The 41,560-nt window shown below is 64.5% G+C and carries 24 protein-coding genes and 1 pseudogene; 19 read left to right on the forward strand and 6 right to left on the reverse strand.

Annotation, left to right across the window (positions count from 1 at the left end; all coding sequences use genetic code 11):
* The 3 genes and pseudogenes from B551_RS26465 to B551_RS06290 all read left to right on the forward strand — a co-directional run.
* Positions 1 to 681 (forward strand): annotated as a pseudogene (locus tag B551_RS26465) (helix-turn-helix domain-containing protein); the annotation flags it as partial.
* A 90-nt stretch (positions 682 to 771) separates the two neighbouring features.
* Entirely contained in the window at positions 772 to 1,440 is a 669-nt protein-coding gene (locus B551_RS06285) for a hypothetical protein (RefSeq protein WP_006577261.1), read from the forward strand.
* A gap of 492 nt (positions 1,441 to 1,932) precedes the next feature.
* The gene (locus tag B551_RS06290) at positions 1,933 to 2,721 is read left to right on the forward strand and encodes an aldolase (RefSeq protein WP_023263694.1); all 789 of its coding nucleotides are present in this window, start codon (positions 1,933 to 1,935) and stop codon (positions 2,719 to 2,721) included.
* Positions 2,722 to 2,741: 20 nt separating this feature from the next.
* On the opposite strand, the gene B551_RS06295 is transcribed toward B551_RS06290, so the two are convergent.
* The gene (locus tag B551_RS06295; protein ID WP_006577264.1) at positions 2,742 to 3,638 is read right to left on the reverse strand and encodes a LysR family transcriptional regulator; all 897 of its coding nucleotides are present in this window, start codon (positions 3,636 to 3,638) and stop codon (positions 2,742 to 2,744) included.
* Between the two features lie 99 nt (positions 3,639 to 3,737).
* On the opposite strand from B551_RS06295, the gene B551_RS06300 reads away from it, so the two are divergent.
* From B551_RS06300 to B551_RS06310, 3 genes are all read left to right on the forward strand, one after another.
* Entirely contained in the window at positions 3,738 to 4,532 is a 795-nt protein-coding gene (locus tag B551_RS06300; protein ID WP_006577265.1) for an SDR family NAD(P)-dependent oxidoreductase, read from the forward strand.
* 150 nt (positions 4,533 to 4,682) lie between these two features.
* Positions 4,683 to 5,915: an L-dopachrome tautomerase-related protein gene (locus B551_RS06305; protein WP_006577266.1), complete on the forward strand. Its 1,233-nt coding sequence runs from the start codon at positions 4,683 to 4,685 to the stop codon at positions 5,913 to 5,915.
* Positions 5,916 to 6,021: 106 nt separating this feature from the next.
* A complete protein-coding gene (locus B551_RS06310; protein WP_006577267.1) occupies positions 6,022 to 6,630 on the forward strand; it encodes a glutathione S-transferase in 609 nt (202 codons plus the stop codon).
* A 141-nt stretch (positions 6,631 to 6,771) separates the two neighbouring features.
* Here the strand turns inward: B551_RS06310 and B551_RS06315 are convergent, their stop codons facing one another.
* From B551_RS06315 to B551_RS06325, 3 genes are all read right to left on the reverse strand, one after another.
* Positions 6,772 to 7,266, reverse strand: coding sequence for a Rid family hydrolase (locus B551_RS06315; RefSeq protein ID WP_006577268.1), 495 nt, complete (start codon positions 7,264 to 7,266; stop codon positions 6,772 to 6,774).
* A 220-nt stretch (positions 7,267 to 7,486) separates the two neighbouring features.
* The gene (locus tag B551_RS06320; RefSeq protein ID WP_006577269.1) at positions 7,487 to 8,494 is read right to left on the reverse strand and encodes a tripartite tricarboxylate transporter substrate binding protein; all 1,008 of its coding nucleotides are present in this window, start codon (positions 8,492 to 8,494) and stop codon (positions 7,487 to 7,489) included.
* A 75-nt stretch (positions 8,495 to 8,569) separates the two neighbouring features.
* Positions 8,570 to 10,039 (reverse strand): amidase, encoded by a 1,470-nt coding sequence (locus B551_RS06325; protein ID WP_023263696.1) that lies wholly within the window; start codon positions 10,037 to 10,039, stop codon positions 8,570 to 8,572.
* A 137-nt stretch (positions 10,040 to 10,176) separates the two neighbouring features.
* Between B551_RS06325 and B551_RS06330 the strand changes: the two genes are divergently transcribed.
* From B551_RS06330 to B551_RS06350, 5 genes are all read left to right on the forward strand, one after another.
* Positions 10,177 to 11,097 carry a LysR substrate-binding domain-containing protein gene (locus B551_RS06330; protein WP_006575495.1) on the forward strand — a complete coding sequence of 307 codons (921 nt, stop codon included), beginning with the start codon at positions 10,177 to 10,179 and terminating at the stop codon, positions 11,095 to 11,097.
* Positions 11,098 to 12,181: 1,084 nt separating this feature from the next.
* Complete coding sequence (locus B551_RS06335) at positions 12,182 to 14,329, forward strand: filamentous hemagglutinin N-terminal domain-containing protein (RefSeq protein WP_023263697.1); 2,148 nt, start codon at positions 12,182 to 12,184, stop codon at positions 14,327 to 14,329.
* A gap of 1 nt (position 14,330) precedes the next feature.
* Positions 14,331 to 16,118, forward strand: a complete 1,788-nt coding sequence (locus B551_RS06340) for a ShlB/FhaC/HecB family hemolysin secretion/activation protein (protein ID WP_043437736.1) — start codon at positions 14,331 to 14,333, stop codon at positions 16,116 to 16,118.
* Between the two features lie 34 nt (positions 16,119 to 16,152).
* Positions 16,153 to 17,049, forward strand: a complete 897-nt coding sequence (locus B551_RS06345) for a peptidyl-prolyl cis-trans isomerase (RefSeq protein WP_006575492.1) — start codon at positions 16,153 to 16,155, stop codon at positions 17,047 to 17,049.
* Positions 17,050 to 17,155: 106 nt separating this feature from the next.
* On the forward strand, positions 17,156 to 29,038 hold the full coding sequence (locus tag B551_RS06350) for a filamentous hemagglutinin N-terminal domain-containing protein (protein WP_023263699.1): 11,883 nt from the start codon (positions 17,156 to 17,158) through the stop codon (positions 29,036 to 29,038).
* A 399-nt stretch (positions 29,039 to 29,437) separates the two neighbouring features.
* Here the strand turns inward: B551_RS06350 and B551_RS25500 are convergent, their stop codons facing one another.
* Positions 29,438 to 29,986: an RNA 2'-phosphotransferase gene (locus tag B551_RS25500; RefSeq protein ID WP_006575491.1), complete on the reverse strand. Its 549-nt coding sequence runs from the start codon at positions 29,984 to 29,986 to the stop codon at positions 29,438 to 29,440.
* A 561-nt stretch (positions 29,987 to 30,547) separates the two neighbouring features.
* Between B551_RS25500 and B551_RS25505 the strand changes: the two genes are divergently transcribed.
* From B551_RS25505 to B551_RS06380, 7 genes are all read left to right on the forward strand, one after another.
* Positions 30,548 to 31,003: a hypothetical protein gene (locus B551_RS25505; RefSeq protein WP_006575490.1), complete on the forward strand. Its 456-nt coding sequence runs from the start codon at positions 30,548 to 30,550 to the stop codon at positions 31,001 to 31,003.
* Between the two features lie 328 nt (positions 31,004 to 31,331).
* Positions 31,332 to 31,874: a DUF4142 domain-containing protein gene (locus B551_RS06355; protein ID WP_023263700.1), complete on the forward strand. Its 543-nt coding sequence runs from the start codon at positions 31,332 to 31,334 to the stop codon at positions 31,872 to 31,874.
* A complete protein-coding gene (locus B551_RS06360) occupies positions 31,871 to 32,203 on the forward strand; it encodes a cupredoxin family copper-binding protein (protein WP_006575487.1) in 333 nt (110 codons plus the stop codon). The genes B551_RS06355 and B551_RS06360 overlap by 4 nt, the downstream gene beginning before the upstream one ends.
* The gene (locus B551_RS06365) at positions 32,200 to 32,910 is read left to right on the forward strand and encodes an RNA polymerase sigma factor (protein ID WP_006575486.1); all 711 of its coding nucleotides are present in this window, start codon (positions 32,200 to 32,202) and stop codon (positions 32,908 to 32,910) included. Before B551_RS06360 ends, B551_RS06365 begins: the two co-directional genes overlap by 4 nt.
* Before the next feature lie 49 nt (positions 32,911 to 32,959).
* A complete protein-coding gene (locus B551_RS06370) occupies positions 32,960 to 34,468 on the forward strand; it encodes an FAD-dependent oxidoreductase (protein WP_023263701.1) in 1,509 nt (502 codons plus the stop codon).
* 139 nt (positions 34,469 to 34,607) lie between these two features.
* Positions 34,608 to 35,606 carry a tripartite tricarboxylate transporter substrate binding protein gene (locus tag B551_RS06375; protein WP_006575484.1) on the forward strand — a complete coding sequence of 333 codons (999 nt, stop codon included), beginning with the start codon at positions 34,608 to 34,610 and terminating at the stop codon, positions 35,604 to 35,606.
* Positions 35,607 to 35,756: 150 nt separating this feature from the next.
* Positions 35,757 to 37,232, forward strand: a complete 1,476-nt coding sequence (locus B551_RS06380) for a GGDEF domain-containing protein (RefSeq protein WP_006575483.1) — start codon at positions 35,757 to 35,759, stop codon at positions 37,230 to 37,232.
* A 19-nt stretch (positions 37,233 to 37,251) separates the two neighbouring features.
* Here the strand turns inward: B551_RS06380 and B551_RS06385 are convergent, their stop codons facing one another.
* A complete protein-coding gene (locus B551_RS06385; protein WP_006575482.1) occupies positions 37,252 to 39,396 on the reverse strand; it encodes a phosphocholine-specific phospholipase C in 2,145 nt (714 codons plus the stop codon).
* Positions 39,397 to 39,946: 550 nt separating this feature from the next.
* On the opposite strand from B551_RS06385, the gene B551_RS06390 reads away from it, so the two are divergent.
* The coding region (locus B551_RS06390) for a phosphocholine-specific phospholipase C (RefSeq protein WP_023263703.1) at positions 39,947 to 41,560 on the forward strand (1,614 nt) is incomplete at its 3' end.

Below are 41,560 nucleotides of genomic sequence, written 5' to 3' on the forward strand. Positions count from 1 at the left end.
ATTCCGGCCCTGGCCGCGGAGGTCGACCGGACCGCCGCGATGCTCGCCGGTCCCGCGGCCCGCCTGATCGATCGCGGCGAAACGCGACAACTACGGCTGGACGAAGTCGAGGCACTGCTTGCATCGAACACGCTGGTGGTCGACGGGTGCCGCCACGCCGTGCGCCACGCCGGCACGGTGGTCCCGCTGGCCACGCGGCCGGTACTGTTCGCGCTCGCGCACGCCTTGGGCGAGGCCTGGCCGGACGATGTACCGCGCGACAGCCTGATCGCGCATGCCTTTCGCATCAAGCATGCCGATGATTCGCATCGGTCCCGTCTGCGTGTCGAAATGGGCCGGCTGCGTGCCGCCATTCGGTCATTGGCCGACATCCGCGCGACGGCGCGCGGCTATGCGCTGGTGCCGCACGGCACACGGCCGGTCGTGGTGCTGGCACGGCCGGTCGACGAGCGGCATGCCGCGGTGCTGGCCTTGCTGGCCGATGGTGAATCGTGGTCGAGCTCCGGATTGGCATTGGCGCTCGGCGCCAGTCAACGCACCGTGCAACGCGCGCTCGACGCGCTGGCAGAGGCAGGCAAGGTGCAGGCCATTGGCCATGGACGGGCGCGCCGGTGGATGACGGCGCCGGTGCCGGAAATCACGACGACCTTGTTACTCCCGGCGATCCCGAGCCTGGACTAGGATGCCGGCATGAACGCATCATCGCGCCGCCTGCTCGGCCCTCGATGACGCGCCATGTCCTTCAGGCCCTCATCCACCCAGGAAACCAGCATGAAAACCATTCCCGCAGAAGTCCTCCAGGAGTACGGTCCGTTCCCCGGCATCGAGGCGGTCCACGGCGTGTCGTATGACGGCAAGCATGTCTGGGTCGCGTCCGGAGACGGGCTCCACGCGATGGATCCGAACAGCGGCCGGATGCTTCGATCGATCGATGTCACCGCCAATGCCGGCACCGCCTTCGACGGGCGCTACCTGTACCAGATCGCCGGCGACCGTATCCAGAAGATCGACCCGCAGACCGGCCAGGTTGTCTCGACCATCCCTGCACCCACCGACGGCGGCAACTCCGGACTGGCCTGGGCTGAAGGCACGCTATGGGTCGGCGTATGGCGCGATCGCAAGATCCATCAGGTCGATCCGCAAACCGGCGCGGTGCTGCGCACGCTGACGTCCGACCGCTTCGTCACCGGTGTCACGTGGGTCGACGGCGAACTGTGGCACGGCACCTGGGAGGGCGAGGCCAGCGACCTGCGCCATGTCGATCCCGCAACCGGCGAAGTGATCGAGCGCATCGAGATGCCGGCAGGCATGGGCGTGTCTGGGCTCGAATCCGATGGTGGCGATCGCTTCTTCTGCGGCGGGGGCGAGAGCGGCAAGGTGAGGGCAGTGCGGCGCAAGCGGGCTGGCGCGGAAGCGAAAGGTGCCAACGCGGGTGCATAACGGGTAGGATGACGGCGGCCTCGCCGCGTCCATATCGGCGCCGCCCTCCATTCTCACACCGTTGCCCGAATGTCCTCTGTCTCCGGCCCTCAGTCACCGCCCGGTACATCGTCCCATTCCATCGCACGTCATCGCTCGGCACGCCGCTGGGCGCTGGCCGGTTTTGCGCTTGGCGCTGCATGGATTGCCATTTCTTTCGACGCGCTCGAATTCGGCGGCTGTTGGGGCGGCGGCTTCCTGTTCTTGGGCGCGTCGGCGCTCTTCGTTCCCTCGGGGTTGATCTGCCTTGCCATCGCGGCGTGGCGCCGCCCCTCGAGCCTGCTATGGCCTATCCTTTGGCTGGTCCTGCTCGCGTGTGTCGCGGTGCTGGTCGGGGCTGCCATACCAGATTCCCCTTGCGGGACTGCATGAGGGCTGCGCCCCGCTCGCGTGCCCGCCGTTCTGCCAGTTATTTGCTAGGCTCCGATGGGTGCAACCCTGAAGGAGCGATCCATGGCGCATCAACTTTCGAGCCGGGCTGCGGGCGACGCCGAGATGGCGGCGGTGTTGCGGAACGATCCTGCTGTCCGGCAGGCCCGTATCGATCTGGCGGCCTGCCTGCGCATGGCGGCGCGGCTCGGGATGGCGGAGGGCATCTGCAACCATTTCTCGGCGACGTTGCCGGGGCACCCCGGGCTGTTCCTGGTCAATCCGCTGGGGCTGGCGTTCTGCGAAGTCGCGGCTTCGCGTCTGCTGGTCTGCCATGTCGACGGCCGCGTGCTCGATGGCGATGGCGAGCCCGAGGCCACGGCCTTCTTCATCCATGCCCGCCTGCACATGCGCAAACCCTCGGCGGTCGCGGCCTTTCATACGCACATGCCGAACGCGACCGCGCTGGCGATGGTCGATGGCGAACCGCTGGTATGGGCTGGGCAGACCGCGCTGAAGTTCTACGGCCGCGTGGCCACGGTGCCGTTCAACGGGCTGGCGCTGGATGAACTGGAGGGCGATCGCATCGCGGACGCGATGGGCAATGCGGACATCGCCTTCCTGCGCAACCACGGCGTGATGGTGACCGCGCCGAACATCGCGCAGGCGTGGGACGATCTTTATTACCTGGAGCGTGCGGCCGAGGTCCAGGTGCGCGCGCACGGCACCGGTCGCAAGTTGATACCCGTGCAGCCCGACGTCGCGGCCCTGTGCGCGCGGCAGATGCGCGAGGGCGATCCCGACAGCGCGCGCCTGCATCTGGCGAGCATCCACCGTCAGTTGGCACGGCTCGAGCCCGATTATCTCGACTGAGGCCGCGTGCGTGCTGCCGCTCAACCGGCGGTCAGTAGATCGATCATCGCCCGTGCCGCCGCCGACTGGCGGCGGTGCGGCGCGTAGATCAGCGAGAACGGCCGCGAGCGCCCCCGCAGAAGCGGCAGCACTTCGACCAGCCGCCCGCGCTCGATCCGGTCGCGCACGATGAAGTCATAGCTCTGGCAGATGCCGGCGCCGTGCTCGGCGAGCGAGACCACGCCCAGCACATCGTCGGAGATCGCGATCGGGGAGCTGGTGGCCCAATCGATATCCCGGTCGCCGTCGCGAAATACCCAGGGTGCAATGCGGCCAGTGCTGGGCAGCACGAAGGGCAGGCAGACGTGGCGATGCAGATCGTCCAGCGTCCGCGGCGTGCCCGCGCGCCACAGATAGTCCGGGGCCGCGACCAGACATAGCGCCGCATCTTCGAGCTTGCGCGCAACCAGCCCGCTGTCGGGCAGCTCGCCGAGACGGATGGCGAGGTCGAAGCCCTCCGCCACCAGGTCGACATTGCGGTTCGTGATGTTCAGTTCCACCTGCACGCGCGGGTACTGCCGCGTGAAGCGCGCCAGCAACGGCGGCAGCCGGTAGTGTCCATAGGTGGTCGGCACGCTGAGCCGCACCCTTCCCGACAGTTCGCCTTCCTGGCCCTGTATCTCACGCTCGGCGTCGTCGAGCAGCGTGAAAGCAGCGCGTGCCTGTTCGACATACTGCCGTCCCGCGTCGGTCAATCCGATGCGGCGCGTGGTCCGGCGCAGCAACTGGCTGCCCAGCCGAGCCTCCAGCCGGGCGATGGCGCGGCTCAGCACCGAAGCGGTGGTCGATAACGCCACGGCCCCGGCCGTGAACGACCCATGCTCTACCACCGCCAGGAAGGCTTCCACGTCCCCAAGATGGTCGAAGCGGCGCGCCATTATGTCCTCCGGGGAACAGATGAATTCGATGGTGGCCAGTTTATCTCCGTCGGTGCGGGTAATAAAGTCCGGTATCCCCATCCGATCACGAGGAATCCCATGGATCTTCAGTTGCAAGGCAAGACTGCCATCGTTACCGGCGCCACGGCCGGCATTGGTCTGGCCGTCGCCCGGACCCTGGCGCGCGAGGGCGTTGCGGTGACGATCACCGGGCGGCATCGCGACAAGCTCGATGCCGCCGTCGCGCAGATCGCCGCGGCCGCGCCCTCCGCCAAGGTGTCGGGCTTCGTCGCCAACCTGGGTAGTGCCAGCGGCGCTGCCGCGCTCGCCGAGGCCGTGCCGGACACCGACATCCTGATCAACAACCTGGGCTACTACGAAGCCCGGCCCTTCGCGGAAATCACCGACGAAGACTGGCTGCGCATGCTGGACATCAACGTGATGTCCGGCGTGCGGCTGTCGCGCCATTACTTCCCGCGCATGCTGCAAAGGAACTGGGGCCGAGTGATCTTTATCTCCAGCGAGGTCGGCGCTTTCACGCCGCCGGACATGGTGCACTACGGCGTCAGCAAGTCGGCGCAGTTGGCGGTGTCACGCGGCATGGCGGAATTGACCAAGGGGACCGGCGTCACGGTCAACAGCGTGCTGCCGGCCGCAACTCGTTCGGACGGCATTGTCGAATACCTGCGCCAGACCGCGCCGCGTCCGGGCATGAGCGATGCCGAGATCGAAGCGCATTTCTTCGAGACGTACCGGCCCAGTTCGCTGATCGCTCGCATGATCGAGGCGGACGAGATCGCCGCGATGGTGGCGCTGCTCGCCAGTCCGCTCGGCGCTGCGTCCAATGGGGCTGCCGTCCGTGTCGAGGGCGGGTCGTTCCGCTCGATCCTTTGATGAGCGGCGCCAATCAAATTGGCAACCGCTGACCGCTAGCCATTGGCTTTGGCCACTGACCGCAATTGCCAACCACGATCGCCGGGAGGAACGAGTTCGAGTCCGCACCGCTCGCTCGTTGACTGTCGGCCCAACGTTCCGGACATCATCATGCTGCTTTCCTCAACTCGTCTTACCGCGCTGGCGTTCACCGCGCTGACCGCGCTCACCGCCGTGCCCGCGTTTGCCGGTGCCGGCGATTCCACGGCCCAGGTTCCTCTCGAACGCTGGCGCACCTATGCAGGCGTCAGCTGGGAGCCGTCCCGGCAGGGCGCGGACCCGGCGCCATTTGCCGGTTCGGTCAACGCGCCGATCGCCGGCATTCATTTCGATGCCGAGGGCCGCGCCTTCGTCAGTACGCCGCGGCTGGTATCCGCCGAGGCGCCCGCAACGCTGAGCGTTCTCGATACCGCGGCGCAGAGCGGCCCCGCTCGCCTGTCGGCCTTTCCGTCGGTGGACGGCAATGCGGTCGATGCCGCCCCGGACACGCATCTGCGCAATGTGCTGGGCTTTCATGTCGACCGCCGCAACGGCTGGCTATGGGCGCTCGACATGGGCTTCGTCGCGGGACAGGCGGAGGCACCCGCCGGCGCACAGAAGGTGATGGTCTACGATTTGCGTACCGGTCGCACGGTGCGCCGTATCGCGCTGGACGGCGTGGCCGACCGCAAGGGCAGCTTCCTGAACGATATCGTCGTCGACGAGCGGCGCCGGATCGCCTACGTCTCCGACAGCGGCCTGCGCAGCGCCCCGGACAATCAGGCGGGCCTGATCGTGGTGGACTTTGCCGCCGGCAAGGCGCGGCGCGTGCTGGACCGGCACGCGAGCCTGCTGCCGGAGCCCGGCGCGAAGGTGGTCTCGCATGGCGCCGAGGTGTGGCCGGGCAACCCGTTGAAGCTCGGCATCAACGGCATCGCACTGTCGCCCGATGGCAGCACGCTGTACTGGGCCGTCACCACGGGCACCCACATCCATGCCGTGCCGACGCGGCTGCTGCGCGACCCGGGCGCCAGCCCGGAGAGCCTGGCCGCGGCGGTGCGCGATCTGGGCGACGTCGGCGGCAATACCGATGGCATCGTCACCGACGCGAAGGGCAACCTGTACATCACCGACGTCACGCGCAACGGGATCGTCAAGTACGACCCGGCCTCCGGTGCGATGTCGCTGTTAGCCGCCGACGAGGGCGTGCACTGGCCCGACACCCCGGCGCTGCTGCCCAACGGCGATCTGGTGTTTACCGCCAGCCATCTGAACGGGCATTTCGCAGGGGCGGTCAAGGCCGGCGAGGAGCGCTACGAGTTGTGGCGCCTGCCGCTGCATCGGACCCCAGGCAAGCGCGACTGAGCCGGGCGGGGCGGGTTCGAAGCGATGGGGGTTGGCAAGGAGGCTACGGACAACGGATGATATGGCGATTTCCCGCGCACCCATATCGACCCCAGGAGCCAAAACGATGAGACTGATCGGCATGCTCGATTCCCCCTATGTCCGCCGCGCCGCGATCACGATGCGCCTGCTGGGGCTGTCCTTCCAACATGAACCGGTCTCGGTATTCCGCACCTTCGAGCAGTTCCGCGCCATCAACCCGGTCGTCAAGGCGCCATCGCTCGTCTGCGACAACGGCGTGGTGCTGATGGACTCGACGCTGATCATCGACTACGTCGAAGCGCTGGCCGGACGCAGCCTGATGCCGGCGGAGCTGGCGGCGCGCCAGCGCGAGCTGCGCGTGATCGGCCTGGCGCTGGCCGCTTGCGAGAAGGCGGTGCAGAACGTCTACGAGCACATGCTGCGGCCGGCGGAGAAGCAGCACCAGCCGTGGGTCGAGCGCGTCGACGGCCAGCGCACCAGCGCCTTTGCCTTGCTCGAGGAAGAGGTCGCGCGCCTGCCCGTGCCGGTGCAGGAGACCGCGCTGACGCAGGCGCAGCTGACGACCGCGGTGGTTTGGACGTTCACGCAGGCCATGCTGCCGGGGGCGGTCGATGCTGACAAGCATCCGGCCATCGCGTCGCTGACGGCGGCCGCCGAGCGCTTTCCGGTATTCGAGGCGTTGCCGCACGCCTGATGCGGCAGAGTACTGGTCCACGGCAGCCGCTGTTGCGAACCCGTTGTGCCCCCCTCTCCCGCTCGCGGGAGAGGGGGAGGGGAGAGGGAGCAAATAGCGATAGTCCTTTGCAGACTGAGGCGGTCCGTCTGCCGGCGTTCATTACGCCGGGGACGCCGCGTCCATGACACGCGCCAGCGGGGCAAATGCAATTGCCTTGATTTCCACGATTCCGCCTTCCGGGTTCAGATCAGCAACCCCGAGCTCTACGGCCGCCGGATACGGCGCGGCAAAGAACTCGTCCCGAACGCGGCCGATCGCGGCCAGCTGTCCGGCTTTATCCAGCGCCAGGCGTTCGCTGCCGAAGACATGGAACATCTGCAGCTCGACGACATCGTCCAGTTGCGCGCCGCAGGCCAGCAGCAAGCGCTCGATCTGCCGGAAGACCACACGCAATTCGTCGCAGAACGCGGCCTCGTCCATCGGCCCGGCGTGCCGGTTGCAGGCGACGACGCCGGAGAGATAAACGAAGTCGCCGACGCGCCGGGCAGGGGCATAGTGGAACTGCGCGACATCGGCCTCGAGCTCGGCCGGGATGACAGCCATGCCGTTGCGGGTCGGAATCTGTCGAACTTGGGTGGGGATGGACTGGGTCATGTAGCTGGCTTCTTGATTTTGACTTTATCGATCGGTACAAAAATCAGTAAAAAACAACGGGCGAGTGGGCCCGTTACTGTTGCTTCAAGGGAACGGCGCTCGGATGGGCAAGCGCGTTCCGGCGAGGATAATTTGTTTTGTACCGATCAGTCAATAATGCGGGCGCGTCGTGGTGCAGTTGCTCCGCGCGTTGGCCCGCACGGCCAGCCACGGCGATTCCTCACTCCGCGCGGATATTCGCCCGCGCCGCGACGGCACGCATTTCCGGCAGCTCCTTCTCGACCCGCGCCTTGACCGCGGCGGCATTGCCATAGGCCGGCGTCAGCGCCAGTTCGACGAGACGAGCGCGCGTGGCCGGCGCATTGACGACTTCGGCCAGCGCCTTCTCCAGCTTCTGCTGGACCGGCGCGGGCAGCCCCGCCGGTGCGATCAGCGCGAACCACGTGCCCATCTGGAAGCCCGGATAGCCGCTCTCGGCGACCGTCGGCACCTGCGGCAATGCCGGCAGGCGCTGCGGCGACAGCACCGCCAGCGGACGGATCCGGCCGGCCTTGATCAGCGGCAGGCCAGCCACGACGGTGTCGACCGCGACCTGGACCTGGCCGCCGGCCAGCGCCGTCAGATTGGGCGCACTGCCGTTGAAGGGCACGTGCACCATGCGGATGCCGGCGGCCGCCTTCAGCATCTCGCCGCCGAAATGCACCGACGAACCGGTGCCGAACGAGCCGTAGGAGAACTTGTCCGGGTCGGTCTTTGCCTGCGTCACCAGATCCTTCAGCGAATGCAGCGACGTGTCGGGGTTGGCGACCAGCACCAGGCTCATATCGGCGACCAGGCCCAGCGGCGTGAAGCTCTTGACCGGGTCATAGGCGAGGTTGGGTCGGATCGCCGGGTTCAGCGTCAGCGTGGTGCTGGCCGCGAGCAGCAGGGTGTAGCCATCGGGCGCGGCCTTGGCGACCTGCGTGGCGCCGATCACGGTGCTGGCGCCCGGCTTGTTTTCGACCACCACGGTTTGGCCGAGCTTCTCGCCGAGGCCCACCGCCAGCAGTCGCCCGAGCACGTCGGTCGCGCCGCCGGCGGCAAACGGCACCACCAGACGGATCGGACGGTCCGGATACGTCTGAGCGGCGGCCGGGGCCGTCGCCAGGACGGCGATCAGGCCGGTGCATGCGAGAAAGAATCGCTTCGGGGGCAGCTTCGGGGGCAGCTTCGGGGGCATTGCGGTCATCAAGGGCACTCCTGCCAGCAGTGGTGAACTTCGAATTCGATCGAGAGGCTGTGTGATCGCCGGATGTGGCGGCGCTCAATCCAGCCAGGGACTGCGCACCCGCGAGAAACCGCCCGCAAGGTCGTAAGCATGGCCGAGCTGCAGCACGGCGGCATCGGTCTGCGCGGGGCCGATGATCTGGATGCCGGCGGGCAGGCCGTTCGATCCGAAGCCGGCCGGTGCGGCCAGCGCCGGCAGACCGGCCATCGTCGCCGGCACCACGGTCTGCATCCAGCGGTGATAGGTATCCATGTCGCGGCCGTCGATCGCGTGCGGCCAGTCCCATTCGGCGTCGAACGGAAATACCTGCGCGGCGGGCAGCACCAGATAGTCGTAACGCTCGAACAGCTGGACCAACGCCTGATACCAGGCGCTGCGCACGCACATCGCTTCGTAGACGCGCGGGCTCGGCAGCGCCATGCCCCGTTCGATTTCCCACGCGGCCTCGGGCTTGAGCATCGCGCGCTTGGCAGGGTCGTGCCACAGCGCGGCATTGGCGCCGGCCACCGAGAAGCTGCGCAGATCGATCCAGGCTTGCCACAGCGTTTCCAGATCGAATGCCAGCATGGCAGGCTCCACCGTGCAGCCGAGCGCGCGGAAATGTTCCAGTGCGCGGGCGCAGGTATCGAGCAACCCCGGATCGGTCGGTAGTTGGCCGTTCATATTGCCCAGCCAGCCGATGCGCACGCCGCTCCAGTCGCGCTCCGGCGGCAACACAAAACTGGCCGGCGGCTCGCAGCGGCGCGTCAGCGGCAGGCGCGCATCGAAGCCCGCCTGCACCGACAGCAGCAGGGCCAGGTCCGGCACGTTGCGCGCCATCGGACCGGCCACGCTGAATTGCTGGAAGAAGACTTCATCGGTCGGACCGTGTGGCACCAGGCCGAACGACGTGCGCAACCCATAGACATGATTGAACGCTGCTGGCGTGCGCAGCGACCCCATCATGTCCGAGCCGTCTGCCACCGGCAGCATGCGCAGCGCAACGGCGACCGCCGCGCCGCCGCTGCTGCCGCCTGCGGAGCGCGACGGATCGAAGGCATTGCGCGTGGTGCCATAGACCGGGTTGTAGGTGTGACCGCCCAGGCCAAACTCGGGCGAATTGGTGCGGCCGACGAACAGTGCGCCGGCCGCGCGCATGCGCGCGAAGATCGCGGCATCGGTCTGAGTGACCTGGCCAGCGAAGATCGGCGAGCCTTTGGTGGTCACCATGCCCGCGGCCGGGCTGATGTCCTTGGGCGCCTGCGGAAAGCCATGCAGCGGTCCGCGGCTTTGTCCGCGTGCGAGCTCGGCATCGCGCTCGGCTGCCTGGGCGCGCAGCGTCTCACGGTCCATCGGGGCAACGATGGCGTTGACGCGCGGGTTGTGGCGATCGATCTGGTCGAAATAGGCGTCGAGCACCTCGACGCACGAGACCTCGCGCGCGTGGATGGCGCGGGACAGTGCGATGGCGTCGAGTTCGACGATCGAGTTGGTGGGCTGGCTCGAAGCGTTTTGGTCGGGCGACATGGTCTCGGTTGTCTCCTTCGTTGATGCGGCAAAGCATACGGGCGGGGCGGGATTTCGCACAATTGCCGATTATTTCAAATATCCTTGCGTAAAACGCAAACCAAAGCAGGGCACGGTTGCCCCGGAGAGCCGAATCGATGCTGTCGCACCGTCTGCAGGACACCTCGCTGCGCTATTTCCTCGAAGTCGTCCGCAGCGGCTCGCTGACCGAAGCCGCCCAGCGGCTCAACGTCACCGTGTCGGCGGTCAGCCGCCAGGTCGCCTCGCTCGAGGCGCTGCTGGGCGTGCCGCTATTCGATCGCCGCCCGCGCGGCATGGTGGCCAGTGCGGCTGGGGAATTACTGGCCGCCTACGCATTGCGCGGCGCTCTGGAGGCCGACCGCGTCGTTTCGGAAATCGCCGCGCTGCAGGGCCTGCGGCGCGGACGTGTGCGCATTGCCAGCTCGGCCGGCTTCGCCATTGACTTCCTGCCGCGATGCATCGCCGAATTCCGCGAGCGCTATCCGGGACTGCATTTCCATGTACGCGTGGCACCGCCCGCTGAAGTCACCGGCATCGTGCTGCATGGCGACGCCGATATCGGCATTACTTATAGCCGCGCAGGCGAGCAGGGCATCCGCGTCGAGCATCGGCAGCCGGCACCGGTGATCGCCATCATGCGCCCGGACCACCCGCTCGCTCGCTTTCGCAGCGTGACGCTGGCCCAGATGCAGCCGTATCCGCTGGCATTGCCCGAGGCCGACAACACGGTGCGCCAGCTATTCGATATCGCCGCCGGCGAACGCGGCATCGTGTTCGAGCCGGTGCTGGTTACCACTCATTTCGAGACGCTGACCAGTTTTGTGCTGCATGGCGGCGGGTTGTCGATTTCGGGTGCGGTGACGGTGGGAGACCGGCTGCGCCGCGGGGAACTGCACGCTTCCGTGATACGGGAGCGGGGGATGAAGGGGCGTTCGATCGAACTGCAGACTTTGGCGGGGCGGACGTTGCCGGAGGGGGTGAGGGGGTTTTTGGGGTTCTTAAGGGAGAGCTTGGCGGGCGAAGGTGAGGCTAGGTAGTTCGGCCGTCGAATGCCGTAGCAAGCAGTGATGCTGAGTGCGTACACTCCGCTAGTTCCGGGCATGGGCTCCGTCCGCGCTTTCAACTTAAGATGCGTCTCAGACTATTCCCGCCACGGTCGTAAACCCATTAAGACGTAGCCAATCATCAACGTTATGGAAAAAAATCATGCGGGACGATGTTCCGCGTCGGAAAACATAAAGAACGCCATGGTCCCGGACGTTTTGCTTCCAAATCGGGTATTCCGCGGGAAATGGGCTGCGTATGTTTTCTGTGAGTCCGACCGGATATTTTGTCCGGAATTCATCGATGCGATAGCGGAATTGATGCGAATCGAGAACTCAAGCGTATGTAGTCTCGTGAATCTAGATAAATCATGCGATCTAGCGTATGACGGTATTTCCTCCATTTTTATCGATGCAAGCACTTCGCGCGACCGATATTGGGAGGCTATATGCGCCGGCGGCCCAGAGGATGGATGGATTTATCGAGTGGACCGATACGTGTGTGCGTCCGATATCGGATCATGGTGCCTTTATTGCGAGAAAGAGAATGATGTGGCGGTACTGGCGTTTCAAAATACCGAAGATGTCAAGCGCTACAGTACTGCCACCCGAAAACTGTGGGCTTGGCCTATCGAAGACCTGATCGAATGTGGCGCGTTCCCTTTGTTTCCATTCAATCGTTTGGTGCCAGTATGGAAGAACAGTTTGCTTGAAAACTACGGCACTAAGTCAAATTAAGCTGGTATGCGGGTGGGAGGATGACCTACGCAGTCTGGGGATCCGGATTCTTCAGGCGGCGCAGATGCGCTCAATTTGACTCAATCGGCCCGAATTGGCAAACGCGGTCCCGCCAGTGCCGCAACCTGCGCTAGTGATGGCCGTCATTCGATAGTGGCCCTGGGCCGGCCAGTACCACCAATCCCTCAGTTGTTCTCCCAACTTCAGTGGGGTTCAGACCATCCTCTCCCAGGTCGTAAACGCCGACAAGAGGTCGCCAATCCGGCGAAAGTTTGTTCCAAGGCGAACGCCAAGAATAACGAGAGGAGCGCGCCCCGCGGCATCGGGCAGCGCGCCTGACATGGTCAATATCAATACCCGCTGCGGCAGCCCGGCTGTGCTGACCGCTGTCTTTTGTGCTGTCTGCGTATGGAGCGCTGGCGCGAGTTCGTCAGCCATTGCCGCCGGCATTGTGCCGGACGGTGGCAGCGCCACCAGCGTCGCAATAGGGCCGAATGGCAGGGAGACGGTCAATATCGCGCCGGCGATAGCCGGGGTCTCGCAGAACACCTATTCGCGCTTCGATGTGGGCAGTGCCGGTGCCACGCTGAACAACGTCGGCATCAACGCGCGCACGATCGTCAACCAGGTCACCAGCACGAACCCCAGCTTGATCATGGGCGAGGTGGCGGTCGCCGGCCCGCGCGCGAACGTGGTATTGGCCAACCCGAACGGCATCACCGTCAACGGCGGCTCGTTCATCAATGTGGGGCATCTCGCGCTGTCGACGGGGCAGGTCAGCTTTACTGACGTGCAGATTGCCCCAGGCGTCCTTCAGCGCAACGTCAACCTCGACACCTCGGGCGGCAGTATCGTCGTGGGCCCGCAGGGGCTCAGCGGCGCGTTGATTGCGCTGGACCTGCTTGCCAGAAACATCAGCGTGCAGGGACCGGTAACCAACACCTTCTCGTCGCTCACGGCGGTGACCCGCCTGACCGCGGGGGCGAGCAAGGCCATGATCGATACCGGCCTTTCGCCGACGGATAACAGTCACGAGTGGCTGCAACTGTCGCCGCCCGACGAACCTCGCACTGCCAGCCAGTACGCGATCGACATCACGGCGGCTGGCAGCCTGTCGAGCGGCCGCATCGAGTTGATCGTCACGGATAAGGGTCCCGGAGTACGCAGCGCCGGCGCGCTGAATGCAACGTACGGCGACTTCGTGCTGACCTCAAACGGCAACGTGCAAATTGCAAATAGCAGCCTGACGGCCGCCAACGGCATCAGCGTCAATGCGAAGGATGCCGTCGAATTCGACCATGCGAACCTCCGTGCCAATGGCGCCGGCCTCACCATCGCAGCCACCGGCGATCTAGCGATATCGGACAGCAGCGCGCTGGCCAACGGCGCGGTGGTGCTTGACGCCGCTTCTGTGACCCTGCAGAACGGCGGCGCCGATTCCACCACGCTGGCGTCGGCCAGCAGTGGTGTGTTGATCGAGAGCGCGGGTGATATCGTCAATCTGAACAATCTGGTTCAGGGGAATAGACGCATCGACGGCAATGGCAAATCCGCTGGGGCGTTGACCTTGATCGCCGGCGGCAGCGTGATCAACCGGACCACGCAAGGCAGTCAGTTGGGCATCCTCTTCGGTCAAGCTGACGATGTATCGATATCGGCCGGGCGCGACATTACCAACCGCAATGCCCGCATTCTGTCGAACGCGATGGTCTCCATCGCGGCAGGCGGGGATTTCTCGAACGTCGTCGACCATATCGAAGGCGCGGCGAACGGTCAGGAACTGACGTACTCGCACCGCAGCCCGCGCTGGCTGGTGTTCTCCCGCCGTGAGAGCGGCATGACTGTCGACTACGGCTCGCTGGCGGACCCCGAGCGCCTGGCCTACGTGACCGCCGATGGCGGCGACGTTCGGATTTCCGCGCGCAATGTGCTGAATCGGGGCGGCTCCATTCTCTCGAACGATGGTGCGGTACAGATCGCAGCCACCGATAGCCTTCGTACCGAAGCCGTATTCACAGGGCAGGCGTCGCTTCACCGCAGCTGCGTGTTCTTCTGCCGGTCTCGAGCGTCCAGCACCGTTCAGGCCTACGGCGGAACAATCCAGGCCGGCAAGGACATCGCGTTGTCGGCCGGCACACGAATCGACAACGTGGGCGGCACCGTGCTCGCCGTCGGAGCCCTGCATCTCGCTGCTCCGCGCGTGGTGGCGCAGGGCGTGGCCGGCTATACGGCCTTTACCCGCGAGAACGACATGAAGGCATGGTTCGGCAATCGCTGGGCCACCATCTATCGCGCGGACAGCGGTGGCCTGTTCCGCGCCGGAACGGGCAAGGTTTGGATCGACGGCGTCGGCGAGATCGACGGAGGCGCCTTCATGGCGCCGGACGGTGTCGGCGCGAGCGGTGGCATGGTGACGCTGCGCCTGCCGTACCGTACGCCGGTGACACTGCAGAACCATCTCGGCCTCGTATCCTGGATCGGGTTGTGAGATGAAGCCGCTTCGTCGCCTGCTTTGCGCCGGCATGGCGCTGCTCGGCTCCCCGCTCGCCATTGCGCAAGGCGTGCCGCCATTGCCGCCGGTTGGGTTGCCTCCCATACGGGCCGAACAAGACCCTGCGCAGCGCCTGCTGCAGGATCAGAAGGCGCGTGAGCGTCAGCAGGAAGCCGAGCAGCCGCCTGCGCAGATTGCCGCGCCCGCATTGCCGCCTGCACCGGACCTGCCGCCTGGCACCGATATCGAAGCGCTGCCCGATGCGGAGCCGACCTTCGCCATCCGCGAGATCCGCTTCACCGGTGACCAGGTCCTGCCGGCAGACCGCATGGACGCTATCGCGGCACCGTTCCTCGGCAAACGCCTGGGCCGCAATCGCGTCAACTTGCTGCTCCGGCGTCTGTCCGAAGCGTTCATCGCCGAAGGATTGATTACCACGCGGGCCTACCTCGGGCCGCAGAATCTGGCTTCCGGCGTGCTGACGGTGAATGTCATTGCCGGCAGGATCGCCGGATATACGCTCAATGGCACGCCGTTGCGTCCGGTTCCAGAAGGCGCCCGCTTGTTCGATACCGTTGGCGGCGGACTGGTGACGGATGCCGGCACCGCATGGGCATTCCCGGCCAGCCCGGGAGACGTGCTGCGCCTTCCCGACGTCGAACAGGGCGTCGACCAGATCAACCGCCTGCGGCGCAATCAGGCCGCGCTGCAAATCCTGCCCGGCCAGTCGCCCGGCGAGTCGGTGGTGGCCGTCACCAATCGCTATGGCGATCGGATTTACTACGACATCGGCATCGACAACTACGGCGGAACGCAGACCGGTAAGCAGCGCTACCGGTTTGGCGCGGAGGCCGGCAACCTCATCGGCCTGCAGGAATCGATCGGCATGAATTTCATCGGGACGCGCGACAGCAATGCGCTGGTGATGTCCAGCGCGGTGCCGATCGGTTATCAGACCTTCAGTTACACCACGTCGGTCTCCGAGTACCAGCAGACCATCGGCGATATCGCCTTGCTCCAGGGGCGAAGCTTCAGCCAGATCTTTGGTTGGAACTCGGTGCTGACACGCTCGCGTACCGGCCGTACCAGCTTCGACCTGACGCTGACGAAGACGCGATCCGAACGCAGCGTCAATGGCATCGACCTGTCTCCGCAGCGGTTGACCGTGGTACGTGCGGGCCTCAATGGGCTGGTGCGCTTCGCGGCGATGGGACAGCCTGCGACGTCTACCTATGACATCGGGGTGTCGCGTGGCCTGCGCTGGCTGTCCGCTGTCGAGGATGCAGGCGGCATCGGCCGCGACGAAGCGCACAACCAGTTCACCAAGCTCGACGCGACGGCGACGCTCCAGGCGACGCTGGGCTCGATCGCCGGCGCGTCGCTCGGCTATCGAGGGCTGACGCGCATGCAGTACAGCGACGTTGCGCTATTCGGTACGCAGCAGATCTTCCTCGGCGGCATGAGTTCAGTACGCGGCTTCAACGAAGGAGGGATCGCCGGAGACAGCGGCTTCTACGTGCGTAACGAACTGGCGTGGCAGAACGCGCCGGCCTGGCAGGACGCTCGCATCGAGCCGTACGTTTTCCTCGACGGCGGCAAGGCACATCTGGTGGCCCAGGGCGGTTGGCCCACGCTGATGGGTGCGGGCCTGGGCGTTCGGGCTCAGTGGAAGGTCCGCCAACAGATGCTGTCGGCAGAAGTGCTGCTCGGCCGCGCCCTGATTCAGCCCGCCTTGCTGGGCGAAAAGGCAACCGTATTGCTGGCCACATTCAATTGGTCGATCTAGGTCGAAGACATCAAGGAATCAAAGGAATCGCGTCATGAAGAACTTCAAGGATCCGCTGAAATCGTCCCTGGCAAGCCTGACCATCGCCGTGCTTGCCGCCGCCACGCCGACGGCTCACGCCGCAAACAAAGCGGCCACCGACGCCCGGGCTGCCGGGAAGACTGCGTCGGAAGGCCCGTTGCCCGCTGGGGTGGCCGCCCGCGTCAACGGTGTTCCCATTCCCGAGGAACAGCTGCAGCAAGCCATCAAGGCGCTCAATACGCCGGAGACGCCTACGCTGCGTGAGTCGGTCAAGAACCAACTGATCGCTCGGGAGCTGTTCCGCCAGGCCGCCGAGAAGCGGAACTACGACGTCCGGCCCGGCGTGAAGGCCGCGATGGAGCAAGCCAAGACCACGGCCATGATGCAGGAGTACCTGCGCGATGCGGTCAAGCCGCCGCCCGTCAGCGAGGGCGACGTACGCGCGAAGTTCGACACCATCGTCGCGACGCTCGGTGAGTTCGAGCTCAAGCCCAGTGCCATCGTGGTGAAGGACGCCGCGACGGCGCAGACCGTGCTCGAGCAGCTGCGAAAGGGGACTGATTTCGCGCAACTGGCGCGCCAGTACGGCCAGGGGCCCTCGGCCGCGCAGGGCGGGGCGCTCAACTGGGTGTCGTTCAAGCTGCCGCTGCAGGAAGGCAATACGCAGAATTGGCCGATGCCGCTCGCGCAAGCGCTGTCCCAACTGCCGGAGGGCGGGGTGTCGCCGTCGCCCGTGCAACTGGGCGACAGCTTCTGGATCCTGCGCGTCGACGCCAAGCGCCCCACGCAGATTCCTCCGTATGACCAGATCAAGGGGCCGCTGCGTGCTCAGCTGGAACAACTGGCGCTGCAGAAGGCGACCGAGCAGGTTGTGGTCGAGCTGATGAAGAGCGCCCGCATTCAGCAGTAGTCAGGCAACACCGTTTCAAGTGCACCGCCCTGTGTCGGGACAGGGCGGCGGCTGGCGAAGAGTCCGGCCGTAGGCAAGGCAAACAAGAAGAAGCGCAGACATAGCGATGAACAAGCGTAATCGGGTCGTCTTCGGTCAACTGGAACAGGGAGCGGTGGCGCGCGACGTCGCACGCGACGGCGTGGCATTGCACGAGCGTAGCAGCGAGACGCCTGCCACCGGCCATCGTTTGTGGCAGCGCGTTCTCGCCGGTAGCGTCGCCGTGCTGACATGGCTGACACCGTTCTCGATTTCGCTGGAACAGGATCGCCGCGCCGCTGGTGCGCTGAATGCTGGCCAGCGCGCCTTGACCGACGAGATGTGGGAGGGGCTGCGCGCGCTCACCGCGCTCCAGGTCCGCTTTGGACTGCAGGCCGCGCATGCCACGCCGATCGTCGACCCGAACGCGCCGATCGTCTTCCGCCCCACCATCACGCAGACCACCGGCGCGGGCGGCGGCGTGCCGGTCGTCAACATCGCGGCCCCGAATGCCGCGGGCATTTCGGTCAACCAATACCAGCAGTTCAACGTCGACCCTGTCGGCCTGATCCTGAACAACAGCCTGATGGGCGGCACGTCGCTCACCGGGGGCCAAGTCGACGCCAACCCGAACCTGGGCAACCGTACGGCAAGCACGATCCTGAACGAGGTGACCTCGACGGGCGCGGGCTATGCCACCTATCTCCGTGGCCCGCTGGAGGTCTTTGGCGCCCCGGCGAACGTCATCATTGCCAACCCCAACGGCATCGCGACGCAGGGCGTTGGCTTCACCAATACGTTCGGCGTGACGCTCTCCACCGGCCGGCCACAGTTCCTGTCGGCGCCCGGCGGTGGGCTGACCGACTTTGCAAACGCCCGCGCGCTGGCGTACGACGTTCGAGGCGGCCATGTTCAGATCGAAGGCAATAGCGGCGTCAATGGCCCCGGTGCCGGGATCGAAGGTACGGTCGGGGCGATCGATCTGATCGGCGAGACCGTCGGGGTCAATGCACCGCTGTACGCGGGTAATCGCATCAACATCGTGGCCGGCCGGCAGCAGGTCGCCACGGCAAGCAACGGCGATACCGGCACGACCTATGCGACCTCGGCCAATGGCGCTGCGAATACCGCGGCTGCCATCGTCGCGGCGAACGGCGGGGCCAACCGCGGTTATGCGGTGGACGCGACGGCATTTGGCGCGATCACGGCCGGCCAGATCCAGGTGGTCGGCACCGCTGCCGGCATGGGCGTGCGCATGGATGGCCAACTGGCGGCCAATGCGAGCGATCTCGATATTTCTGCCAATGGCGATCTGACGTTGGCCGCTACGGCAGCGCAACGGCAGGCGACGCTCAAGTCCAGCGGAAACGTCGCGCTGAGCGGCACGCAGCTCGGCGTGGAAGGCTATGCGATCAGTGCCGACGGCGACGTGACGTCGAGCGGCACGCTGCAAGCGGGCAAGACCTTGACGGTCGACGCCGGCCGCAATGCCCGGATTGCCGACGCCCAGGCAGGCGGCGACATGAAGCTCGCGGCGGGCGGCAGTCTTCAAACCGGGAAGCTGCAGGGCGGTGGCGCGCTATCGATGAAGGCGGCCGCCGGCGACCTTCACCTTTCGGACGAGACCACGGCGACCGGCGCCGTGACGCTCGACGCCGCCGGGGATGTCACCGTTGCGGCGCAGCTCGGCGGGGAGTCCGTCGCTGCCAACGCAGGCCGCGACGTCAATATCGCCGCCGACGGCACGGTGCTTGGCAAGGGTGGTACCACCCTTGCGGCAGCGCGCAATGTCACGGTAGACGGCAAGGTCAGCACCGACGGCAACCTCGGCATAGCGGCAGGGCAGAACCTGGCGGTTTCCGGCCAAGTCACGGCCGGCAAGCAGGCAACGCTGAGCGCGGCGGGCGATACCACCGTCTCCGGGTCGCTCGCCAGCGGGACCGCCACATCCGTGAACGCCGGCGGGAACATCGGCATCCAGGGCTCGATGCTCGCGGGCACCGATGCCGACCTGCGCGCCGGCAATGCGCTCGACGTGTCGGGTGTCCTGATCGCCCAGAAGCGCGGGACGCTTGAGGCCGGCCGCGATATCTCCGGCGCCGGTTCGGTGGCCTTCGGCGAAAGCGGTTCGCTGACCGCTGCCAACGACGTCGCCTTGACCGGCAAGCTGCTGTCCAATGACCTGGCGATCCGTGCCGGCAACGGCATCAGCGTCAAGGACGTGCAGGTGGGCGGCGCTCTCGATGTCGTCGCGCAGGGTCTTAACGGTGGAGGTGACATCGCGCTGAACGGCAATGTCGCGTCGGTTGCTGGCGCGACATTGAGCGCGCAGCGCGATGTCACCATCGACGGATCGCTCGCCGGCGGCGCCGATGTCGCCATCGCGGCGGGCCGGAGTATCGGCGTCAGTGGCAATGTCGAAGCGATCAAGTCGCTGGCATTGTCCGCAGCGGCCGGCAATATCACCGCGAGCGGCGACCTGACCGCCGGCGACAAGTTGACGGCCAATGCCGTGGGGGACATCGCGCTGAGCGGCGCTACCAACGTCGTGGGCGATATGACGCTGAACGCCGGTCACGACGTCAGGACGACCGGAGATACGTCTGCGAAGGGCGCAGGCCATATCACGGCGGGCAACGACGTAATTCTCGGCGGCTCCAACGCGATTGCCGGCAATGCGACGATCGACGCCGGGCGCGATGCCAACATTGCGGGCACCTTGCAGGCGAAGGCGGTGGACATCACCGGCGGCCGCTCGGTGTCGCTCGCCAACGTTCAGGCGAACGACAGCTTGGCCGTGCGTGCCAATGGAAATGACAACGGCGGCGACATCACGATCGCCGGCACCGTGGAGGGCGCTGGCACCGGTACATTGACTGCGACACGCGACATCGTTGTCGATGGCGCGTTGAAGACCGCGGGTGCACTGAGCACCGATGCGGGCCGGGATACCGTCATCGCCGGCAACCTGCAGTCGAACGGCAACGTCTCGCTGCAATCTCGGGGAGGCTCGCTGCGCAGCACCGGGGATATTCAGGCCGGGGGTGATCTGGCGATCGATTCGGCGCAGAACATCGCGCTGGGGCCGAAGTCCACGACGGCGCTCGGGCATACGTCGCTGACCGCTGGTGGCGATATTTCGCTCGATGGCAAGCTCGTCGGCCAGGGTGATGGCACGCTCAAGGCTGGCGGCGCAATTGCCGGCGGCGGCGATACGGCATTCGGGCTCGCGACGAAGGTCAGCTCACGCGGCGATACGAATCTGACCGGCTCGCTACGCGGAGGAACCGTTCAGGCTGAGGCCGGCGGCAACACCACGTTGCATGACGTGCAGGCGGGTTCGACGCTGACGTTGGTGTCTGGCCGGGACATGAAGCTGACCGGTGCCATCGTTGGCGGCGCCGAGGTCAGCGCAACCGCGGCCGGCAACCTCACCGTCGATGGCGGCATGCAGTCGGTCACCGGCATGACCTTGAACGCGACTGGTGGATCGGTTTCGAGCAACGGCACTCTTGCCAGCCAAGGAAGCCTCGATATCGGGGCGGGGACCGATATCCGGCTCGCTGGAAATTCGACCGCAGGCGGCCAAACGACGCTGTCCGCCGGGCAAGACGTGGTCGTCTCCGGCGTGCTGCACGGCCAGTCGGATGGCGCGGTGATGGCCGGGCGCGATGTCACCGGCGCGGGCACGATTGCGTTCGGTAACGGCACGACGGTCGCCGCAGGACGCGACGTGGCGCAGGACGGCCTGATCCAGGGCCAGGCAGTACAAATCCTCGGCGGCAATGCCGTCAGCGTGCGCAATGTCGAATCGGCATCGACGCTCGACATCGAATCGTTGGGCAATGGCGGAGCGGGGGATGTCCGTATCGCCGGCACGGCGGCGGCCAGCGGTGCCGCACGCATCGATGCGGCACAGGACATCGCCGTGGGCGGCAAGCTCGCCGCGGGCGGTGCCATCGTCATGGATGCACAGCGACATGTCGACGTGGCGGGCGCCGTCGAGTCGGTGGGCAACCTGTCGGTGTTGGCGCGGCAGGGCAATCTGCACGCCACCGGCGGCTTGAACAGCGGCGGCACGCTCGACGCGATCGCCGGACATGATCTGACGACCGGTGCGAGTACCACGGCAGTGGGCGCCATCGCGCTGACGGCCGGGCGTGATGCCACGCTGAACGGTACCCTGGTGGGCTCGGCCGAGGGCACGATTCACGCCGGTCGCGACGTGCTGGGTGGCGGCACCCAATCGATGACGCAGGCGCTGACGATCGAAGCAGACCGGAACATCGCCCTGACGGGCAATATGCAAGCCGATCGCGTTCAGGCTGTCGGCGGCAATAACGCCTCGCTGAACAACGTCGTCTCGTCGACCACGCTGACGCTGGCGGCCAATGGCAACGCTGGCGAGGGCGATGCCGCGCTGACCGGCACGGTGGGCGTGCCAGGCACGGTGAACGTGACGGGTCACCGCGATGTCAACGTAAGCGGCGCACTGACGGCGGGTGCAACCACCCAGCTCGATGCGGGCCGCGACGTGACCGTGACCGGCTCGGTGCAGTCGGTTGACGATCTTGCGCTGCGGGCAGACACGGGCAGTGTCACCGTCTCTGGCAACGCGGTGACCAATGGTGCCTTGTCCGCTTCGGCTGACCAGGACATCAACCTCGCAGGACAGGTATCGTCCGCCGACAAGCTGTCGGCCCAGGCCGGGCGTGATATCGCCATGACCGGTGCAATCGCGGGACAGCGCGATGGCGAATTCGTTGCCGCGCGGGATGTGCGAGGCAACGGGACCGCGGCCTTTGCGAACGCCGCGACCGTGCAGGCCGGACATGACACTGCGCTGACTGGCAGCCTGCAAGGCGCGACCGTCGCGGTGACGGCGGGCAACTCGGCCGGACTGGGAGCGGTCCAGGCCGTCAGCGGCGGGCTCACTGTCAATGCCAACGGCACGGCCGGGGGCGGCGACATTACGGCGACAGGACCGATCACGGCGATCGGCGACGTTTCGCTGCAGGCCGTGCGCGATATCTCCGCACGAGGCGCCATCAATGGCGGAGCCGCCGGTACGCTGAATGCGGTGCGCAATGTCGCCGTCGGCGGGGATATCAATACAGTCGGGGACCTCTCGGTCACCGCGCGAGATGGAAGCGTCCACGTAGCCGGCATGGCGACGCAGGGCGACCTGACACTGTCTGCAGGCTCCGATCTGCGCGCTACCGGTGCGGTGGCATCGGCAGGTTCCACCGATATCCAGGTCGCTCGCGACATCGCCCTCGATGGCGGTATTGCGGGGCAAGGCGCGGGCACGATCAGCGCGGGCGGCAACTTTTCCGCCGCCGCGGCCGCGTTCGGTACGCAGGCCACACTCACCGCTGGCCGGGATCTGACAGTTACCGGTTCCACCGCCACCAACGGCGCGCTGACCGCGACCGCAGGCAACAGCCTGTCGCTCGGCGACGCGCAGGCAGGCGACACCATTCGCCTGACAGCCAACGGAACCAGCGGTGGCGGAGACGTTACCGTGGGCGGTCTCACGGTGTCGGGCGGCTCGACGACCGTCACGGCAGCGCGCGATGCCGCGCTCAATGGCGGCGTACTGAGCTATGACGCGGTGACGGCCACTGCCGGCAGAAACCTGACGGTTGGTGGGCCGCTCAGTGCGAATGCGGATGCCACGCTGACAGCAAGCACCGGCAATCTCTCCGTGACCGGCGACACCACGGTCGTGGGCAATCTGAACGCCAGGTCCGGCGCCAATCTCGCGCTCGCGGGTGGGCTGGTCAATGGCGACACGACGCTGTCGTCCGGCAATGGCATGACCCTGACCGGCGCGCTGTTCGGACTGGGCAGCGGCACCATTGACGCGGGCGGCAACGTTGTCGGCGGTGGCGCGCTCAGCTTTGCCGAAGATATCGGCATTCGTTCGGGCGGCGCTATTGCGCTCGGCAATATCGAAGGGGCCGGCAAGCTGACGGCAACCGCCGCCGGCGATGCGGCATTCGGCAAGACCACGGTGGTCGGCGATATTGCGGTCACCTCGTCAGCGGGCAGCGCAACGTTCACCGGACCCATGGCGACCGGCGGCAATCTGAACATTCAGGCAGCGCGTGATGTGACCACTGGCAGCCTCTCCGCGATGGGAGCGGTCAATGTCACGGGATCGGGAGGCAACGTCAGCGTGGCAGGCATCTCGGCCAATGGCGATGCCACGGTGCGGGCCGGCCAGACGCTTGCGTCGAGCGGCAGCAGCACCGTCGCGGGGCAGGTGGATCTGGCTGGACGCGACGTCGTGTTGTCCGGCTCGCTTGATGGCTCGAGGAACGTCAAGGTCGCCGCGCAGCAGACGTTGGATGCTGGCCGCATGCAGGTCGTCTCCGCCGGCAATACCACGCTGAGCGGCAACCATGTTGTGGTCGGCAACGCGATCGTGGGCGGCTCGCTGGACGTGCGCGCCACTGATCAGCTGGCGGTTACGGGACAGCAAGTGTTGGTGGTGGGTGGGGCATCGCTCCATGGCGGAAACGGGGTTACCAACTCCGGCAACGTATTGTCCGGCGGCAATCTCACCGTTTCCGGCGGGAACGTGGTCAATCACGCCGGCGCTTCGCTCGCATCGACCAGCGCCACCACTATTCAGGGCGGCAGCCTGACCAACGCCGGCGTGGTGAATGGCAATACCACGCAGGTATCGTTGACGGGCGGTTTGACCAACAGCGGTTCGCTGATGGGTCTGAACGCGCTGAACATCACCGCCGCCTCACTGAACAATGGCGGCGGCCTGCTGTTCGCGGGCAATCCGAACGTGGCGAATGGCGCTGCGGGAGACATGTCGCTGACCCTGACGGGCGGCGATGGTTCGTTCTACAACGGCTACGGTCATATCCTGGCGCAACGCGATCTGGGCATCTCGGCCGCCAACATGGCGTTCGACCCGTCGCAGGGAACCATCAGCCAGGCAGGCCAGCTTCGCATCAATGCCGGCTCGATTTATGTCTCCGGGACATGGAATACCGGCGGCCAGGGCGTCTATGCCAATGGCTACAACGGCTTCACCAACGCCGGCCGTATCGACGGCACGGCGCCGATGACGCTGGCTACCGGAGGCATGTTCACCAATACCGGCCAGATCAGCGCAGGCGATCTGACCATCAACGGCACGATCAACAACGCGGTCGACGCCGTCATTCATTCGAACAGCAACTTGACGCTCAATGGTTCGGGGACGAACCGGGGCACGCTGGAGGCGCAAGGAACGATCGCCGTCAACGGCGGCTGGTATGACAACCAGTTGGGCGTCACGCAGGCGGCAGGTGACATTCGCTTCAATCTGGGTGGCGATCTGCAGAACACCGGCGGGATGATCACGGCTGGCCGCGACATCTCGATCCAGGCGAATCGGGTCATCAACGATCAGACGGCGCCGACCGGGCAGACGACTACGACGACGCGGGTCGATGATCGGGAGCTGTTGTTTTCGAATGTGATCGGCACCGTTACAGTGGGCCACTACCGTGATCAAGAAAGCAGTGAGATCGTTCATTCGACCCACACGGTGACACTAGGCGACCTACTCGCGCCTATGGGTGCGAACGCAAACACGGCGGACAGGGTGGCATTCGAATTGACCCGGATCGCGATTGGTGAGACGACCGACGATAACAATTCGACAATCTACGGAGAAGGTTGGAAGGTTGCGCCATCGTTGAGCACGGCCTTGCCGAGTGTCTTGCTGCCCGAGGTGTATCAGACGACCACGACGCAACAGCCAGGCACGTCGGGCGTTATTTCCGCCGGTGGCTCCATTTCCATGGTCGCCAACGAGCTTTCCAATCGTGGTGGACAAATATCAGCGATTGGCGGTGTCCAGCTGAACATCCAATCGCTCGCCAATGGCGCTGTGGCGCCAACGATGGTCAATCAATCGATCAGAACGGTCGATCAGAGCCAACTTACCGCCTTCCTGAACGCGTTGAATGAGTTGGGTCGTATCGCCTATTCGGGCGAATTTGATTCCTATTCCGGTACCCCTCCGCTGTACAATTTCAACTTGCAAGCCCCCGCGGCAACGTCGACTGGCACCCTCACGTCCTCGATGCCGCTCGGCCTGATCGCCGCCGGCAGCAACCTGACCATTAGTGGCGGCAATCTGGTCAACGAAGGCATCCTGTACGCCGGCAACAACGTCGTCATCAATGCGCAGAGCCTGACGAACCAGGGCGGCACGCGGCAGGACTACTCCACGCAGGTTGGCTGCGCAGCCGGCGTGCCAGATACCTCTTGCGGTACAGCCGGTCGCCCGCGTGGCAACGATCCGAACACGACGACCTTCAGCTATCACGAGCAGAATGCGTCAATCTACGCTGGCAACGACCTGATCATTGCTGCGGGCCAGACCAGCAACACCTACGGCAACCTGATCGCCGGCAACGACATCGTGATCGGCGGCGTCGGCTCGACGGCAGGATCGACGACGCCGGCAAAAAGCCTGACCAACAACTCCGGTAATATCGTCGCCGGCAACAATATCGAGCTCAATGTCGAAGGCGCGATCACCAATACGTTGCCGCCGCCGGTCACGGTGCACGAGAACTATGGGAAGAAGGAGCAGTACGCCGGCTGCATGACGGCGGGTGGCTACAAGGAGAGCTACTGCGAAGCCTATGTCGATTACCAGGCCGGCAGCTCCTCGGTTATCTCGGCCGGCAACAAGCTGAACATCAACGCCGGATCGCTGACCAACGTCGGCAGCCTGATCTCCGCCGGCGCGAATGCAGTGATCAATGTCGCCGGCCCGGTGGTCAACAACGCGCAGACGCTGAATGCCTACTGGCACTCCCATTGGGTCCAGAAGACCGGCATGTTCCGCAGCGACAAGCGGCACGATGTGTGGGCTTGCGGATCGGCGGAGCAATGCGCGCAACTGTACGGCAGCGCGTATACCGCTACCGGCGGCACCATCAATCCGCCTACGCCTGTCGGCAATATCGCCGCGACCATCCAGGCCCCGAACCTCTCGATCACCTCGGGCGGCCAGATCCAGAACGTCGGCAACGTGCTGGGCACGGAGGTGTCGCTGACCGGCCTCAAGCTGATCAACGGCATCACCACGGCCAATACCTACACGCCGCGCGTCAACGCGCCGTCGCAGGTGATCTCTCTCACGCCGCTGACCATGCCGGGGCTCAACCTCGGCGTACCGCGCGCCGTCGGCAACGGTAGCCTGCCGACGCCCGTGCCGGGCAGGGCGACCTATATCGATGGTCAACTAAGCCCCGCGTTGTCGGCCGGCTTCGGCCCACAGATTCTGCTTGACAACCTGCCGGCGACGCTGCAGCCGGGGTCGACGCTGTTCTACTACAACCCGGAGGAAGAGAACCTGCTGCTGCAGCAGGCCGCGCTCAAGCAAACCGGCAAAGCCAGCTTTATCGATGGCCTGGCGCCCGACAGCAAGCAGAACCTGTCGGTCGCTCAGGTCGAAAAGGCGATCCTGTACCAAAACGCACTGGAATACGCCCAGGCCAATGGCGTCCAGCTTGGCGAGGCCCTGACGCAGGCTCAGGTCAACGAGCTCGACAAGCCGATGCTCTGGTACGTGGAGCAGACGGTTCCCGACCCCAGTTGCACGGCGACCGGCACCGCGACCTGCCCGACCATCACCGCGCTGATGCCGCAGATCTATCTGCAGGCCGATATGCAAGCGATGTCGGCGGGCGGAAATATCAGCGGGCATAACGTCACGCTCAATTTCAATCAGGATGGGAATGGAAGCATCCTGAATACCGGCAGCATCGCGGCTGGCGGAAAGCTGACGGTTAACACGCAATCGCTGACCAATCAGGCCAATGTGGTGGACATTGGCGAGATCTGGAGCAATGTGCCACGCGGCTATCTGAAGGTTACCGGCACACAGGTCCAACCGGGCGGCTTCATCAGTGCCGCCAACATGGATCTGAATGCGCAGACCATCAACAGCATCGGCGGCATTTTGCAGAAGCTGGATGAGGATGGGACCGTCAATCAGGCCGGCACGCAACAACTACTGGCGGAGCTGGAACGCAAGTTCGGAAGCGACTTCACCCACGTGGAGTTGAAGGACGATCTTCACTCCGAGTTTGTGAAGAAGGGTGGTTCCTTCGGAGCGTTGCAGATCATCGCGATCGCGGCCGCTATCGTGGTGACCATTGTCACCTACGGCGCCGCAAGCGGCGCTGTGGGGGCCGCGACCGGGGCCACCACCGCTGCGGCTCAGGCGGGCGCTACCGCCACGGCAATGGGGGCGACCGCGACAGGCGCTGCCACGGCCGCCGCGCAGGCCGGCGGTGCAATGATGGCGGCCACTGCTGGCGCTTCTGCTGGCTTGGGCAATATCGCTATCTCGGCTGCAATCGCCGGCATGGCGGGAAGCGCAACGAGCCAACTGATCGGGACAGGTCGACTGGATGTCGGCAAGACGCTGGCGGCGGGCGCGGTGTCGGCGATTACCGCCGGCCTTACCAACGGAATCACCTACGACGGGGCCAGCGGAATCGGCTTCAATACCGGGGCTTCTGTACCGGGGATTACAGCGCCAAGCCTGTCCAACCTCGCCGGGATTCAATCCATCGGCAACAGCCTGGTGCCCCAAGCCGGCACGGCCGTGGCCGGCAACCTTCCTGGGCAGGCACTTGCCGTAGTAGCCAACGCGGCGATTTCGTCTGGAGTACAAACCGCGATTCAAGGCGGGAGCTTCGGCGAAGCGTTGAAGGGCGCTTTGATCCAGGATCTGGCCGCAATCGGCGCGTTCTCGATCGGTAACATCGCTACTGATCCCACTTCCATTTTGGCTCAGGGCAGTGCTGGCTATGTAACTGCACACGGTTTACTAGGCTGTGTGGCCGCAGCGATGAACGGCCGAGAATGCGCTGCCGGGGCGGTGGGAGGTGCGTCAAGTGCTATTGTGGCGCCGCTGGTTCGAGATGACATCTACGGTGGCAGCCAGACGGTCGCCAACAACCCCGACGGTACGCAAAGTACTCGCTACGAGAACGTTGGCTACAACGCTCTCACGGTCGCACTCACTACGCTAATCGGTGGGGCTGCAGGCGAACTACTCGGGATGGACGCCATCTCCGCCGCATATGCCGCACAAAACGAGGTGCTCAACAACGCGCTTTCGTCGAAGCTGATCTCGGAAAAAAGCCAAAAGATGGCCCGATGCGCTCGCGACGCAATGTGCGAATATCTCGTCGCAGTAGAGTACCGCCTGAAGAGCAATGCGCAGACAGCGGACTTCATACAGAGGCTGGGTGATCCGAACCGGCGCACACTGCTCGGTTTAAATCTCCGAGGAGAGCGGGCAGAGATTGAGCAGCTGCTTACAAACCCGGACTGCCAGAATGTATGCCGAGACAGTGCCCAAGCAAGTCTCGTCGAATACGACAGGCAGATCGCGATGGTCAATAACTCGACTATCAGAGATCTGAATCGGGAATTTCTCCAGGAGGTTGCGCTCACTGTCGCAGGAGGTTTACTTGTACGTGCTTTTCGTGCCGGCGCCGCCGCGGTAGAAGTGTCGTCGGGCGGCACGCTCGGCACGGTCGCTGAGGCGAATTTCGCACAATCGGCAATTCGCGCCAACGAGATGTTCAGTGTCGAGGGAGCCGCAAAGTATAGCCAACTTGCCGGGCGGCCCATAGCGACGGTGGACGATTTGGCGGCGGCTATTCGGGATGGACGTATTTCACCAAGCCAACTACCAATAGATTTTGTCGATATGAACGGCACGAGGTTGATTCTGAATACGCGAACGTCCGTCGCACTTGACCGAGCTGGCATACCTAAGTCAAGCTGGTACGGAAGTAATAGGACAGGCGTCAAGGTACCTGGCATGGAAAGCACTACGTTTGATGATTTGGCGGGGGCACAGCTGCGCAACAATAAGCTACCGCCGACCGGCACCCCCAATATCCCCAAGGGAGGGAAGCAATGAAAACAGGCCGTTGTATAGAAATTCTCGACCCGTATGAATGGCTGCCAGCATACGGTGAGAATGCCGTTTCGCTGGCCAACAACGGCCTCGAGCTCGTTGTCTCTATTGAGTATGACGGCGACAACGGCGCTGTTCTTCGGAAGGAATTATTGTTTGAAAGCGTTTGCTTTTTTTATAGAGCGTCGATGCCCGGGCCATGCATGCTGGACGTAATTCATGATAGCAAACCGACGCCATCCAACTTAGGTGCTCTCGTAAAGTACCCGGACTCGGAGGCAGCGCTCGCATGGGCGAAGCACTTTGGTGGAACTCGTGAGGTGAATCACTATAGGATCATGTTTCTTTCTGAGAATTTAGTGATAGAAGTAATGGCCTCAAGTGTAACGCTGAGGTAGATAATCATTCCATCTGGAGATATTGCGCGGGCACGAAGTCAATCAGCCAAACCCCATTTTCGGCTTGATAAAAACGATAACCATCCGAATGCATGCGCCAGCACTCAATTTTTAGAACAGCGGCTTCCCCATATCGACGGCCATTGGCTAATGCAGTCTCCATATCCGCTTCGAGATGTACATGATGCCGCGAACCGGGCTTCAGCCCGTTTTGCATTATGGAATGCAGAAAGCGCCTAGCCGTTCCATGATACAGAATATCGGGTGGTGTTTTTTCCCTGTGCGATTGTTTTACCTGAGGCGTCGAATGTCCCTGAAGTGCGCGAATCCGATTTCCATCATTTGAGATGGCGAAGCGGACCTTCTCACTCTCTGAGACTATGCTTCTTAGTATGGCGCGATCAAGGAATTGCCCGGCCTGCGCTGCGCCCGTGATCAATTGGTCAATATCTGCCCACCCTTCAATGTCGAGCTGTAGGCCAATCGTACGTGGTTCATGACGAAGAACATAGCTCAGGAATTTGCTTGCCTGAGTTCGTTGCTTGTTATTCAATGTAACACTCCCAATCCATTGCAGTTGGTGCGGTTGTTTAGATATTAGCTGAATTAAAGGCTCCCTGCTATGTGCTTTACTATCTTCACGACGCCATATTTTGATTGAATCTGCGGTTGTCGCCCTTTGTGTCGCGAGGCATTCACATGCCGGTCGTTGCATTTTAGAGTAGGGGAGTTCCCGCGCGATGGTGAGTTTGAGACGAGAATTGGTGCGTCGCACAAGGAGGCCATGCGGCTGATGACAGAAAATCAGACGGCCTTGTGGCAAATTGAACAGGCAAGGCGGCTCGGCTAATGACCGTCTTGGTCGACAAGCCGTAATTGGCATGGCCGGTCACCTTCAAAGAAGTTGGCAGGCGCATCCCCGGCCTTCAAGGCATCGCTCGCGAGATGCCCGCGCTGTGGAGCAGGTTCTCATCGAATATAATGGTCTTGGGAGGAATGCGGGATCGTTGATGAATAGAATTAACAGTATCGCGATGACTAATTCCATGTGTGCCGAGTCGTTGTATCGTGGGGCGGCTATATTGAAGTCTGTTGGACATTATGGGTTTTGATAATGATTAAGACCGGTGATGTTTTTTCAATAAATACATCTAATGGTTTGGCATATTTTCAGTTTGTAAAGCAAAACAAACTGATGGGGTCGTTGATACGCGTGCTGCCCGGCATACATGGAGAAGAGCCTTCATGCTGGGAGGATTTTGTAGGGCAAAGCACCAATTTTTGGATTTTCTTTCCTGTCTCGGCGGCACTAAAAAACGGAATCATTAGAAAGGTTGCAAATCATAAGGTCCCGGATCATGCTAAGGAGTTTCCGTTATTTCGTGCCGGTGTAAGGCATCCTGAGACGGGGAAGGTGGAAACGTGGTGGTTGTGGGATGGCGAGAAGGAATGGCCCGTCGGTGACATCACCGAAGATGAACGAAAGTTGCCGATACGTGCGTCGTGGAACGACACCATGCTCGTCCAGCGCATTCAGGAAGGGTGGCTTCCTGAAAACGACCCACGGTAGTCGACTGGGGAGTGATAAGACGGCGGCAACTCTGGACGACCGGATTCGATCATGTGAGCGGGTGGAAGATCGTGATCCTACGTGTGGCTCAATCACTAAGGGACGCTACATTCGAAGCCGGGAACCAGTTCTAGTTTTTTAGGCCTGTGCGCAGGAAAGGGAACATCATCCGACAGCTGACCTTATCGCAATATCTTCAGATCGATATAGACCTGATTCGTCTCCCGGAACGCCGCCGCCCCTCGTGACATCCATCCCCATGAAGACCCGATCGCCCACGCCGCCCGGCGCCGAGGCCATCGGGTTCGTTTAGTGGAGGAGCGATGCCATGAAGCACATCCTGACGGCCTTATCCCTATGCTGCGCCGCCACAATCGGGTGGGCCCAATCCCCAAACGACGCCCAAATCGCGGCCATTGTCGTCACAGCCAACCAGGTCGACATCGACGCCGGCGAGCTGGCGCGAACGAAGGCGAAGTCCAAGGACGTGAAGGAGTTCGCTGACTTGATGGTCACAGACCACTCCAGCGTCAACAAGTCCGCAATGGACCTGGCCAAGAAGCTCGATCTCAAGCCTGAAGACAACCCGACCGCGCAGACCCTGAAGCGTGGAGGGGAAGCAAACATCGCCAAACTGAAGGGGCTCAAGGGTGAAGCGTTCGATCGGGCCTATGTCGATCAGGAGGTCGACTATCACCAGGCCGTGCTCAATGCACTGGACAAGACCCTGGTGCCGAGCGCGAGCAACGCCGAATTGAAGGCGCTGCTGGTCAAGGTGCGGCCGGCCTTTGTCGCGCATCTGGAGCATGCGAAGCAGTTGCAGGCCTCGCTGCCCAAGAGCAAGACCGTCACCAAGAACAAGAAGCCATGATTCGCAGCCGGGGGACCGTCCTGGGGTCGCTGGTGCTGGCGGCGATCCTTGGCGGCACGGAAGTCGGCGCGGCGACCTATATTGTCACCATCGAGGGCATGGAATTTCGTCCTTCGACATTGGTGCTGCACCGCGGCGATCGCGTCGTCTGGGTCAATCAGGATCTCGTGCCGCATACCGCGACCGCGGCGGACGGTAAGGGCTTCGATTCCGGCCATATCGCGCCCGGTGCGTCATGGGAGCTTGTGGTGCAGGGCCAAGGATCGCTGCCCTATGTCTGCACGCTCCATCCGACCATGCAGGCGGTGCTTGAGGTTCGCAAGCGATGATCCCTTCCAGTGCAACAACGCTCGCCACCGGCAATCCGCATCACGATGACCAGGAGCTTGCCCAGCGTATCGCGGCGGGCGATCGTGCCGCGTTCGAGCTGCTGATCCGGCGAAACAATCGCCGCCTGTACCGCCTGGCGCGCGCGGCGCTGCGCGACGACGCGGAAGCCGAGGACGCATTGCAGGAGGCCTATCTGTCGGCCTATCGCGCGATCAGTGAATTCCGCGGCGACGCGGCGCTGGCAACGTGGCTGTCGCGGCTGGTACTGAATCAATGTCTCGGTCGATTGCGCCGGCACGCGCGCCGCGAGAAGGTGATTCCGATGGTGGCTTCATCGGGGGATGACGCTATGGAGCACGACTATCCCGCACCCGACGACGATGCGCCCGACCGGGCCTTCGCGCGTACCGAGTTGCGCGGACTGATCGAGCGTCAGCTGGACCGCTTACCCAAGGCGTTTCGTCTCGTATTCGTGATGCGGGAAGTCGAGGAAATGAGCGTGGAGGAAACCGCGCAGTGTCTCGATATTCCGGAGGCGACCGTTCGCAGCCGGCATTTTCGTGCGCGAAGCCTGCTGCGCGAGGCGCTGGCTCGCCAAATCGATCTGGCCGGACGCGATCTGTATGAATTCGGTGGCGTGCGCTGCGACCGGATCGTGCAGGGGGTGATGGCACGGTTGGACCGCGAGAACGCAGGCAAGGCCTGAACAAGCCCAGGCCCACAACACCGCCGATAACGCCGCAAGGAGACCCACGATGACTACCTCACTCTGGCGCGGCACCACCAACCCGACCGGATCTCCGATGCTGGTCGAGGACATCCAGACCGACATCGCGATCGTCGGTGGCGGCATTACGGGCGTCAGCCTCGCATGGCGCCTCGTGCAGGCGGGGCGCAGCGTGGTGCTGCTGGAAGCAAATGCCCTGGGCGTCGGCGACACCGGCAACTCCACTGGCAATCTCTATGCGACGGTCAGCAGCGGGTTGCGTGCCCTTCGGCAGAAATGGGGCGACGACGTCGTGCGGCACGTCACGCAGTCGCGCGCAGAGGCAGTGGATTGGATCGAGGAACACGTTCATCGCCTGGGCATCGATTGCGCGTTCCGGCGTTGCCCTTTGGTTCGCTATCCGGCGTTGGCCGATGCGCGCGACGGGATCGAGGCCGAGTTCGAGGCGTCGCTGGCTGCCGGCCTACCAATTCGCAGGGAGGGCGCCTTGCCACCGGGCTTGCCGCACGCCCACGGCGATGCGCTGGTGCTCGAGCAGCAGGCGCAATTCCATCCGCTCGCCTATGTGCTTGCGCTGGCGCGGCATGCCGCCGACCATGGCTGCCGCATCTTCGAGCACTCGCCAGTGATCGAGCTGGACCGTTCGCAACAGCTGCTGCGAACGGAGCGCGGCAGCGTCAAAGCGCAGGACATCGTGTTGGCCACGCATTCGCCGAGCGGCTTTCATCTGATGCAGGCCGGCATGGTGCCGCATCGGGAGTATGGCTTGGCCGCGCCATTGAACGGCGACTCGTTTCCGGCAGGGATTTTCTACGCCGAAGGCAGCGAGCGCTTGTCGGTGCGCGGTCTTGATACCACGCAGGGCAACTACCTCGTATGCGTCGGCCAGACGGCCAAGACCGGTCAGCATGACGCGGCGGCGGCCATGGCCAAGCTCGAAGAATCGGCAAGGCAGCGTCTCGGCATTCGGCAAATTGCCTTTCGCTGGTCCGCGCAGAATTTCCCGTCGCCGGACGGGCTGCCCTATATCGGCAAGGACACGTTCGGCAGCTACGTGGCCACCGGTTTTGCCACCGACGGCCTGACCTACGGCACGCTGGCCGCTGCCATCATCGCTGACCAGATTCTCGAGGTCGACAATCGCTGGAGCGAGCTCTACAAGGCGACGCGGCTGACCGCCGTGAAGTCCGCAAAGGGCACCGCGGAGGAAGTGGTCAGCATGGGCAAGGCGCTGATCCAGGACTATCTGACGCGACGACAGCACGAGCAGCTGCAGAGCCTCGCACCGGGCAGCGCCGCGATCGCGGAACTGGAAGGAGAACGCGTCGCGGCCTATCGCGATCCCGCTGGACGGCTGTTTGCGGTATCGCCGGTCTGCACGCATATGAAATGCATCGTCCATTGGAACGCGGTCGAGGCAAGCTGGGACTGCCCATGCCACGGCAGCCGTTTCGCGCCTGATGGCAGCGTGCTGTCCGGCCCGGCGCTGGCACCGCTGACCATCAAGCTGGTACCGGATCAGGAAAGCGGAACCTGAGCCGACGCGACCGTGCCCGAATCGCCGTCGTTCTGCACTGCGGAAAATGGCGGAAAACCCCAACATGTCGGGGCCTGGAACACCCATTAAGATGAACCGGCAGCAGCGGGACCTCAAGACAACAGCCGGAGACATCAGCATGGATCGACGACAGTTCCTCCGCGCGGCGGCCTGCGCCACCGCGACGCTCGCGGCAACCGGCCTGGCGCCAAGCGCATGGGCGGCGGATTGGCCGAGCCGGCCGATTCGTCTGGTGGTCGCCTATCCGCCGGGCGGCGGCACCGACGTGGTCGCGCGCCTGTTCGCCGACTACTTCACCAAGGTCATCGGCCAGTCGGTGGTCGTGGAGAACAAGCCGGGCGGCGCGACGATCCCGGCCACGCAGGACGTGATTCGCGCGAAGAACGATGGCCATACGCTGCTAGTGACGCTGGGCTCGTCGGCGACTTCCGGCGCGCATATCAACCGCGTGCCCTACGACCCGCTGACCGATCTGACCGCATTGGCGGAGCTCGGCAAGGCCCCGGTCGTGATGGTCGCGAACAAGGACGCGCCATTCTCGTCGCTGAAGGAGTTGATTGCCTGGTCCAAGGCCAATCCCGGCAAGCCGTTGCATTCGGCCTCGTACGGCCCCGGCACCTCGTCGCACTTCGGGCCGCTGCTGTTCAACCGGCTGTCTGGCACCCATATCGAGCCGGTGCTGTACAAGGGCTCGGCGCCGGCCACGCAGGACCTGGTCGGCGGCGTGGTGCCGCTGATGATCGATGGGCTGACCACGGGCGTGCCGCTGTATCAGGCCGGCAAGACCAAGGTGCTGGCGACCACGATTCCGGAGCGGTCCGATCTCGCGCCCGGAGCGCCGACGTTCCGGGAGCTGGGCTTTCCCGAGATGGAGCAGCTGAGCGGTTATTTCGCGCTGTTTGGTCCCAAGGCGATGCCGAAGGAGACCGTGGAAGCGGTATCGGCCGCGGTGCGCAAGGTGCTGGCCGATCCGGCCTATCACAAGCGGCTGGCCGGCGTCGGCGTATTGCCGCCGCAGGCCGTCACGCCGGACGCCTTCGCCACGCAGATCAAGACCGATCATGCCCGCTGGGGCAAGTTCATCAAGGACATCGGCTTCAAGATCGACGGAACCTAGGCGCCGGCGCCAGCTCCCGTACCATCGCGGGATTTCCCATCCGGGGCGCGGTGCCCTATGCTACGGGCTTTGCGTGGCCTGCCGACGCATTGGCTGGGCCAACCGGCCCCGCCGCGGGCGCCACGCCAGCCTGGATCAGAGGACCCCGCCTTGAAGGCCGATAGCAGCGCGTCGACCGTCGACGACTACCAAAACCTGTTCAATCTCGCGCCAGTCTCGTTGTGGCTCGAAGACTATAGCGACCTGAAACGGCATCTCGATGGCCTGCGCGCGCGGGGCATCGTCGACCTGCGCGCCTACCTGCACGGCCATCCCGACGAGGTCGCCCGTTGTTCGTCGCTGATGCGGGTCGTCAACGTCAACCGCCGCACGCTGGAGCTCTACGGCGCCCGGGATCTTGCCGACCTGGTCGGCAATCTGGACAAAGTCTTCCGCGACGACATGTTCGAGCAGCATGTCGAGGAGCTGGTGCAGCTGTGGGAGGGGAAGGGGGCGTTTTCAGGGCAGTCCGTCAATTACACGCTCGACGGCCAGCGTCTCGATATCCAGCTGTCCGGCCGCGTGCTGCCCGGCCACGAGCAGCTTTGGGACCGCGTGCTGCTGTCGATCGACGACATCACGCAGCGCCAGCGTGCCGAGCGCGAATTGCGCAATAGCCGGCAATACGCGGTCGGGCTGTTCGAGCATTCTCCGGTGTCGCTGTGGGTCGAGGACTTCAGCGCGGTCAAGGTGCTGATCGATGAGGTGCGCGCCGCTGGCATTACCGATTTCCGGACCTTCCTGAACGTCCATCCCGATTTTGTCGCGCGCTGCATGCAGGAAATCCGCGTGATCGACGTCAACCAGCAGACGCTGCTGATGTTCAGCGCGCCGTCGAAGGCGGTGCTGTATTCGCGCCTGGGCGATGTGTTCCGGGACGACATGCAGCAGCATTTCGCCGAGCAGCTGGTCGACCTGTGGAACGAGAAGCTGTGGCAGCAGCGCGAGATCGTCAACTATGCGCTGGACGGCCGGCAGGTCGATGTGTACATGCAGTGGTCGGTGTTCCCGGGGCATGAGGCCGAATGGGACCAGGTGCTGGTATCGCTGACCGATATCACCGCGCGCAAGAAGGCCGAGGCCTATGTCGAATTCCTCGGCAAGCACGACGTGCTGACCAAGCTGTACAACCGCGCGTACTACGAGGACGAGCTGGCGCGGCTGGGCCGCAAGGGCCCGTGGCCGGTCAGCGTGATCGCGGTCGATCTGAACGGGCTCAAACAGATCAACGACAACCTGGGCCATGCCGACGGCGATGCGCTGCTGCGCCGCGCCGGCGAGGTCCTGAAGAAGGCCGTCGGGGACGGCTTCTGCGTGGCGCGCGTCGGCGGGGACGAGTTCATGGTGCTGCTGCCGGACCGCGACGAGCACGCCACGGCCTCGGTCGTCGCGCAGATCGAGCAGGTCGTCGAGCTGAACAACCAGTTCTATCCGGGCGCGGCGCTGAACTTCGCGATCGGCGCGGCTACCTGCGCAGTCGGCGAGCGGCTGACCGATACGGTCAAGCAGGCCGATGCGCGCATGTATGCGGCCAAGCGCGCCTTCTACGAAAAGCTGCGGGCGGAGCGGGAACGCCGCCGCAGCTAAAGTCACGCGCGCCCGGCCATCAGCCGCGTTCGCCCATTGCAGGATCGGACACCAGGTCCTTGCCCGTTTCGATGCGTCCCGCGAAACGGCGGCGGAAGCTGCCCTGCTGCGTGGTCACGGTGAAGTCGTACCAATTGCCTTGCGATCCGACCGGCCAGTGCTGGTCCAGCTGCTTGCCCGCCGGCACCTCGAAGGTCCACGGGCCGTCATTTCGATAGGCGTTCGGCACCACGGTGAAGGTGCAGGCGCTGGTGCCGGCATTGATCATCGTCAGGTAGACGGCCGCGTTGGCGATGTCGTAGCAGACGCGGATCTCGGGCGCGCTGGCACCGGCGGTGCCCAGCGTGCTGACGTCGCCGCGGAAGCTCCGATGGAAGCCATTGGGCCCGAGCACGAACAGGTCGTAGCGGCCTTCGTCGCTGGCGAACACGTCGTAGCGGCCATCGAGCTGCTTGCCGGGTTCGACGGTATAGCGGCGCGGCACGCGGTCCAGGTGCAGGCGGTCGTAGACGTGAAAGACCGCGGTGGCGGTTCCGGTATTGCTGAACAGCAGCCACATCGCGTGGCCGCTGGCATCTTCGCGGCCGCTGACGTGCAGTTCATACGGCAGCGCGCGCGAGGGGCGCGTACCGGTTGCCTGCGCGGGCAACTGCTGTGCGCTCGTCGCGGGCAGCGGCACCTGTGGCAGCTGACCCTGCGCGGTGCGGATCGCGTCGGCGCTGGTCTTGTCGCGCGTCGGCAGCGTCGGTAGCGTCTCGGTATTCGGGTTGACGAAGTTGAACGCCGAGGTCAGGTCGCCCGCGATCGCGCGGCGGTAGGCGCTGATATTCGGCTCCATCACGCCGAAGCGGGCCTCGAGGAAGCGCAGCACCGAGGTGTGGTCGAACACCTGAGAGTTGACCCAACCACCGCGGCTCCACGGCGATACCACGTACATCGGCACGCGCGGGCCCGGGCCATAGGGATTGCCGTCGGTGTGATATTCGCCGTCGGTCGCCACCGTCGAGGCGCCGGCCAGCATGCCGTTGTCGAAAGCGGGCGCGCATGGCGGCGGCACGTGGTCGAAGAAGCCGTCGTTCTCGTCGAAGTTGATCAGCAGCACCGTGCGGCTCCAGACCTCCGGATTGGCCGTCAGCGCGTTCAGCACCTCCTGCGTATACCAGGCGCCTTGCACCGGGCTCGACGGCCCCGGGTGTTCGGAGTAGGTGGCCGGCGCGACGATCCACGACACCTGCGGCAGCGTTCCCGCCGCGATATCGTCCTTCAGCGCCTGCAGAAAGCCGCCATCCGGCATCGTGTTGCCGATGCCCTTGATCAGCGGGCTGATCGCCTCGTCCGCGGGCGTGTACGGCGGATACGGGCTGCCGTTGGGCTGGTTGCCGCGCGCCGCATTGGCGTCTCGGTATTGCTTGAAGCCGGCCAGCGGGTTGTCGGTGAAGTTGTCCGGCAGGTTCTGATAGACCTTCCAGCTGACGCCGGCCGCCTGCAGCCGTTCCGGATAGGTGGTCCAGCGGTAGCTGATGCTGGTCGCGTCGAGCGAATCGCCGCGGTTGTCGATCACCGGGCCGCCCATCGCGCCGGTCGGATCGTTGGTGCCGGTCCAGTGGAACAGACGGTTCGGATTGGTGCCGCCGTGGAACGAGCAGTAGTACGCGTCGCAGATCGTGAAGGCATTGGCCAGCGCGTACTGGAAGTCGAGTTCGGCTTCGGTATAGAAGCCCATCGAATGCGGTTCCTTGTACGTCGGCCACTGGTTCATGCGGCCCAGGTCCCAGGCTTCCTGTGCGTCGGGATAGCTGTGCGGCGTGCCGGCGACGCGCTGCGCGTTGCCGGCGCTGCTGTCCAGGTGGTAGGGCAGCACGATGCGGCTGACACCGTTCTCGGTATAGGTCTGCTCGAAGACGTTGCGTCCGCCGGCCAGCGGAATCGGAAAGCGGTCGCCAAAGCCGCGCACGCCTTTCATCGTGCCGAAGTAGTTGTCGAAGGACCGGTTCTCCTGCATCAGGATCACGACATGTTCGACATCGCGAATCGTCCCGGTGGCGTTATTGGCGGGAATGGCCAGGGCGCGGCGAATTGCAGGCGGGAATGCGGCCAGCGTGGCGGCAGCGGCGGCGCCGGTGCTGGCGAGCTTCAGGAATTGACGGCGGCTGTTCGATGGCATGGCGAAAGGCGGCTGGGATGGCGGGATGGTACCGGCAGGGCGGCGATCGGGAAACCATGGGCGCCGGCGCGCAGACAGCAGGGCGCCGGACAGCCGAAGCCGGCACCGTACCCGACGGCGATGTCAGCGCCATGACGTCGCGATGACAGCGGCCGCTTTGCAACACGGCAAGCGATCGACATCGGGTCACAGTGTCGTCATGCATGCGCACTAGGCTGGCGGGATTTCCGGGACGGCTTCCCCATCGATCCGGAATCTTTCCCATCCTTCTTCCACGCCAGCGAAGGTCCCAATGCAAGCCCTGAGAATGACAAGAGCGCTGTTGGCCGTTCTTCTGACCACCGCCGTGCTGACCGCCTGCGGCGGCGACGACGACAAGCCGGGCGAAACGCCCAAGCCGCCGGAGACGCCGAAGCCGGAACTGCGCTGCGCTCCCTGAGCGCACCTAGCGCACCTAGCGCACCTAGCGCCCCGAGCGCCCTGCGCACCCCGGCAACCGGCGCACATAGCGCCATCGAATCTCCGCCTCCGACCACAACAACAAACAGCAATGACCTCTCGCCGCAGATTCCTGCAGGCGAGCGCGGCTGCCGGTTTCTCGGCCGCCGCGCTCGCCGCCTTTCCCCCGAGCATTCGCCGCGCGCTGGCCATTCCGGCCAACAATGCCACCGGCACCATCATGGACGTGCAGCACGTGGTGATCCTGATGCAGGAGAACCGCTCGTTCGACCACTACTTCGGCACGCTGAGCGGCGTGCGCGGATTCGGCGATCGCATCACGATCCCGATGCCGAACGGCCGCAAGGTCTGGCAGCAGGAGCGCGCCAACGGCACGGTGATCACGCCCTACCATCTGGATGGCACCGCCAACAACGCGCAGCGGGTCGCCGGCACGCCGCACTCGTGGAAGGACAGCCAGGAAGCGTGGGACCACGGCCGCATGTCCCGCTGGCCGGTGGCCAAGACCGACACGTCGATGGGGTATTACAAGGAACAGGAGATCCCGTTCCAGTTCGCGCTGGCCAACGCGTTCACGATCTGCGATGCCTACCACTGCTCTATGCACACGGGCACCGACGCGAACCGGGCGTTCTTCCTTACCGGTACCAACGGTCCCGTGCCGCAGAACGTCGCCTTCGTCAATAACGAGTGGGATGCGATCAACGGCATCCCGTCGGACGCGAACATCGGTTACACGTGGAAGACCTATGCCGAGCGGCTGGAAGAGGCCGGCATCAGCTGGATCAGCTACCAGAACATGCCGGACGAGTGGGGCGACAACATGCTCGGCGCCTTCCAGACGTTCCGCCGCGCCAATCTGGCATCGGGCTTTCCGGTGTCTAGCGGCGGGGCCCCGGGTGCACCGTACAACAACACGGGGCAGCCGCTGCCGTACCACGCGTACGATCCTGCGACCGACAACGCCAGCAACCCGCTATACAAGGGCATCGCCAACACGCTGCCGGGAAGCCAGCCGGACCAGTATCTGGACGCGTTCAAGCGCGACGTGCTGGAAGGCAAGCTGCCGCAGGTGTCGTGGATCAACGCGCCGTCGATCTACTGCGAGCATCCTGGGCCGTCTAGCCCGGTGCAAGGCTCGTGGTTCCTGCAGGAAGTCCTCGATGCGCTGACCGCCAATCCCGAGGTCTGGAGCAGGACGGTGCTGATCGTCAATTTCGACGAGAACGACGGCTATTTCGATCACGTGCCGTCGCCGTCGGCGCCGTCGCGCAATCCGGACAACACGCTCGCCGGCAAGACGACGCTGAGCGAGGAGCAACTGGCGCCGGAGTATTTCACGCAGCCGCCGCCGCAGGGCAGTACCAGCCAGCCGGCGCCGGATGGCCGTGTCTACGGCCCGGGCCCGCGCGTTCCGCTTTACGTGATCTCGCCGTGGAGCCGCGGCGGCTGGGTCAACTCGCAGGTGTTCGACCACACGTCGGTGCTGCGCTTTCTCGAGGCCCGCTTCGGCGTGCAGGAGCCCAACATCAGCCCGTTCCGGCGCGCCGTCTGCGGCGACCTGACCAGCGCCTTCAACTTCAAGACGCCCAATAGCGAAGCGCTGCCGACGCTGGCCGGCCGCACCACCCGCGATGCCGCCGACGCGCTGCGCGCCCAGGCCATTCTCGACCGCTACGCCAGCGGGCTGCTGGCGATGGCGGGC

It is taken from the genome of Cupriavidus sp. HPC(L), from assembly GCF_000307735.3.
In the GTDB taxonomy this organism is placed as follows: Bacteria; Pseudomonadota; Gammaproteobacteria; order Burkholderiales; family Burkholderiaceae; genus Cupriavidus.

What these genes read in the sequence shown, in the direction of transcription:
- B551_RS06285 (WP_006577261.1), top strand. Translation starts at nt 772, where the DNA reads ATGAAAACCATTCCCGCAGAAGTCCTCCAGGAGTACGGTCCGTTCCCC.
- B551_RS06290 (WP_023263694.1), top strand. Translation starts at nt 1,933, where the DNA reads ATGGCGCATCAACTTTCGAGCCGGGCTGCGGGCGACGCCGAGATGGCG.
- B551_RS06295 (WP_006577264.1), bottom strand. Translation starts at nt 3,638, where the DNA reads ATGGCGCGCCGCTTCGACCATCTTGGGGACGTGGAAGCCTTCCTGGCG.
- B551_RS06300 (WP_006577265.1), top strand. Translation starts at nt 3,738, where the DNA reads ATGGATCTTCAGTTGCAAGGCAAGACTGCCATCGTTACCGGCGCCACG.
- B551_RS06305 (WP_006577266.1), top strand. Translation starts at nt 4,683, where the DNA reads ATGCTGCTTTCCTCAACTCGTCTTACCGCGCTGGCGTTCACCGCGCTG.
- B551_RS06310 (WP_006577267.1), top strand. Translation starts at nt 6,022, where the DNA reads ATGAGACTGATCGGCATGCTCGATTCCCCCTATGTCCGCCGCGCCGCG.
- B551_RS06315 (WP_006577268.1), bottom strand. Translation starts at nt 7,266, where the DNA reads ATGACCCAGTCCATCCCCACCCAAGTTCGACAGATTCCGACCCGCAAC.
- B551_RS06320 (WP_006577269.1), bottom strand. Translation starts at nt 8,494, where the DNA reads ATGACCGCAATGCCCCCGAAGCTGCCCCCGAAGCTGCCCCCGAAGCGA.
- B551_RS06325 (WP_023263696.1), bottom strand. Translation starts at nt 10,039, where the DNA reads ATGTCGCCCGACCAAAACGCTTCGAGCCAGCCCACCAACTCGATCGTC.
- B551_RS06330 (WP_006575495.1), top strand. Translation starts at nt 10,177, where the DNA reads ATGCTGTCGCACCGTCTGCAGGACACCTCGCTGCGCTATTTCCTCGAA.
- B551_RS06335 (WP_023263697.1), top strand. Translation starts at nt 12,182, where the DNA reads ATGGTCAATATCAATACCCGCTGCGGCAGCCCGGCTGTGCTGACCGCT.
- B551_RS06340 (WP_043437736.1), top strand. Translation starts at nt 14,331, where the DNA reads ATGAAGCCGCTTCGTCGCCTGCTTTGCGCCGGCATGGCGCTGCTCGGC.
- B551_RS06345 (WP_006575492.1), top strand. Translation starts at nt 16,153, where the DNA reads ATGAAGAACTTCAAGGATCCGCTGAAATCGTCCCTGGCAAGCCTGACC.
- B551_RS06350 (WP_023263699.1), top strand. Translation starts at nt 17,156, where the DNA reads ATGAACAAGCGTAATCGGGTCGTCTTCGGTCAACTGGAACAGGGAGCG.
- B551_RS25505 (WP_006575490.1), top strand. Translation starts at nt 30,548, where the DNA reads ATGATTAAGACCGGTGATGTTTTTTCAATAAATACATCTAATGGTTTG.
- B551_RS06355 (WP_023263700.1), top strand. Translation starts at nt 31,332, where the DNA reads ATGAAGCACATCCTGACGGCCTTATCCCTATGCTGCGCCGCCACAATC.
- B551_RS06360 (WP_006575487.1), top strand. Translation starts at nt 31,871, where the DNA reads ATGATTCGCAGCCGGGGGACCGTCCTGGGGTCGCTGGTGCTGGCGGCG.
- B551_RS06365 (WP_006575486.1), top strand. Translation starts at nt 32,200, where the DNA reads ATGATCCCTTCCAGTGCAACAACGCTCGCCACCGGCAATCCGCATCAC.
- B551_RS06370 (WP_023263701.1), top strand. Translation starts at nt 32,960, where the DNA reads ATGACTACCTCACTCTGGCGCGGCACCACCAACCCGACCGGATCTCCG.
- B551_RS06375 (WP_006575484.1), top strand. Translation starts at nt 34,608, where the DNA reads ATGGATCGACGACAGTTCCTCCGCGCGGCGGCCTGCGCCACCGCGACG.
- B551_RS06385 (WP_006575482.1), bottom strand. Translation starts at nt 39,396, where the DNA reads ATGCCATCGAACAGCCGCCGTCAATTCCTGAAGCTCGCCAGCACCGGC.